This is a genomic window from Bacillus sp. AY2-1, assembly GCF_008368965.1.
Classification (GTDB): domain Bacteria; phylum Bacillota; class Bacilli; order Bacillales; family Bacillaceae_G; genus Bacillus_A; species Bacillus_A thuringiensis_S.
In genome coordinates this window covers 1-40,988 of the sequence record NZ_QPEL01000046.1, presented here as the reverse complement: position 1 = coordinate 40,988, position 40,988 = coordinate 1, and the positions used below count along the sequence as shown (strand labels likewise).

The window sequence follows — 40,988 nt, the reverse complement described above, 5'->3', positions numbered from 1 at the left end:
TTTATCATATATTCTTTTTTGAATGTTGCAAGATTCGTTTCCATACTTCTCTTATAGATTATAATTTTTAATATATTTATAATAATAGTAATATACAGGTAGTATTCATTTGTTACTTGTCATCCCTTTTTAAATATCATGTCATGAAAATAAAATCTTTTTTTATACTTTTTCCATCGCCAAGTCTGTTCCAAATAAATTAATATATGGAATGTAAACTCATTTTTATGGAATCCAATATATTCGAAAGGGAACTCGACATCTTTGCTCCCTTTATAATTGTATTAAAATGGCTTCTATATTAATTAGTTGCCACATGCCTCTTTTCCCCATGAAACATGTTATAGAATCCCTTCCTTTCCATATTTTTTAAATTCAATTTTATGAATAAATTATTTACTAATAGAGAAAATTATTTTTGTATTTAAGAATCAAGAAAAGAAACTTAATAATTATCGAAGGAGGGAATTATATATGTCTCAAAGGTTAGATGCTGAAGCAAGAGAAAATGGCATCAGATTTTTAATCTATCCACAAAGTAAAAAATTAGAAGCATTTCGAAATCCTGAGATAGTATATCTTAATGCATTACCAGGTTCGATTGAAGAAGGTCCAAAGGACGAAAGAATGTATGTAATCGATGCCCAAAATAAGAAACATTATTTAGAAGGTGAAGGACCTCCATATACAGCCGCACACTTTCCACCTGCAAAACCCGATGTACAAGGACATTTTGATTACATTAATCCTGAGAGTCGTGAATTTTCGTCAATGAGTGTTTTCGCTACAGTTAGAAGGGTCTTAGATATTTGGGAAGATTATTTTGGTGAAAAAATAAATTGGTTTTTCAAAGAAGATTTTTCTAAGCTAGAAATAATTCCACGTGTTGAATGGAAAAATAATGCTCAAGCTGGATATGGTTTTATAGAATTTGGATATGGAAGTACTACAAATAGAATAGATTATAGTAATCCACTTTGTGAAAACTTTGATGTTGTTGCTCATGAAACTGGGCATATTATTAAGTTTTCTGTAATTGGATTTCCATCTGAGGAGAACAGAGAAACAAAAGAGTATGGAGGACATCATGAAGCATTTGGCGATATAGTAGCAATTATATCTTCAATGCACTTTAATTCAGTAATAGATCATTTATTGAATGAAACAAAAGGAAATTTGTTTTCGGTAAATGAACTATCACGTATGGGGGAATTAAGTCAATCACATGAATTTCGTAAAGCATTTAATGATATAAAAATGTCGGATATTCATGATTCTGAGGAACATGGTTTGTCTGAACCTTTTACTGGCGGAGCCTTTGATATATTGGTAGAGTTTTTCCAAAATAATTTGATTGAAAAAGGACTTATTACCAAAGAACTAGGCGAAAGAGCTTTTAAAACTCACGATAAACATACATCAATTGATGAAAGAGAAAACATACAAAATGAATTTAAACATCTTTATCAAGGAAATGAAGCTGCTTTTAAAGAAGCATTACTTGATGCTCGTGATTCCTTTGGGAAGTTAATAGCTAAAGCTTGGAGCAATACTTCACCAGATTATTTATACTATTGGAAGGTTGTAAAGAATATAATTAATGCTGATGCTGAACTAAATAACAGTAAATACAAACAAACTATTGTTAATTGTTTTAAGTGGCGTGAAATTTCATCTGTTAATCCCAGACTACTTAAAATTGGTATAGTGGATAAATTTGATTCTGAATAAACAAGTAGAGAATTTAATATTAAAATGTTGAAAATACTAATATTTATAAATTCTTGGCTATGAAAAAGTAGTTTATTAACACTAAAGTGATACCTTAGAGGTATCACTTTAGTGTTTACGATATTTTAATAATAATGAAATAGCAAGGATTTATAGTCCGCATAACAATCATGTTTCAAATTTAACAAAATAGCCTTGATTAACGAGAAAGAAACTTTCTTTTAAATTTGTTACATTACGTTTTTTAAAAACATATTTTTCTTTGAATAAAATGTAACCACCTTTATTCATGATTCTTGTCATCTGACCATTTTATAAATTGATCTAAGCTTATTAAACCAATAAATTCATATTCCTTCCCCTCACCTTTTGGTTGCAAGATGATTGTATCTAAAAAACAGAGACCAGAACTGTTATTATCAGGGCATTGTATATGTTTATTAAAAGTGTGATTATGAGCAATAAAAATTCTATTTAAAGCCTTATTAGGGATTGTTTCAAACAATCTAATTAATTTTTCTTTTACTATTTTCTGTTCTTCATTTGGATTATCTATATTTAAATAATTAATGTCAGCTAACTCAGTAATTACTTCTATATTTCTTTCTTCAAAAGCAAGTTTCCCAGTATCTTTTGTTCGACAAAAAGGACTTGTATATACAGGATATTGAATGGGTAAGTTTTTCTTCTTAAAAATCTCCCCTATTTGTATTGCTTGTTCTTTTCCCTTTTTAGTTAGATTGCTCTGTGTTGTGCAATCTTTAAAATCTACTCGTCCTTCTGATTTATTGTCCCTTTCTCCATGTCTTAAATATAGATTATATCCACCATTTTGAATTGCTTTGAATAATGATAAATCCAACACTTCACGATTTCCAAAATTTGTATCGGACATTTTCTTGAACCTTCTCTCTCATTTACTTTTTAATAACCTAAACAAATCTATTATTCCAAATGATTTTATTCATACGTGTACTACAAGTAAATAACTTATAGTTTGTTCAACTCTAGAAGAACACAGAAAATATATACTATACATCATTTCATATTAATTTATTCTGTATAGTATTCAAGATACGATAGTCCAACAATCAAACATAATCTAGATATTAAAGCAGATTTTAAATTAGCAACCACTTTTGTGATTGCATTCTTCAACTGGATTAGTAGCATGTCCTTCATCGTCTGTACACCAAGATTGTGATTGAAATGCTAAGAAAACTGCAACCCATTCGTTTGTATTTTTACAATGTAGAAACATCCCACCATCTTGCCATATGCCATCACTACCTCTATAATCCTCAACATTCCTTTGATTCATATGCACATTATGGATTCCAGGAGGGATTTTTTCTCCATAAGTATAAATATCTACTTCCGGATTATTCTTAGCTTGTGACATATAGTATAATAACTTGTCTAATAAATCATTATCTTCTCCTAAAGCCGTCACAGGGAGTGAAATCATATTACAAGGATCAAGTAAATGCCCTCTAATATAATCCAGTGCTATATTAGAATTCGCATCTCCAATTAATGTAAATCCATATTCTAAATCAGGAAGATGAGTTAGTTGATCTGAATGGAAATCTTGTCCTGCGTATTATAATAACTCTGATGGGCTAATACGCGATAAAGTATTAATAATAACTTGACGTGTTTTTCGATTATCTTTAATTCTAACATGAAGGTACGATGTTGAATCATTATGGTCAGGACTATAGCCTGTCACGTGTCCTTTTAGGACACTATAATTTATTGGCTACATTTTTTATCTCTCCAAATTTTATTTAATCAAATATTAGTTTTAACAAAGTGCTAAATTTAACACTTGGTAAAATCATACAATATAGGATGTAAGTTTCTTTTTCACAAGATTCTCTTCAATCCATACTATAACTTCCCTTTTAAAAAATAATTAACAACTAAAAGGTAAAGCAAATTTCTAAACCCTAAAAAAACTCTCATCTTAATTAAAATCATAACGAGTTAAAGAAACTAGATGTAATTATTAATAACCTTATATATAAGGTTATTAATTCTTTTTTCATACATGAAATATATTACCGATTACTTATAATATAGATGTTCTTAAACTTATTCAAAGGAATAACGTAAAATGAATCAATTAAAAGATACATCTTATATTCATACCAATTAATTTTCTCTTTAGGTTCTAATTGTTGTAGTTCTTAAAAAAACATAGACTTTCTTGTAGAATATACAAGATGAATTTCTCCTTCAGAGTTTTTCGTTGTTTAGTCACTTTAAAAAATCTATATTTAGGGGTGAATTTTTTATGCCTTTAGAGTTCTAATCGCTTTTGGAGTGGAAAGCATGCAAAAAACTCAAATAGATATAGAAAAAACGGTATCAATTATTAAAGCCGTTTTTTCTACGCCCCCTATTCTACATTTTTATTTTTCATTTTATTCGTTCTTTTTCTAACACTTTAAAACTACCTAAGTATAGAAATAGTCGATCAAAAGTGATTAGATAAAGTCCAATAAATACAAACCCTGTTAAAGATATAAGAAGAAATGGTAACAGATTTATTAAGAACCATACAGAAAGAATTCTGTGCGAAAAAAAATTTAATCCTTTGTATATAATAAACAAGATTATTAAAAGGAGAATTATTAATAATATTTGACCTTTTGATATTGATTCATTTGCCCAGTAAATAAACCTTGAGCTGAAAGTACTTATAATAGTTCCACATATAAGTACAACCAATAAAATAGTTATAAATTTTACCAGAAAATTCATTCTAATAGCCTTAAAAGATCGTTTGCTTGCAGTTTCAAGGAGACTTTTATAATAAGAATTAATAACAGGTGATGAAATCCATGAATCAATCTTAAAGAATTGATATCTTTCCTCTTTTAATTCGGTATTTGTAACAAAACTTTTTATATTTACTTTATCCAATTCATATTGACTTATTTTATAGCCGTTAAGCATAAGAGAAAAAGCTTCTACTTCTGAAAAAGAGTCCAAATCTGTTCTGATACCAGATAGGAGGTTTTGAACATCTGTATTGACCCCGAAAATCTCGCAAGGCTGTTCCGGATTACAAAGTTTAGATTCTTCTTTAAGATTATGTCTTTTATCAAAGTAGGAAACCTCCTTTACAGGCAATCCTTTCTTTAAATGTAATAGGGCAACATTATCTGTATGTTCTTTAATTATATTGGACAACTGTTGCTCTCGTAGGTTATCCGATAGTATACTATTTGAACGTTTGATTACATTTGATATCTGTACACTAGGCTCCCTTTCATCTTTTAATTGTCCTGATGCATCACTTATTACAAAATGTGTGCAATTTAATCGTTTATCTAATAATCCTCTAATCCCTTGATTATCATGGACACCACCATCAACTAATTGTAATCGTACCCCCTCATCATAAAGATTACTAATAGCAAGAGGGGCAAAAATTCCAGGCACACAGGCCGAAGCGGCAACGGCTAAACCAAGCTCGAAATCTTCGTGTTTGTATATGTCTTCATATGATGTTATTTTTTTTAATCGGAAATTTTTATCAAATTTTTTTCTAAATTGGTCAATCTTTGTTTCACCCATATCTGAAGCACTAAAACACCAGTTATGGCCATTATTTAAGATTGTTGCATTAATAAGAAGTATTGGTACTTTTGCACTTCTCTTTTCATTATCCTTAAGTGGGTGAAAAGAATTACTCTCGCAGCAGGGTTTGATAATTAGATCCTTCATTTTTATAGGATGTGTGTTATTTGTATCAAGAACTTTTCTGTATAAAAATTTATCATAAAGCTCTCCAATATGATCACTTCTTGAGTAATTAGGAAGAATCATTTTTATATTTTTTACTGGATTAAGAAAGGTTCTTAAACGTAAATTTTTTTGGACTACTTTTAGAAAATCCACTTCAATTTTTGCAATAATTTCCTGATAGTCTTCATCTTTAATTTCAACATCTCTTTTTTCTTCCAGTAGTTTTTTTAAATGAAGATAATAAAGCGAGCCAATAATAGAGCCACCTGAAACCGTAGAAATGAATTCAACAGAACGAAGCAAACCCAAATCAGCCAACCTTGCAAGTACACCAATATGATAGAAAGATGCCCTAAACCCCCCACCAGAAAGTGCAAGTCCTAATTTTTCAATATTTTCCTCTTTCATAACCAAAGTCTCCTTTTTAATTCTTTAAAAATTTGTTATGAATAACTAAAATTTATGTTTTCTTTTTTTTATAGTTTTTATGCTATGAACAATAAATGACTCCATTCTTGTCCGTATCAATCCTTCAAATCACTGCTTGTTATTTTTGATACGTAATTAATAAAGCTCTGTAAGTTTTTCTTACATATTCAACATAACTCTATTTTGAAGTAAATATTTTCAAATCATATAGATTTATTTGAGTCATTTTAAGAGCTTTGAAAATATCGTGTTTGATTCGTTGTTGATAAATACAAAACACTAGGTGGGATTTTATAAAATCTTAAGGAGAATAACATGAAAGAAAATCAATATTTTTGAGTTGTAGAAAATGGTAAGTTTCAATTTAGACAGAACCAATGGAGTAAAATCAAAACTTTACCTGAATTCCCATGCAAGCTGCACAATCTCCAGGGTTCTGTTGCGCGGTTTCTTAGCAACAAACTAGACGAAGAATTTATGACTTACATTCTTAAATTATATAAACCTGAATTAAATAGATTGTCATTGGGAATAATTTCTATTTGTAATGAATTGACCCTATAGGTCCTAGTCTGACCAATTTCTTTTGTCAATACATTAAGGGAATTATTACTGCTGTAAAAGCCGTCTCCAATAGACGGTAATTTAATTAGGGAGGTTAAATCAAATGGCTCTAAATGAACCCACTATTGAGATCTACGACATTCAAGGTAACAGTTTGGCTGGTTTTAACAAAGACTTTCAGGACTTGCTTTTTTTAAAAATTACCCAGTCTGATACTGCTAAAAAATGGATAAGGGACCTGGTACCTCAAATCTCTTCTCTAAATGAAGTGTTACGGTTCAACAATCTGTTCAAGTCACTACGTGTTCGATTGAATGGCGAGGATCCACCTGGGCTAGCCGCAACATGGGTTAATGTGGCCTTTACCTTCGAAGGATTGAAAAAATTGATTCCAGAGGAAGCAGAGCACTTTAAAAAAGATGAAGCATTCTCGCAAGGTATGGCTGCAAGGTCGAAAGTGTTGGGCGATCGATTAGATCACCAAAACTGGGTGATTGGTGGTCCGACAAATCTACCAGATCTCTTGTTAATCGTGGCTAGTGATACAGAAGATCTCCTTAATCAACGTATAAGTAGTATAAAAGAGAGCTTGAAAGTAAATGGTGGTCTGGAATTGATACACGAAGAGAATGGAAGAACACGTATGGACACGAACAAGCCAGGTCATGAGCACTTTGGCTATAAGGACGGCATATCTCAACCAGGGATACGCGGGCTTAAATCGGACAAACAGGAGGACTTCCTCACTGCACGTTTGATTGATCCAAATGATGAGCGTGCGCAGAAATTTTCCAAGCCGGGAGCACCGCTTATATGGCCTGGCCAGTTCGTATTGGGCTATCAGAAACAAAATAAAGAAGATCTTGTTCAACCAGATCCAGATTCGGATACGTTAGCCGGCTTACCGGATTGGGCACGCAACGGCTCTTTTTTGGTATTTCGACGTTTGCAGCAAGATGTAGCAGCCTTTAATAAATTCGTAGAGAATATGGCGGCAGAAGTAGGAATGAACTCTGACCTGCTAGGTGCTAAACTGATTGGCCGTTGGAAAAGCGGTGCGCCTTTGATTAGAGCAAAGGAAGAAGATAATCCGTCTATCGGCAATGATGAGTTTACAAACAACCACTTTTCCTATGTAAATCCCGAACCTGCAATTAAATTGAAACAGGCCGTAGGTAATCAAGAAATTCCGGGTGTAGAAGGAGATTCCGAAGGGAAAACATGCCCATTTGCAGCGCATGTTCGTAAGCTTAATCCACGTGATGTTAGGTCTGCCGAGTTTAACCGAACGAAGATGCTTCTTCGTAGAGGCATTCCTTATGGGAAATCCTTTGAGCTGGCACCAGACGAGGAAAGAGGATTATTATTTATGACCTACCAAGCAAGTATTAAAGAGCAGTTTGAATTCATGCAGCAGGCTTGGGCTAATAATATCGACTTTCCATCAAAAGGGGATGGCGAAGATCCCATTGTGGGGCAAAAAGACAATGATGGTGAAAAACATTCATTCAAATTACCAGAAAAGGATAAGAGCATAAACTTCATGCAGGAGTGGGTAACGATGACAGGAGGCGCGTACTTTTTTCAGCCATCCATCAAAGCCCTTACGGATATATTGACAGTATAATCCATATTATAAAAACAAATAAAAACTCGGAAAGGGTGGAAAATGATGTCTTTGATTGAACAAGTGAGACAAATATGTAATCGACTTGCAGAACATGGCTGGAGAGATTTGTTTCTTCAACATGGTTTAGATATTTCTGCCGCAGACTTAAAACAGGAACTCCTTAAAGATATTCATGCAAAAATCAATCGAAAATTGAAGGGCTTCGAAGATTTTTCTCTTGAAGGAACAAGAGGAATTGAACCGGGGCATCCTGCTCGAAGCCTATTTTATCACTCCTTAGCTTCCCCCAACGTTGTTACCGGTGTGGATGGTTTAGAATTAACTTCTTTTCCCACATTAGGGGAACTTGAAATAGTAGAAAACTATGTTTACGGTATCACTCCCTCTTCTTTATCTGAGATTCGTAGCCGTGTAGGAAGAAATGAGGACTTAGCAATTGTCGTCTTTGCTTCTGAATATCGTCCTGCACCAGAAACGGTTCACCGTAAACACGCGGATTTATGTTTCTCACGTACAGGAGTCGCACGGGTCGGAACAACTGAACCGCTCTATTCTCCTAAAAATCGAGGATTTCTTCCTAATGTCAAGGGTGATGATTTTGCCTTTCGAGTCTTGCCAGCTCGTTATTCGGTGTATATAGCAGTTCAACGCAAAGGAAACGAAGAAGAATTTGGACCAATCTCTAGAAGTGAAGAACAAAGGCAAAGCGACATGGAAAGATTATTTTGGATTCCTCTCCATAAACTTTTCAGCGGAACAGAGTGTATCAGTGAATTAAATTTAAATGTAAGTCTTGAAGCGCAACATGTTAATGAAAAGTTGAGACGTATTCACCTTGAACTTGGTAAAGAAGGAGGTTGGTCTGAGTCAGATATCAGTCAATATCCTTTCATTTTTAAAGAGGGAATTGCACAGTTGTCCGATAGTCCTGAATTTGGAAAAAATGTAATTGTACCAGTTCCGCACCCCTTAATTGAGGAGGCAAAATACAAAGACAAAAGACTCACATTCAAGGTCCCTAAAAACCCTAACCTTTTTTCTTCCAGCCTAGAAATAAGCGCTGTTAATAATGCTCGTCGGGCACCTGAATATGTTCACATTCGTCATAAAGTGGAAAATGGGGAAATTGTTGATCTCAATGAAAATAGTTCTTTAATGAAAGAAATTAAAGAAGGAGGGTATGATGCGGTTCATTATATTGATTACACCGCAGATGGATGGATAGCGGCGATATGCCCGGAATTATCTTCTGTATTTCTTGGTAATCATCCGGCTTACTCGCTGGTAACTGCACCGGACTTTTTCCCTCACTGTGACCAAAGAGAAGTGATGGATTGGTGGAATCAGCTTGTTCCAAAAGCATTAAGAAAAGAAATTTGGCAACAAGGAGGTCCTAACGCATTATCCGATACTCGCAGAGCTGCAAACCTAGAATTGAAAACAGAGATGGTGAGTGGAAGGAATACAATCAAAAAAACCATCTTTAATAGCCAAGATGATACAATGACAGCAATCGTGTCCTTACCTTATAAGATCCCTCCACGAAATACAAAATATGGTAAAGTAGCAGAAACCACTCGGCACTCCCATTTGCCAGATGCTGCGGCTGGATACTTTGCGCCTGGTTGGGATGTAAGCTTTGATCGCACCCAAGAAGGTACAGAATTCCTTGCTGCTTACGGACTTGGTAGTCCCTTTCCCGAAGATAGTAAACTGTGTGCAGCCCTAAGTACTTTTTGGCCAGCTGTTGCTCCTGATGCAGCAAGAACTTTTGGACCGAACGTAGATGGGAGCTTTAGCTTTGCTACAGTGAGCCCTCTGACTGATGAAGAAATTGGGCAAGCGGGAAATCTTCCCTGGGATGGAGTTTCCGGACCTCTACACAAAGAAGGTCAAAAAGTAATTGAATATAATTCGTTTGATTATGTAGATTACGTGAATAGTTCATTACATAAAAAATTTAGTTTGAGCTTAACTAGTCAAATAGATATTAGAGAATATCAAGATAGGCTTTTAATGATGGCACGTGTCTATGCAGCATTGGGGATCACTCATCGTGATAAATCAAATTGGGGCGTCCTGTCGTTTCGAGAAGTTGATCTATCTGATGAAGAATTGCAAACGGCACGGGAAAAAACCCATTCATTGAATTTTGCAGCTGCAACATCTAGGGGTACTGTGTATCGATTTGAAATGTATCTCAAAGGACAAACATTGCCTGTTGAAAATGATTTTCAAAAAGTTCATGTTGAAATTAATGAAAAAGTAATCCTCTTCGTTAACAGTGTACAGATTTTAATTAAACATGAAGACAGTGATTGGATATTACAAGATGTCAATTTCTAATCCGGACGTAACCATTATTGGCAGTGGGCCTGCGGGCGCCGCTGCCGCCATTTTGTGCGCACTTAATGGTTTACGAGTAGTCATTATTGAGGCGGAGCAATTTCCTCGTGATCGCCCTGGGGAAACACTTCACCCTGGAATTGGACCCCTTTTACAGCAATTGGGTGTCACAGAAGAGTTTGATAAAGCAGGATTCCTACGACATGAGGGAAATTGGGTGCAATGGGAGGGAAAGCGCCACTTTGTCCCATTCGGTTCGGACGAGTCTGGGAAATGGCTGGGTTTTCAAGCTTGGGGCGCCGATTTTGACGCAATTCTACTGCATCAAGCTATCTCGTTAGGTGTTGACGTACGTCAACCTTGTCGTGCTTTACGCCCGATTGTAACTCATAACCGTGTTTCAGGAGTAGTAACTTCTGATGGGGAGCTTCAATCTTCATTTCTAATAGATGCGACAGGTAGGCGACAATGGCTAGCGCAGAAATTGAATTTGAAAATCAATACCTACTCTCCTCGCCTTATTGCCCGATTCGGTTATGCTACAGGGGCATGTCCCGCGCGAGATGCATCGCCAGCTATTGTAGCACACGACAATGGATGGTCTTGGACTGCCAGAGTGCGTCCAAATGTGTACCAATGGACGGAATTATCTTTTGACAATGTAGCATTGAAAAGGGATTGGATTCCTGAAGAATTTCAAGGGCTGAAACCTATGGGTAAACCGAATGGCGCTGATGTTACATGGCGAGCAATTAGTCACCCTGGAGGAGCTGGATACTTTTTAGTTGGAGACGCTGCAGCTGTACTAGACCCCGCTTCTTCCCACGGTGTCCTCAAAGCAATCATGTCAGGGATGATGGCGGCACATTCAATTGCGCAAGTCATGAATGCGGGGCAAAAAGAGGACACTATAATTCTTGGATACTGCAAATGGATCCGCAATTGGTTTGAGCATGATGTGGAAAAATTAAAGCAGCTTTACGCCCTTCTTCCAAGTTTTAGGGGATTCTGAATGAGTTTGCTTATCGAACAGATTACTTGCGTAAAAAAGACCATGTAAAATAAAACCCCGATCAAGTCCGGTAACGGAGGATCGGGGTTTTGATTTAATTCTTATCGCCATCGGACTGCATTTATGCTGTTAGACCGAACGGTTGATGAATGAAATCCACTTGATTTTGGATAGACTTGTTTGTCTTCCCGCGTCAAATAGACAACTGTGAAAAAGACTACATAATTTGAAAAAGTTAAAGTTGATAATGGAATCATTAGAGATACATTCCGATTATTGGTAAGTGACTATGGTAGTTCCATGGTGAAGCGATTATAAAGATAAAGAAACTCCTCCAATCTAAGAAGAGTTTCTTCATCTTTATGACATCTTAATAGCTTCATCAACTGCTCTAGAAGCATCAACTAGACCAAACCCTGTTGCAAGATCGGGACCTTGATGAGCAGGATTCTTTTGTTGCGACTGACCTTTTGTTACATCTCTTGCAGTCTTTTTTAATATATCCCGTATTTGGAAATGACTAAGTCGGCTATTCGCCTGTTTTAATAATGCACATACACCAGCTATTTGTGGTGCAGCAGCTGATGTACCACTAAAAGCTGCCCATCCATCATTTGGTGAAGTCTCATCACCATTAGGATGTTTTTGTCCGGAGGCATAAGCGAATTTATCATACCAATCTCCTGGTTCTACTGGAAGCATTATATAATCTGCCATAGGAGGAATGCCAGACAGACCACATATATCAGGAACTAGACGGTCCTTATATGGTGTAAATGTACTTTTATAACCACTCACAAATTCAGTTGCCTCCATAGATCCATTTCTATCAACAAAAACTCCTCCTACAGAAATAACATCTGGGTGCATGCCAGGAAAAGGTTCACCTCCATTACCGCTTGCAAATACAACAATAATACCTTTATGGACTGCATTGGCTATTGCTGCTGCTAATGTTAATTGGGAAGCTGTCAATTGATTTGGTGGAGTAGGTAGCCCCCAGCTACAGGTAATAATATCAGGATTTTGTGCTACTGCTAATTTAAAAGCACCTGTTGTATTAAATTTGTTCATTTTTATCATCGTAAAATCTATACCCGGTGCTAATGAAAATACATTAGCAGCTTCGCCCGTTCCATGACCTCTTTCATCATGAATTGGATCTGTCGTCTCAGGTCCAAGAATAACTGGATTTATATGATATTGTCTTTTAGTGAAAAAGGGATGTCTAAAGAAACCAGTATCAACCATTACAATCTTTATGCCTTTTCCTGTTATTCCTTTTTGGTGTGCTCGCTCTGCTAAAAGAAGCTTAGCTAAATCTTCAGGTGGCTTTAAATGATAGTAATCTTTTTGGGGTGGATTAGGAGCTAATCCACCCGGTGTATTTACTGAAGTATCTTCTAAGGGTGCACTAGCAGGAGAATGTAAAAAAGCTTTTTCGCTAATTGCGATTCCTTCTAAAACATCTGCGAATTCACTATTACTTGTATCAATTAACCCCTGTATGTTTGAGTTTGTTGAATCAAGAATTGTTATTGATGTTTTCCCTGGTATACCCTGTACTTCAAGTTCCTTCATAACAATTTTAGTATGAAAAACATTTTCAAAAATTTTAGGAGAAGCTGCGATTGAAATAGATGTTTGTCCCACATGCAGTACTTGGAATCCATTCGCTTTTAATTTTTCTACAGATTTATGAATCATATTGTCTTTAGAGTAAAACTGCTCAACTGTTTTACTTGTAATACTTGTAGTTGTAGTAAATATCGATTCACCACCAATGGAATGAACAGAAGCTTCTGCATACAAAATAGGTGGTAAATCTGAGTTATCATTAATTTTCATAATAAACTACCTCTTTCTGTTTGTAGAAATAAAATATTATAATGTTTTTTAAATTAACAGGTACAGTATTATAAGTAAATCCGCCTTAAGGTATGTTTCAGAATCTATGTTATCATTATAGTGGCACATCATATTTACTTCCTGAGAAAACTTGATTTTGTACTACAACATCTAATTTTCAGTTCATTCACATTTATTCATTACCCAATCTGTTTTTGAAAAATCTCTCGTTATTATCCATCCTTTGTTATTTAATAATTCTTTTAGCTCGTCATGATATTGATCAGCTTTGTCTTTTTCTTCATCTTTAAATTTCTCCAAAGAAATCTCTAAAATCGGTTCCTTACATTCAGGCATTGACCAAATTTCTATAAATATTTCTCTTTCTTTAAAATTGCCAGTATATTTTTGCGAATAAACAGGACCATAATTAATTGTTTGTTCAATTAACCCCTTTCCCCATTTAAGAAATATTTCTGGACCATTCTTTAAAAATAATTCTTGTAATATTTCTACAGAAGAAGCTTCTGAGTTAGGTAATTGAAATTCTTCTGGCTTATATACAATATTTAATACTTGTTCAGTGTATCCCCAATCGATTTCAACTTGAAACTCTTGCTCATCTGTACCAAATCCAGCTTTTTTTGCAATTTCTACTTCAGCTTCTATATTATTATTGAGAATTTTATACCTCTTTTTATATGTCAATTCATATGTACTATTTGCTCTTTTTATCCGATTTCGTAATATCCATCCATTTTTATACAGCTCTCTTTTGTTTGTATCAATAAATTGAATAGTTTTTTCATCAATATCTTTTATGTCTATACTAAACTCGTCTATTATTTCCGGTTTCAATTTATATTTTTCATTTAATACTCGATGAATATCGAGAAAAAATTTGATTTCGTACTTTTTTTTCTTTAACATATTATCATTCACCTTATCTAATCATAATAAAATAGCATTATTTTCATTTTAAAGAATTCTAATACAGTAGATGCTATTAAACATTACCTTTTAAATCTAATAATCCATGACCTTCCCCATATTTACTATAACCAATTGATTTAGTGTGTTTTATTAACTCCGTAAATAACTCAGGCTCAGTAAGCTTTTTATTAAATTTCTTCTCATGATGTTTTAAGAGTAGTGCTGCTGCTCCTGCAACATGCGGTGTTGCCATAGAAGTTCCTCTTAATACAGCGTATCCTTTATCATTTGTATAAGTAGATAAAATTTCTTCTCCTGGTGCTACTAAATCAACTTCATCATTAGTGTTAGTAAATTGAGATAGTTTTTTGTACATATTCACTGCCCCTACGCATACTACCTCAGGATAATAAGCTGGATACCCCACTTCTTTTGTATGTTCATTACCATCCCCTTTATTACCGGCTGCACATATAACTAAAATATCATTTAGAACGGCTTTTTTTATACATTTGTGTAGTTCTAAATCCTCTTCTTTACCACTTAAAGACATCGAGATAATTCGGACACGCTCTTGATTTGGGCCTCTCCATTTAATACACTCATTAATCGCCTTAATAATATTTGGATAATCCGCTCTAAATTTTGAATCTCCTGGCCCCACCTCTTCTACACGCTTCAATACTTTACATATTAATAGCTTTGCCTCTGGTGCTACTCCAACCACACCACTCCCGTTAATAGTAGCTGCAATTGTCCCAGCTACATGAGTACCATGTCCTAAAATATCAGCTACGTTTTTCAAATTTTTTATATCTGTTAAATCTTGGTGAGTATCACTTGTAAAATCTGCTCCTCCTATAATTCTTTCTTTTAAGTCAGGATGGTTTATATCACAACCACTATCAAGAACTGCTATAACAATACCTCTTCCCCTATCACTCTCTTCCCAAAATTCTGGTGCTCCTATCATCTTCACACCAAATGGTATTTCGTAAGTATTTTTAACCATTGACTGAACTTCAAATGGAATTAAGCTCATTTGCTTCATAATTAACCTCCTTTTAAAATTAATAACCTCTACGCTATTTAGAAAAACTCATAAAAAATTTCTATTTTATTATAAAAAGACCTTATATAACAATGATTAGATAATAAGCAAACAGGTTTCATTCTTTTATAGATTCCCTAACTTCAAGAAATTTTATACGAGAAAGATCTAGTTGAATCAATTAAACATATACAAATCCCTTAAAATTTATTGTATAAAATAAGGGTTCCCTTTAACTTAAATTTTAAAGATACAAGTTATACTATATGTTAAAATTCTATGATTGGAGTTAGTATTCAAGGATTACACTTACTGGCCTGTGATCGCTTGGTCGATTCTCTCGGAAAATACCATGATTTACGGTATGATTATCATACTCGACATGGTGAATAGCGCCAGAATTAGGCACCCTTCTAAGTCCACTAGTAACTGAAAGACCAGGGGAAAGTAAGATATGATCTAGAAGTATATGCTTATTATCTTCACCTGTAACGAAATCATCAAAAACAGCACTATAGCGGTTTGAATTTTTCACATCGTGTTGAGCATGGTGAAACATCATCTCAGGTTCAAATGCAGATCCTACTAATACATCAACAGTATTATGTGATAAATAGTTCTTTTCAAAATAATCCATACCTGGTCCATCATTTAGGTCTCCAAGAATAATTATTTTTTCTGCTAAATTAGATAGCAAAACTTTATTTATATAATCTCTAACTCTCATTGACTCTGCGGAATTTCGCCTCCGATTTTTAAGAGCTGCTTTAACATATTCTTGTCGAGTTGCCAGATTACCCCACAAATCTTTTCCTTTATTTACAAAATTAGACTTTGTGTGAAGTACTATAATTTGTAAAAAATCCTCTCCAATTTGAGCATCTATAACGAGCGGTAAACGAGTAAACTGGTATGGTTCCAAATGTTCATCACCATCAACATCTGCCATCCATTCTTCAATTAAGTTTGAAATATTAGTACTAGGTGTAAGTTTTAAAGAATCAACAGCATTTGGTTTATAAAGTATTGCCGTTTTTTGTTGCTGTCCTGAATCGTTAAGGATAAACTTGTAAATTGGCGTTCCATGCTCAGAGAGGTATTCTTGTATAAAGAGGGCCAATTCTTCAGGACGACTAGGCCCTTCCTGTATAGCTAGAATATCTGGATCAATTTCCTTTATAGTATCTGCTGCACGCCTAGCGGTTTCTTTGGTATTACTTGTATGTCCTTCTCTAGTAAAGTTTTCTCTAAAGGCAACAATATCTCCATCATTTGTGAACCAATCATTCATCCATTCAATATTAAAACTAACAACTTTAATTATGGGCATTTTTAAGTCTCCTTTTTAATTTGAATATCAATTATTGTTTAACTTTTTTATTCATACTTTATACCTTTCCCTTTCATATACGTATAATTTCAAGGTATAAAAGAGCTTTGGGTATGAAATTAAGAATTGATGATATACAAGACTCAGCAAAAGGTGAATATTATTAAAGCCTTGTTCCAAAACCTACTACAAAAACTCTAACAATTATTTTTTTAAGCCTGCTTAACTTAGAGTGATTAACATCCATAATATTTATATATATATTCATTAAATAGAACTGATATTAAATAAAAAATTTATTCACAATCAGTTAGATAATTACAACCTTAAACATGTTTAGTAAAATGACCTGTTTCAATATCTGTATACCATAATCGAGATTGAAATAATAAAAATACAGCTTTCCTTTTAAACTCCATACTTTTCTAATGACATATATTAAGCAAGTCTTTTTAGAATTATTCAATCGCTATTATTAGTCATTGTTATTTTAAATACACTAGAAATAACTTGCTAAACAAACGAAGAAATAGTCCCAATGTTTTAAATTCACCCTTAAAAAGATAATGTATAAAGAAATTGTACAAACACAAATAATAAGTTTGTTTTTAAGAAAAAATAAAAAGGAGAATAGTTAGATGCAAAAATTTAATACAATATTAAGCAAGTCCAATTTAATATTTATGATTTTACTTATAGCCCTATCTGGGTGCGGTGCGAATGAAACAAAGCAATCTGAACTTAAAAAAGAAAATATGAGTAATAATAATCATAAAGTAAGAAATGTCCCATTATCTTATGAAAATGAGGGGAACACAAATAATAATTCCCGTCTCAATGCAACAGCACATGACTACTATGAAAGTATAACGACTCAATCAGGGAAAGAACTAAAAGCTTCTTTACATGAAATAATAAAAAAACAGAATGTTTTAACATATGATGATACTCGAAGCGCTTTAAAAGAAATCGATCAAGACCCGAACAATCCAGAGAATGTTTTACTGTTTTATAAAGGTGGTTCCATGAACAAAAATAGTTTTTGTGGTAATGAACCTTGTTGGAATCGCGAACATGTTTGGGCCCAATCCCATTTTGACGATAATAGAACAATTAGAACAGACTTACACAATATAAGACCAGAAGATAAATGGGTAAATGCTAGAAGAGGTAATTTAGATTTTGATTGGGATGATGGTCATGTGAATAATCCAAACGCATCTTGTAAGGGGACAGATTTAGGAGCAGCGCAAAAAGCACCTGATACTTGCGTTGACGGGGATTCGTGGGAACCACGAGATGAGATTAAGGGAGATATTGCAAGAACGCTGTTTTATATGGATGTTCGTTATGAAGGGGAAGGTGGACCCGATTTAAAATTAGTAAATGATGTAGACACAGATAATCCAAATCACGGGAAACTATCAACTCTACTACAATGGCACCAACAAGATCCAGTTGATGATATGGAAAGAAAAAGAAATAATATGGTTTTTGAAAAATTCCAACACAATCGTAATCCTTTTATCGATCATCCAGAATATGTAGAAAGAATTTGGGACTAATTAAATGTGATTCCAATCAAATAACGTAAAAGCAAGGGAAAAGTTTTATTCCCTTGCTTTTGTATTTGACTTAAACTCGATGTAATTGTGGAATTAATAAAAATTAGCTTATACCCTAATTAAGCATACAAAAAATGGATTACTAATGGATGTTCCTTGTCATTATACATTTGAAATATTCGTATCAAATTTATCTAATGTTTTAGGATTTACTTTTTCCCCATCTATTGTCATCTTTATTTTTTGTTTTGGATTTGCTGTTACTACCCAAGCATTCGGTAAATAACGATCTTCATGTGATAATGTAGAAGGTGAATTTATAACCTTTCCTCCTAAATATAGAGTAGCAGAAGAACCACCATCCATAGCCATTGCATTTACTGCTCCTTTTTCATATAGAATATCTTGACACTCTTTTAGCGTGGCCCCTATGCTATGTGTTTGCCTACCGTCTATTACCAGAAACATTATTGTGCCATCTTCTTTTTGAGCCATAATACTTCGTGGAGCAGAACCCCAACCACCGTCTCCTTCTGTAATCATTTTTTCTCCATTCACAATTAGCTGTGGCATAAATCCAGCTGCGGAAACGATTTTTTTATCCAGGAGTTGTTGTGTAGAATAATTTCCTGTTATCATTTGTCCAAACTGTGTTAAACCTGTAATAATTGTAGGGGTATGTCTATCCATATTTGTATCAATAGCTTTCCCGTTTTCTATCACAATTCCAGTAGCAACATTTCCTCCACCCCTTCCTGTTTCATCAGCAAATCCACTTGCATTCACAGCAACAAATGCATCACTACGTTTTGCCATTACACTAATTTTTTCTCCCCTGTTAGCGCCCTGTGTTCCTTGGTGGCTAACAAGTTTAACATTGAAAGGATTACTAATAGTGACTAACTTTCCTTCGAATAGAAAGCGACTATCTTTATTACTTTTAATTGTTTCTACATCAATTTCTAATGGCTGACTTTTTAATTCTTCTAATCTTTTTCCTACTATTTTTTTATAAATATGCTCATCACTGTTTGACCATTTCGGATGATTAATTCTATCTTGCAGTTTATCTAGTTCCTTTTGGGATAGGAGTGTATATTTTGCATATTGTGGATGCTGAGAAGTTAGTATACTCCCAGCGATTGTTATACGAAGCTCTCGTCCATAGCTAGTACCAAATAATATTCCTATGCCAATAAGCATGAAAATAGACAATAGGAGCAAAATTCGTTTGAAGATTCTTCTTAGATGTTTCATAGTTTTATCCTCCAGCATTAATTACATTTAATAAATCTATTAAAATATTATTTATCTAAAGACATACTTGTTTGATTTCCTCCATCCTGAATTCTCCACTATAATTTAGCAATCAAGGCAAAATACTCATTCCACACTTCGCTTTTATTTCAGTGTATATTTACAAATTTAATAACGTTTTTGCAACCATGAAATAAATTACTAATCCTGTTCCGTCAACAAATGTTGTAATAAATGGACCTGAAACAACTGCAGGATCTAGTTTGAATTTTCTCAGAACCAAAGGTATAATAGCTGCGACTAAAGAGGACCAAATAACAATAAATAACAAAGTAATTGCTACAACTTGTGCAACTTCTGTTCCAACACCTAACATATAAGCACGAGTGAGTCCAGCTACCGCAAGTGCAAGTCCAAGAAGCATACCAATTGCAAATTCCTTTTTCATTACACGGAAAATGTCTTTAAATTTCACCTCTCCAATACCAATTGCACGAGTAATTGTTGCTACAACCTGTGTTCCTGTATTCCCTCCAGTACCTACTAATAATGGAACAAAGAAAGCAAGGGCAACTACAGTTTCAATTTCGTTTTCAAAATACTTTAATACTGTACCTGTATATGCCTCAGCAACAAAAAGAAGTAATAACCATGGTAGACGTTTTAAGAAAATGCTCCAAATGCTAGCTTCAAAGTAAGATTGATTTAATGGTTCACTTCCGCCTAACTTTTGAATATCTTCTGTAGCTTCTGCTTCCATAACATTCATTACGTCATCAAATGTTATAATACCAATCATTTTATTATTTGCTGTTGTGACAGGTATTGCTGCTAAATTATAATTCAGTAGCTTTTTTACAACTTCTTGCTGATCAATTTCAGCTTGTACTGAAATTACCTCTTGAATCATGATAGTAGATAATATCTCTTCATCTGGTGCTAGTAATAACTCATGTATGGAAACGATTCCCTTAAGATAACCGTGATTATCAAGAACATAACTATAAGATATTGATTCTACATTTTTAGAATGTTCCCTAATGTACTTCAATGTCATTTTTACTGACCAATTTCCTCTAACTGCAACAAAATCACTTGTTACAAGACTTCCCGCCGTTTCAGGTTTGAAAGTCATCAATTTTTTCACGTTATGTTTTGTAATTTTATCTAGATACGCCATTAATTTAGCCTGTTTTTCTGGATGAACCCCTAGAAGTAAATCTACTAATTCATCAATCGGTTGTAAATTTAGCAACTTTTTGGCTTTATTTTCAGATAAGTGAATTAAGATATTATATTTTTCTTCTGCACTCATATATTGAAGAATTTTAGAGCTTTTTAATACAGGTATTGTATTTAGCAATATGACTTGATCTTCAATTGAAAACTGTTTTACTTCTTGTGCAATATCATACGATGGATGACGTAAAACTTTCTCTGCATCCAAGTTATTTTTGGTTATAAGTAATTCCTTTAATAATTTCTTCATGTTAACTCCTCCTCATATTGCTAAGGGAGACTCTAGAGTTTCATGAGTGGTTTTGTTTTATTTTATCTGTCTTAAATTTTTTATTAAAGCAATAATAGTTACATTGCAATCAATTCATTAGTTAGAATTACCTCCTTTTTGAATATAGACAAGATAAAAATAAATAACATTAAACAGAAAAACCTTTACTCAAAAAGGAGTAAAGGTTTTTCACAATACAAATAAATGATTATTAAGACAGCTCTGCCAAAATCACAGAGGTGCCTTTCTATCAAATCGTATACCACTCCCTCGTTGAGTTTTAGCACTGTATAGCATAGGTTTTTATAACCAGCTACATTAAGAAGGGCCTTAATCCGACCGTTCCTGTTGACCCATTGGCGTCTCTCGACATTTTTGGGCAGCAGCGTTTCTCTATACAGGAGCCTCACCTAACAAAGTTTATTGAATTACTTCAAAATTTAAACCAGAATTTAATATTTGTCAACTGACTTTCAATTCCATTCATAAAAAAATCTTTTATAGAAAATGAAATTATATTTTATTATAAATTTAAAATTCCCCTTAAAAAACATAGAATTCAAATAGATTTAATTCGAAGAAACGTAATAAAGCATATGAAACTTATTGTTTTTAATCAAATTCCAACTTTATAACAAAAGATGAATAATTAGTCATTCTGTATATCGAAAGAACATTCATAAAAAAATCTTCTTTTATGATTAAAATCTTCTTTACTGTTTATCAAATTTATATCGTTAAACTACTTAATCAAACGATACACTACAAGTCAAAAATATGTACTTATACGGAATGATTACATACATTTTTTCATATCATTTCTCAAAGGACTATAAAGCAATAAAACAAATAAAATTAGCAATATGGTTGCTTGACAAGCAAAAAAAATATATTTATGCTTGGCTTGCTACACGAAACAAACACATAAAATTTATATTGCTTAACCTGTTAGGTGAGGCTCCTATGCAAACACAGGCTATTGCCCAAAAATGTCGAAAGACGCCAATGGGTAGAACAGGAATTGTCGGATTAAGGCTCTTCTTAAGATAGCTAAGTAATGAATTTTCATTACTTTACGTTGTATAGTGCCAAAGCTCTACTAGGGGGAAAAAAGCCTTATTTAGTCATGCCATTTTGAATCCCTCTAGTTACATACTAGGGGGATTTTTGCGTGAAAAAACAGGGAGTAAGCGATAGAATCTTCCGAAACAAAAGTCATATTTAGTAATTGACGAGAACAAGGTTCTATTCATTAGCAAATGTAATATTATGTTTTGTTTTAAATCAGGAGGATATTAAAATGAAAAAAATATTAAAAATCGATTATCTATTGCTCCTTCCTCTATTCATAACATGTACTTTAGGTATTATCATGATGTATAGTGCAAGCTCCATTGTCGCTGTCCAACATTACGATTATAACAGTAGACATTTTGTTGATTCTCAATTAACAAAGCTACTTTTAGGAACAATAGGGTTAATAGTTTGTGCTTTACTCCCATATGAAATATGGAAAAAACGAATAGTCTCAATCTGTATTATGGTTGGGGGGATTTTTTTATTAATTATGGTTTTATGGAAAGGAAAAGTGGTAAATAATGCTCAATCATGGATCTTTGGAATACAGCCAGCTGAATTTCTTAAATTAGGAACAATACTTGTAACAGCCCGTTTTTTTGCATTACGACAAGAACAAGCTAAAAATAACTGGAGTGGTATCGGAAAACTTTTATTTTTTTTAACTACAATTTTTTTTCTTATCTTTAAACAACCAAATTTAGGATCAGCACTTTTAATATTAGGTATAGGTTTTAGCATATTTCTTTGCTCAGGAATAAATATAAATCTACTAATCAAAAGAACTGCCATCGGTTCTATTTTGTGGTTACCTATTTTATATTTTTTAATTCAATATAGTTTGTCAGAAGTTCAAAAGACACGTATTACTACAATTTTCAATCCCTTTGTTGATGCACAAGGAAATGGATACCAGCTTATAAATTCTTTTATTGCCATTGGCTCTGGAGGAATCACTGGTCATGGATTTGGAAATAGCATACAAAAAACAGGTTATCTTCCGGAACCACATACTGATTTTATAATGGCAATAGTTTCTGAAGAACTAGGATTTATTGGTGTATTTATTATATTGGCTGGAGTCTTGACTATAGTACTTCGCTCCTTAAAAATTGCACAATTATGTGTAGATCCATTCGGCAGTTTTATAGCAATTGGTATAGGATGTATGATCGGTATGCAATCTGTAGTAAATTTAGGTGGTATTACAGGACTATTTCCTCTCACAGGTACCCCATTTCCATTTGTAAGTTTTGGTGGAAGTTCTTTAATGGTCAATTTAATAGCAATGGGAATATTAATTAATATTTCAATTTTAAATAAAATCAATTTCTATAATAATAATATATAATTTTTATATATTAATTTAAAAATTTTTAAAATTTGACCTCATTAATTAATCTATATTTAAAGAATTTCTAATTATTTTTTAACTGTATAAATATTAATATTTATATTCATTTTAATACCTAAAAAGGCAGGCATAAATTTATGCTTGCCTTCCGTTCTCAAAATTAATTACACCTAAAACAACGTGGGATAAAGCAAATCTAAATACTGTCTTCTACGCCCTATTTTTTACTTTTCTAAAAAAATTCCTGCTATTTCATTAGCATATTTTTTAGATTCAAATCCATCATAGTTACTTAGTACTACAACAGACAAATATTCTTTTAGAAACCGCATGAAGTGTGAACGATAACCTGCCCAGCTACCTGAATGTTCGAAGTATCGATAGTTAAAACCTTCTGCAAGCCTTAGCCCAAAAGCATAATCTACATTATCAATAATCGTCTCCCCAGTTGGAGAAATTTCCGGACCTATTTCGCTCATTTTTTTAACAAATTCTTTTCCACCAACGGTACCTATATTTAAATTCTCTCCCCACTTTACTAAGTCTTCAACTGTTGAATGAACTGCCCCATCTCCTGTATGTTCCCAAGGGCTTTCATAGATTTTATATGCTTCTTTTTCATTCTTCGAATATGCACTAGTAATTGGTATAGTAGTTGGGTGGTAATCTAAAATTGTTGTGTCTCTCATATTTAAAGGGGCAAACATACGATCCTTTGTAAACTGACGTAGAGACTTGCCGCTTACCTTCTCTACCACTTGTGACAATAAAAAATATCCTGTATTAATGCCGTACCGATTAATAAATTAAATTATAAAAATAATTTATTATACCTCCATGTACCCTAGCTGATATAATGTATAAGGAAATTATTGGTTAATTAAAGATACATATATTAGGAGGTACATAAGCCATGTTAGAGGTAATTACGGCATTTTTCTTACTAATTCTCCATTCCATTATTTATCTCTTTTCAAGTGGAGAAACGAAGCAAATAGCAAAAAAACATATAAAAGAAATTCTTAATAGTCCGGATGGAGTAATAATATTAATCGTTGCTGCGGCACTTTTAATCGGGGGATATATTTATATTTTTATGGTTTCAGTTTATGACTATAAACTAAAATTATATCCAAGTATATGAAACAATGATTCACCTAGGTAGTATGCATATTATGGTGGAGAATGGGACACAGGTGGTCTTTTTGGAGAAGCCAAATATGTTTATAATAAAACTGATGAATTAGATAATAAATAGTATATAAAGGCCTTATCTTTTCTATAGGAAGATAAGGCTTTTTTATGCATAAAGAAAAGACAACCAAAGTTGCCTTCCTCCGACTTGAACCACTTTAATTTTAATAATATGTATTGGACGCCAATCCAAATAGTATTTTAATACGTTAAGTTGTTTTGTTACTTGCTACACATATTTACTTTTTCTTGATACTTAATAACATGCTCTTTTGTTGCTGGATTCTGTTCGCCATTCTTTAATTGTTCAAGAACATTTTTCGCTTCATCACAACTCATTTTTTCTCGTTCTTTATCCTCAAATGATTGAGCTCTCCTTTTTGCATAATCTAAACTTTCTTCTTCCTCACGTGCTTCTTTCTCTGTTTTCTTTTGATTTACTTCTCTTTGTTTTTTCACTTGTACTTCTTGCTGTTTCTCGGCTTGTTTTTGCTTTTGACGTTGTTGTTCTTTGTTCGCTTTTTCCTTCAGCTTGACGTTGTGCTTCGGCCTCTTGACGTTGCTGCTCTTCTTGCTTTGCTTTTTCTTCTTCAGCCTGTCGTTGCGCCTCAGCTTCTTGACGTGGCTGCTCTTCTTGTTTAGCCTTTTCTTCAGCTTTCTGATCCTTAACAGCTTCTTTTTTTGCTTTTTCTTCAGCTTTAGAGTCATTAGAAGTACTTGCTGCTTTGTTAGTTGAGCATGCTGCTAATCCCATAATTAAAACGCAACTTGTGAGTGCAATTAATAGTTTATTGTTCATAATATGTGTCCCCCAGTATCTAAAATATAAGATTGCCTGAATTATAATAACAAACTATTAATCTTTATATTGTTATATTATGTCGAAAGGAAATAAAAAAGAGAGTACCAGTCTCTCCTTTTTATCTATTAGTAAAAAATAGTCACTGAGTAAGTCTGTTAGCTTTCATGAGATTGTTTAAATGATACGGAGTCTTTCGGTACTATCCAATTTTTGTGATAACCTAATTTAACCCCGTATATCCAGAAATTTTTTAAAATTTTAGTTTCTAAGTTATGTAATAAAAACCGTAAAGATTAGAAATCCTTACGGTTTTTGCTTGAATTATTTACATGCTTATTCAAATCTATATAGTTATTTTAAACCACTTTATTTTTTAAAATTTAACTTCATTAGATTTATTTAATTGTTGCTTCCACTTTTATTTGCTCTTTTTGAGTTTTGTTATCTATAGCAATATATATCTTTTCAATTTTATAAACTGTATTTCTTGGCAATAATAATTCGTATTGACCTGGATACGCAGTCAAGTCATCTGAATTCATATAAGCACCATGAGCCCCAGAGCCTACCTTAAATTCTGTCATAACTGGTCTTGTTTTCGCATATCCAGCATCAATAAGTATAGAAGTGCTTATATATCCAAATTCTGTTGTTGTTTTTCCTTGGAATTTTTTTTGTATTTCCTTGAACTTCTCTCTGTCAACCTTACCGTTTTTTATTATGGAATTATCATACTCCTTTCCAAAAATCCATGCATCATCCCCTCGATACACTTTTATATTGTCAATCACTTTTGCCTCTTTTCTATTCAATGCTTTATCTAAGGATTCAATTTTTTTCTTCATTGTAGGGTCAGAATCCAATTTACCTGCATGTGTTCTCAAAAATTCATTATATGGTCTTGCATTTTTTGTATAATCTCTTATGGCAGATTTCTCTTCTTTACTCCACTTACTAAATTGTTTTTTCCCCCAAGCATCAGCTTCTTCTTTGTTTGTACATAGCTTATATTTGTCTACAGTATTACAGTCCTTGGTCTTTGACGGTATATTTCCTATATATTTTGATGTAGATCGAAACATCACATTATCGTTTGGCTCAGTCATCGCAAATGTAGATGTAGTACCACTAAATACAGTTAAACCTAATGATAGAATAGTAGCTATAGCTAGACTTTTTTTTTTCATGTTAAAACTCCTTTTTTGAATATTGGAAGTTAACATACTAATGAAACAAACTTATTTATTGAACATTAATTTTTAATTTGTTTGTACTGAATCTAAGAGTCCTTAATTATTTCCTATTTAATTTTTCATTTTAAATTCTGCTAAAATATAAAAAACTCCATAATAGGAAATTTTCCTTTCCTAAAACTATGTTTATATAGATTCGTAGTGTTATTATAATTATGAATTTTTACAGATGAGTAACATAGTTATAAAAGACAAAATATCAATATAAATTGGATTCAAAGAATTAACAATCTCATAAGAACTCGTGTCTTAATTGTTATTCCTGCGATTTTGCCGGACTATTTATTGTATATAAAGTGAAGTACGCATTGTATTAAACGGGAAATTAATAGAGGTTTTTTGATATTCAAATGTACCCTGTTGATGTCCAGATGCATCCCACTTGTAATACCAACCAACAATTGGGTTGCCGCCAATCACACTTGATCCAATACTCTTTACTGCTGAACCGTTCATTTTTGCAATTGGATTTTGTCCATATCCAATTTCTTTTGTGTAAATATATAGGTAACTTCCCCCATGATTTCTTGTCGTACTAAAGCTATTAGGATTGATTGCCTCTACCCCGCCCTGCTCAGACTCTACTTGTACAACGTTTAATGAAGATAATGGTGCTGCAGGACCAGCAAATGCCTCTGTTGCCATTCCTAAACTTACAAATGTAGTGATTGCTAACGATGAAATCCCTAATGCTACTCTTTTAAACATAATAACATCCCTTCCATCCATTTTTTTGTATATCATTACAAACATACCCCGACTTCCTATATATGTAAATCATTTAGAACTTTAGAAATATAAGATAGAATATTCTAGCGTATATTTCTAAAGCCTTATCAACACAAGAAATAGATTTCTCGCCTCTTTACGTAGGCTTTATAACAAGCCTGTCAATTTGTTCATTTTTTGCTACTCTATGTATTAGATTATCAAATTAATAATTTTTTATTTAAAAAGTACCCTTAAGCCTATTTATATACATATAAATAGGTTTAAGGAATGGAATTTGGTTTAAATGTACATAGGATAAATCAATCTACAATGTATTCAACTGGGGGTACAGTAAAAAATACTCAAAGCTCCCCTTCTACTCAAGGGAAAGAAGCTACTAACGAAAGAAGTGAAACAACTTAGTGTCAAATTTACTGAAATGGATCTACGAAAAATGCTAAAAGATAAAGGTTTCCCCTTATGGATTATTATGGAGACGCTAAACAAGTTCCGTGCTAATAAGGAGAAGAAATCAAGCCAAACTAACAGCAACTCTCCTTTTAAAATTTTAAATACAGTATGTCAAATACTATAAGGAAAATAAAAATTATCAAACAGATTAATAATCTACTTTACGATTCCCCCCAAACAAGTTAAAAAGCTATTATAAACAAACTTCAATAAAAAATACCGCTCCACTCTTTTTTATAACTCGTTTTTTTGAGTTAATCATGATGATTGAAGATGATTCCTTTTGTACATACCAGCTGCTGCCAAATAAATGAATATCGCTTGTCTAAAACCACCTCTGACTAATCATTCATATAATAAGTCTAGAAACTTTTGAAACGCTTCTTTGTAACAGCTCATCTTATTAAATTCTGACCTAATATTCATGTTACTTTCATTAATAAAAACAATTAACATCAAAATCCTATTAAAGTTATACTAATGATAGAGGTGAGTTTATGAAAAATGATCCAAATAATAAAAAAACTGTCCCATTATGCCCGAAAAATAAATTACCAAAAATTACTAACGAGCAGTGGCATGCTATTATATATAATGATTCTTCTTATGACAATAAGTTTTATTATGGTGTAAAAACGACAGGTATTTTTTGTCGTCCCTCATGCAAATCTAAAATTCCTAAAAGAGATAATGTGAATATTTTTAAAAATGCACAAGAAGCATTATCTCAAAATTTTCGTCCTTGTAAACGTTGTAAACCAACTGCATTAAATTTACCTAATGAAGAATGGATAAAACATATTACAGATTACATTGATAAAAACTTTGATGAACCTTTGACATTAGAAAGGTTGGCCTCTATATGTCATGGAAGTCCATTCCATTTACAACGTACCTTTAAAAAAATTAAAGGATTAACTCCTATGGAATATATTCAACAAATCAGAACTTCAAAGGCAAAATATTATCTTGAGCAAACCAATTATTCAATAATAGAAATTGGACTTACAGTAGGTATACAAAATACAGCATATTTTTCTACATTATTCAAAAAGAAAACTGGATACACACCTAATGAATATAGAAAATTACACCAAAAATGAAAATCATTAATTTTGACTTTAAATAGAGTTCACTAAAAAATTCGATAAGAACATTCATTTTATGTCAAAAAAATTTCTTGAATTTTTATTTGCAACTACAGAATCTTTACTCACTTTTCGAAAATCGACTTTCACTCGTAATTCCATAATTACAAAGCTTTGTCGATAAATATTTTGTAGAATTTTCTAAAAAATGAACAAATTTTGGATATAAATGATAGAATTTTTAAAAAAAGGTATTTTTCACTCGTATTATCTCTGGTATCTTAGCAAGTTTCATTAACAGATATATTAGTATGCAGACGGTGATAACTAAATATATTGAAGATGGAGGTCGTTGATTATGATTAATAACAATGCACTTTTAACTCTTGATGTTAACTTACAATTAGATATTCAGAAAGAGACTATTATTAAGAACGGTTTACAATTATCCCTCTCAAGGATTCAATTTAAGTTGTTATTTTATTTGGTATGTAATAAGAAAGTTCCTATATCCAGTGAAGAATTAATACAATATGCTTGGGGCACAAATGAATATATTACTAAAGACGAATTGTATGTATATATATGTAGGCTCAGGAAAAGGATCGAAGATGATTTTAAAAATCCTAAATTACTTTTATCTATTCGCAGAGTTGGCTACATGTACTACCCGCCCCAGTTTGTAGAATTGAATAGCAAAATTTAAAAAGAATTTTTTATATTAATCATGTTACCCTTTTATAAAAGGAGTGATTTTATGGGAAATAAATCAATTACGCTGTATCAAGCAATTGCTCTGTACATCGCTGCAATTTTGGGTTCAGGGGTATTATTTTTATCAGCAAGTACTGCTAATATAGCTGGACCTGCATCAATCATTTCGTGGATATTTATAATTATTTTAAGCTTCCCTCTTGCATATACCTTTGCTTGCTTATCACGATCTTATCCTGATGCAGGTGGTGCAGCTACTTTTGTAAGAATGGCTTATGGAAATCATATGGGTAATTTAATAGGTTGGTTTTATTTCTTCTGTGCTGCAGTAGGACAAATCATAGTCTCTCTAACTGGTGCTTTTTATGTAGGAATCGCTTTTAACTTATCCAATGAGATAATTACTTGTTTAGCATTATTTATCTTATTAATGGGTTCAATTTCTAACTATTTCGGTGTACAAACAAGTGGTAAATTATCTTTGATTTTGAGCTCATTATTAATTGTTTTATTGTTAGTAACAATATACTCTTCTTTCGATAAGTTTGAGTATTCTAACTTTAAACCATTTGCACCTAATGGGATAATTTCTATTGGTACAGCTATGACAATGTGTTTATGGTCTTTCTTTGGCTGGGAAGCAATATGTAACCTTGCAGATAAGTTTGTAAAGCCAGAAAAAGATATTATTAAAGGGACGATTATTAGTGCAGGGATTATAGGCATATTATTTATTTTATTAAGCCTAATCACTATTGGCACTAAGACATATGGTAACCTTGAAAGCAACCTCTCTCCCTTAGCACTATTAATGCAAGATTCAATAGGAATCGGTGCGAAATATTTAACTGCTATATTAGCTTTTATTATTTGCTTAGGTACCGTCAACGCATTTATTGCTAGCATAACACAACTAGGTTTTGCTTTAAGCCGTGATAAAGCATTTCCAAATTATTTTTCTGAAATAAATCAACGTACTCAAACGCCCACTCGTGTAGTAGTATTTATTTTCGTCTTTGCATCTATAGGTGTGATAACAATAAGTACATTAAAAATATCTTATGTGGATCTGTTATTTATCCCAAATTCATTAGGCTTAATGGTATATATTTTTTCATCAGCAGCTGGCATTAAACTTTTTAAAAAAGGTACACTACAAAAAAAAGCTGCTTTAATATCTTTAATTTTATGTCTGTCATTAATCCCTTTCTTTGGTATATACTTCTTTGTACCATTAATAGTGGTAATTCTTTATTTTATGTATATAAATTACATGCGAAAATTGACTAGTATAAATCAAAATTATTAGTTCTATTACACCATTTACTTTTTATACACTTTACACAATAAAGAACTCTTTTACTTCTGATAAAAGTAAAAGAGTTCTTTATTTGGATAAAATAAGTTTATCTATAAAAGTATAGTTTGTTTTTATTTCTATTTACTACGGAAGCGGTTTGAAGCTTATCTATAGTTTGTTGTTGTTTCACATTTTTTTCTGCAAGCATGCATTTCTGCTCATATAAAGGTAATAAATAAGTTTGAATAATTTTCTCTGCTGCAACTAATGAAGAATTGGATACATCTATAACACTTTTTATTTCTTTAACTATCTGCTTATTAATCATTTAACACCTCACTACATCCATATTGAACTTTTTACAAAAGTATTCATACATATATATTCTTCGTACCTTCAGCCGTATAATTGTGCTCAATAAGTTCGCGATGCAGTAATTGTAGAGTCTTAAATAGAAAGCTTGTTGAAATTTTTATTGATATTACATTTTCTTTTGGAATCACTTGTAATATGGGTATTAGATGTGATGACAATGTCTTCTTAATTGCCTCCACTATATGATAATGATTACCATCAAAAATACCTAATATATTTACATTTACTGTTTTTCTACTTTTATTATTGTATTGAATAGCAAAGACATTGTTTTTCCTCATATTATCTTGTGTACAAGTTGAAATTTTTGTACCGATATGCTTATTTAAAGTCATCCGGACATTGATAGGTATCCCTTTCCTCTCTGCCCATTTTATTGATTCTGCATTTATAATTTTAGCCCCAAACCTAGCCATTAGATAAGCATTTTTATATGAAATCTGTGGTATAACCATAGCTTCATTTATAATAGCTGGATCTGTAGTCATAATTCCTTCTACATCAGTAAAAATGTCTATTTCATGTGCATCTAATGTATATCCTAAAGCTGTTGCGGTTGTATCACTTCCACCACGAGACAGTATTGTTACTTCCTTTTCTGGTGTGTGTCCCTGAAACCCTGCAATTACTGGAATATAACCTTTTTTTACATTTTCTAAAAGACAAGATGTATGGATTTTTGTTATAGAGCTATTAATGTATTTTTTAGAGGATGTTTGAATTCCTGCTCGTGTGCCTGTTAAAGCTATAGATTTTATACCTGCACTATTCAACATACTACTAATTACGACACTTGAAATTATTTCTCCACAAGATAACAATAAAGCTTGATCATGTTCATTTATATTCACGCTATTGCTTCTTAAAAATTCTAACAATGTATCAGTTGAATAAGGATCTCCTATTCTTCCTATTGCGGAGACAATGATGACTGGGTTAAAACCTTGTTCAATGGTTTCTTTAATTAGAGAAACTATATATTCCCTTTTTCTAAAGGTATTTATAGAGGTTCCTCCAAATTTCATGATTCGTATGTTCATTATCCCACCCACTTAAAAGTAATATTAATTTGTTTATTGCATTACTTTTTTTGTTTCACAGAACCAATTTTTTACGACGTTTATATTAGTGTTATCAAATGTTATTTTTTCGATATTTTCCCAATTAAGATTTTGATTGGAAGTTACATCTACTCCCAGCGCTTCCTTAAGGGTCATCGAAAAACTTGGAAGTATAGGTTGGGCAAAATAAATTAATGCTTGAATCATATACCCTAAAGAGGTTAATCTTTGTAAATAAATTTTCATATTTATATCTTTTACAGGAATTACTTGCGTATCTAAATAATCCTTACATATTTGTAAATATTCGTGTAATAATTGGCTAGCCTGCCGTAGGCTAAAGTGATTAATATCATAAAAAGATTCTAGAGATTTTTTTGCCCAACTCACAGTTGCTTTTGCTTTGAGGTCAATGTAATCATTAAATAGGCTTAAATCCATGGAAGTTTCCTTTATAATTTCAATAAAGGTACTAATTGTATTAAACCAAGTATCTTCCAATTCATCTTTTCTAATTTGATTGAAATCTTTTAATGAGAAGTTTGTTTGGGTGTGTTCTGGATTTGTACGACAAACATAATAGCGTAAAGAGTCTGCTGGTACTTCCTTTAATAAATCACTGCCCCATATTGCATGATCTCTACTTGTCGAGAATTTTGCGTGCTCTAATAAATAAAACTCATTGGTAATGATGTGCTCAGGTAATAAATATCCTTCGTCTATTGCAAAACATGTTGCTACATGCAAAACTGCATTAAAGAAACTATTGTCATAACCAAGAAATTGTACAAGTGTTACATTATTTTCACACAAGTTCTCCACTGAAAAATTACTACCATTTATTTGTAACCATTTATTTGTAGTTACTATATGTCCTGGATACATTTCAAACCAGACATTAATACACTGGTTTGTATATCCCTTAATTGGTACTGGTATACCCCATTTAGTGGGATAAGTTACAGGATAATCACGAATAGGTCTTGAAACAATCCAATTGCATAATTCCTTGAGATGAGGCCTCCAACTAACTCTTGAATTATAATATTCTACCAGCTGATCTCGGTAATTTTCTAATGGAAAAAACAGCCCTTTGTAACTGCTAATTGTTGGTGTTTCCCCACACAGACCACAAACCGGATTAATAAGCTCAATTGGATCATTAATTCTACCACAGGCTTCACAGAGGTTTCCTGACGCATTTTCATTACAATATGGACATTCACCCTTTATAAAAGATTCAAATAAATACTGATCGCAATTATTACAAAAGTGTATTTCTTTTTGCTTTTCGACAAAAACCCCTTTATTGTATAATTTCTTAAAAAAGCTTTGAACGAAATTAATATGCTCTTGATTGTTTAAAGAATTGGAAAAAATGTTAAGATTTATAGATGCGGCACCTAAAGTATCTTGTACTTTTTTCGTATAATATTCTACTAATTTTTCAGGAGTCCACCCTTTTCTTTTAGCTGTTGTTGCTATATAAGTTTGATGATCATCTCCACTCGTTGAGTAAATTACATTATTTCCTTTCATTTTTTGAAATCTACTAAACACATCTGCTGCTAAATATGGTCCAGATAAATGTCCAATGTGTAAATCCCCATTAGTCGTAGGGGGAGTTGCTGTTACAATAAAAGTTTTCATTTATAATCCCTCACTTTTTATTTGTTAAAAACTAAAAAGCCATATAAATTATTTACAAAAATGAAAATAAGCATCTTATTCTATTAATTATCGCGCCTCTAGTAGTGCCCCCCACCAAATACATAAAAACTCTAAAGATGTGTCACCTATATTTTTTATTGTATGAGTTGAAAATGGCTCAAAATATATAATATCTCCTTTTTCGACTACCTTTTCTTGTCCATCAACATTAATTATTCCTTTACCGCTAAGAACTATAAAGGTTTCCTCTTCATCATGATGATGTGGATTAGTTTGCTCCCCTGGTTCTACTATTGCCCAAGCTGAACCAAAGGGTTGTTGTTTTGTAACATTCCATGGAAATAATCTGCGAAATTGTGAATTATATTCGTTTGTAAAACTATCCTTAGACACAGGTTGGTAGTCAATCAATCTCTCGTTCTGCACACGCTTTAATGCTCTGCCCAAATATAAATCAACAAAGTCTTCCTTATAATTTTTCAATAGTCCATTTTTAACTATTTCTAGATATTCTTTAGATGGAAGTGCAGGGGAGGCATGATTTTCAAGCTGTAGTGTATAGACTGAAATAGAACCATTATCTATTTTTGCTATATTTTCTTTTAAGATATACCCATGTCCATTTTTTATAAGGTCATCTATTTGTTCCATTTCTATTTGATACGCTACACCATAGACTCCTCCACCTTGTTGTGGGATAATTGTGGATGTTCCCCCTTTAAAATCCTCATGGTAACCTGTAAAAGTATAGATGTAATTTTCTAAAACAGCTTTTTTGTAATTTTTATATCCACCAATATCTTTAACCATTTGTTCAGGATTTGTACTAATACCATATGCAAAAAACCAAGGCATTTTAAAAACTCCCTTCTTTTAAGGTAACAGGAATAAATTCAGATGATTCTATTTGATAAACATCCCACGGAAAATTTTCCAAATCTCCTCTATCATCTAATTGTATATTACCTAACAAAGTACAATTCGTTCTCAATAAAGAACTAATTGTGCTAATACATTCTTTTATTCCCTTTCTTTGTAAAATTGGTAATGTACTCAATAATAGACTTGTTGCTACATAACTAGTTATGGAATAAGCTCCTACTTGAGTGCCACTTATATTCTTATAATTTTTAGAAAAAGTGTCGTAATAACTATCATTCATATTTCTTCCTGTTGAAACTACATATAAATTTTGATTATTATTTTTTAGTTCTTTAGCAAATTCATCTATAAAACAGTCATCTCCCAAAATTATTATCCCTCTATAGTCTACCTCTTTTAGTTTCCGTAGAAATTCTAGAGAACTCTGATAGATACCAGCAAAAAATATGATGTTAGATCTTTTTATATTTAACTCATTAAAATTTATTTGTACATCCCATTTTTGCTTTAGTATTGTGCAACCCTTTTTCTTGGCTAAATACTTCTCAACTTGATTCGATAAAGAGCGCCCATGAATAATATCTTCCCAAATTATTGAAACATACTTATTTGTACCATTAAAATCTAAAATAAAATCCGCAATTTTTTCTGCTAAATAATTATCTTTTCCACAAATCCGTAGAACATTATTGTATTCTTTCTCAGTTAGGGAAGGTTCTGTAGAAGCTGGCGCTAAATATAAAATATCATTTGCATCATATATAGGTGCTGCTCTTAGAGCTTCTGTACTACTTAAATGGCCAATTACAGCTTGTACCCCCTTATTGACTAAGCGCTCAGCTGCTGGTATATCATTAATCCCTAAAATACTATCATCTTCCCAGAACAATTCTATCTTGTGTGATGGATTATCTTTTATCCAGTCCTGTATAGACAAGAGACTACCAAAACATAATTCATAAGTATGGAAACCTTTATTTCCACTTAATCCGAGTCGGAAAGACGGTAGGTTTTTATCCTGTTCAGGTAAAATTAACAATTCATAGAAATTAGATTCATTATTATGAATTACCATTTATTCATAGACTCTCCTTGCTTCCATATATTTAGGTTGATCTCGACGTATTAAATCAGGATTATACCCATTTGTAACTGATACATAGTAAGCCATTAATTGAAGGGGAATTATTCCAACCAAAGCACTAGTCAACTCATCACAATATGGCAATTTTATTACTCTAGTTTTATCTGTTTCTATAAAATCTTGTGAAGTAAAGATTACTATTTTACTATTAACCTTTTCTGCTGCTCTTATTAAATCATTAATTCTATTAATAACACGTAAAGGTGGTGATATAATAGTGAGTACGGTATTTGAATTACACATAGGTAGATACCCATGTAGTACTTGTTCTATATCTATGCCAATTGCAGGTGAATAGCTAGTTTCTACAAATTTTAATGCGGCCTCTCTTGCTAAAGATTCGCCTACTCCAGTTCCTGCAAAAATCCAATTGTTAGCAGGCTGTAGTTCCCTCGATAAGATTGAAACTTTTTTATCAATTGACAAAATTGTTTCCTCAACCAACTGAGAAATTTTTTCGAATTCCTGTTTGATGTTAGATGATATATTTTTTACTCCATAGTATTTAGATAACTCATAAAACAAACTTAATATCGCCCCTATACTTACTGTATAACTAATTGTATGAGCTAACGACTTTTCAAAAGGATATCCATTACTTATTACATGATCCGCCTTTTGTGCAGCACTGCTTTCTGGGAATCCTGTAATTAAAATAGTTTTTGCTTTTGCGGCCCGAACATTTTCTAATGCTTTTAAAACCATTGTTGTTTCACCAGAATGTGATACCGCTATGACCACATCTTCTGAACTTATATTCCATGGATGATGAATTAATTCAAACGCAGGAACAGAACGAATCAGATTTACATCTTTAAATATCATTCTGGAAATATATTCACTTGTCAAGGCTACGTGATACGAGGTTCCACAACCTGTAATAAATACTCTCCTACAATATTTTATTTGATTGACTATTTCTATGATTTGCTCATTATCAATAAAACAGTTATTAAGATTGTTCAAATAACGTACCTGTTCACAAATTTCTTCGTACATATAATAAGGATGCGCTTGTCGAATATTTTGCATTACATACCTCCTCATACTAAAGAACATAATTACATATAATCATACCTATATTTTCCTTTTATTAGTTTACTCTCAAAAAAACGTTCCAATTGATAAGGTTGTATTTCTGGTTGTTTTTCTTTTGTTAGTATTTCCTTTGCAACAGCCTCACCAACTGCAGGTGCAATTTTAAAACCACCTCCACTAAAACCTACAGCTAAGTATACATTCTCAATCTGGGGACACTTCCCAATAATAGGGTGCTTATCAGGTGTATAACCATCAAAACTTACTCGCCCTCCTATAGGAAAGAAATTTTCTAAAAAAGGTAGACGTTTCTTTATTTTATTTTGTGTATAAGCTATATTTTTTAAAGTTGGAACACTATTTTTATTATTTGGATCTACATCCCATTGATTATGAAACATTCCAATTAATATTTCTTTCTCTGAAATCGGACGAAAATAAGTACCAATAGTATCGTCAATATGAGTTAATAATTTTGTTGGAACTTTGGAATCTACTCTTGATAAAAAACAGATGCCAATTTGTTTTGAACGTAAAGGTAGGTTTATGTTGTGTTTCTCTAATATTTCAGCTGCCCACACATTGTTGGCGATTATTATATTATCTGCATACAAGCTTCCAATGTTAGTTTCTACACCAATCGCTTTTTCTTTTTGGATAATCAATTTGTTTATACGGACTCCTTCTCTCAATAACACTCCATTTTCCAATGCTTTGCTTATAAAACACTGAGTAGTTTTTACTGGATCTGCGTAACCACTATGTGGTTCAAATGCTACTAATCCTATTCCTTCAATAGAGGATTCAGGTTGTATTTCTTTATATTCTTCTGGAGACAACAGTTTAATAGGTACGCCTATTTCACTTATCATACTTACATTGTGTGTAATTTCGTTTTTAAATTCCGGGCTAACAATCATTGCAAAACCAGTTTTATTAAAACCGCAATCTCCACCTATATTTTCATTCCATTTAGAATAAATTTGTAAACTTTTCCAAGCTAGTTTACTTTGAAACGAGTTTGTATGATGCATTCTCAGAAGGCCGCCAGATTTACTGGTAGCCCCTATTCCTGGTGGTCGTGATTGTTCACATAGAGTTATTTTCCCTACATGATTTTGAGATAAATAATATGCAATACTTGCTCCAATTATGCCCCCACCTACTATCAAGATATCACTATTACTATTCATTTTTCTCTTCCTTATATTGTAATAATGCAGAAGAAAATATTGATACGGCATCTTGTACGTGTAACTTATTTATGATTAATGGAGGAATCCAACGAATAACATGATCCTGTGTTCCGCACGTCAAGAGTATTAATCCTCTCTCAACACATAACTCACGAATCCTTTTAGCTGTTTTTGAATCTGGAAGACCTTCATGATCTAGAAACTCACATGCTATCATAAGACCAAGTCCTCGTACATCCGAAATAAACGGATAAATGTCCTGGAGACCTTTTAAATAATTAAGTAAAATCTCACCTGTTTTTTCTGAATTTTCAACTAACTCTTCTTCTTTTAAGACATTGATAGTTTCTATTGCAGCTGCAGCTGCTAATATATTTCCACCATAAGTCCCACCATGAGAACCAGTTATCCATCTACTCATTAATTCTTTTGATGCAGCAATTCCACTAAGAGGTAAACCTGATGCCAAACCTTTTGCAATTACTAAAATATCTGGTGTAACTTCAAAGTGCTCCATTGCAAATAATTTACCTGTTCGTCCAAATCCAGTTTGAATTTCATCAAAAATTAATAGAATTCCATATTTGTCACAAATTTCTCGTAAACCTTGAATAAAAGGCTTTGGCGGAATAACATATCCACCTTCTCCTAATATTGGTTCTATAATCATTGCAGCAGTTTCCTCTGGAGAAGTTTGAGTTAATAAAATATGTTCTAATTCCTTTAAACATCGTTTTGTTAATTCATCTGAGTCATAATTATTTCCAATTTCATAAGGAAATGGACTAACAATAACCCCAGACATTAATGGTTGATAAAATTTCCTATAAATGCTTTTTGCTGTAGTAACAGCCATTGCTCCTACAGTCCGCCCATGATATCCGCCTTGGAAACAAATAATATTAGTTTTTTTTGTCGCATGACGAGCTAACTTTATTGCACTTTCTACCGCTTCACTACCACTATTACTAAAGAAAAAGCAGTTTAACTCACTAGGAAGTAAATCGCAAAGTTTATGAGATAATTTTGTGATAGGTGTATTATATAAAATAGTAGCTTGTGCATGTAGCATTTTTTCAGCTTGATGTTTTATAGCATTTACAATTCTTGGATGACAATGTCCAGTATTGGTAACACCTATACCTGAAGTAAAGTCTAAAAATTCTTTTCCATTTATATCATATATATATGGACCTTTTGCATAATCAACATGTATTTGAGTAAAATGTGGCCATACTGGTGATAGATGTTCAAAATTATTTAGTAAAGAGGCTTCCATCACTTATTCTACCTCCTGTAATATTCGAGTATTTTTTAATTGTGATTGTATACTTTCTTGGATTTTCCCAGCTTTTACAGCCATCATACTAAAGGAGGCTGCATCACTTATTCCATGCGTTCTTTCGGTTAAACCATTTACATAAATCTTAGGTATAAATCTCTCGGAAGTCTTAACTTCATAATTTTGACTAATAATTAAATCCTCATCTTCATCCAATTCAATATAGTTACTTAATGGTTGTAATCCACTTGGGAATTTTTCTTCATAAAATCCAGTACATAAGATTATATAATCCACATCAAGTTTTAACTTTTCTTGTGTGTACATATCAGTTACATCCAGTTTAAATGATTTATCTTTTTCAGCTATAGTAGTTAACTCCGAATTATTAATAACTTGAATTCTATTTATTCCCTGAATACCTTCTTCGTAAATTTTCCAATATAAAGATCGACTTACATCAGCATCCACCGCAGAATAGTTTGTGTGTTTTATTTTTTCAAACAAATGTTTTTTCTTATGTTTCGGTACAGAATAGAAATAATCAGCAAAATAAGGGAAATATACTTCATTACTAAAGTGACCTAAATCATAAAGTCGAAATCCCATACCACGATGAATAGAGGTTATTTTTGATTGTGGGAATCGATGCGCAAGATCTAATACAATTTCAATAGCATTTTGTCCTGACCCAATTACAGCGAATGTAGGTTGTTTTTCTCGAACTGTTTTAATATGACTTTTATAGCCACTTGAGTGAAATACTCTCGGGCCAATAAATTCTTTACAAATTTCAGGAATGTTTTTTCTTCTACCTGTACTTAAGACTATATTTCGAGCTTTAAATTTTTTTATAGCCCCAGTATTTAAATCTTGTGTGGAAACTTGGACCATTTCTACCGCTTTAGTTTCTGATGATACAATTGGCTCAACATTTAAAAATTTATGTCTATAAAGGGTATTTTCTGACACTTGATCTGCAACCCACTTTACGTAATCCGACCATTCAATTCTTCCAGGATTACTTGAAAATTGGCCAAACGTAAATAATCTATCTTTTTCCTTTAAATACATTGGAAAAGTATACCTACTCCTTGGATTACGAGGTGTAGCCAAGTCTCTGAGGTAGTGATGTTGAATATCTGTTCCCGGTAGTAACATTTCCGGCATCCAAGTAGAATCCTTGGCTTGCTCTACAAATAAACAATTTAAATTTAAATAATCAGAAGGATTTCCCTCTTCAAAATCCTTCATGGCAACAGATAGCGCAATACCTGCCGGCCCAAATCCTATTCCAATAACATCGTAAATTTCTTCATTTAGAAAATTCATTTAAATATACCTCCTATTAATTTAATAAAGAATTTTACATTTTGATATTTTGTTTATTCCCTCCTCTCATCCTTATAC

Annotated in this window: 30 protein-coding genes, 3 pseudogenes and 2 riboswitches; of the genes and pseudogenes, 11 read left to right on the top strand and 22 right to left on the bottom strand. The window is 32.6% G+C overall.

All coding sequences use genetic code 11. The features are described from left to right. The first annotated feature begins 474 nt into the window (after positions 1-474). Positions 475-1,731, top strand: a complete 1,257-nt coding sequence (locus DN403_RS12325) for a gluzincin family metallopeptidase (RefSeq protein WP_149185511.1) — start codon at positions 475-477, stop codon at positions 1,729-1,731. A 283-nt stretch (positions 1,732-2,014) separates the two neighbouring features. Here DN403_RS12325 and DN403_RS12320 read toward each other — a convergent pair whose 3' ends face one another. The 3 genes and pseudogenes from DN403_RS12320 to DN403_RS12310 form a co-directional block, all read right to left on the bottom strand. Beyond that, the gene (locus DN403_RS12320; protein WP_149185510.1) at positions 2,015-2,626 is read right to left on the bottom strand and encodes a histidine phosphatase family protein; all 612 of its coding nucleotides are present in this window, start codon (positions 2,624-2,626) and stop codon (positions 2,015-2,017) included. 231 nt (positions 2,627-2,857) lie between these two features. Beyond that, a pseudogene (locus DN403_RS31735) lies at positions 2,858-3,268 on the bottom strand (DUF2278 family protein); the annotation flags it as partial. Between the two features lie 887 nt (positions 3,269-4,155). Beyond that, the gene (locus tag DN403_RS12310) at positions 4,156-5,898 is read right to left on the bottom strand and encodes a patatin-like phospholipase family protein (protein WP_098472277.1); all 1,743 of its coding nucleotides are present in this window, start codon (positions 5,896-5,898) and stop codon (positions 4,156-4,158) included. Between the two features lie 688 nt (positions 5,899-6,586). Between DN403_RS12310 and DN403_RS12305 the strand changes: the two genes are divergently transcribed. Genes DN403_RS12305 through DN403_RS12295 form a run of 3 tightly spaced genes read left to right on the top strand, consistent with a single transcriptional unit; the run spans position 6,587 to position 11,471 of the window. After that, positions 6,587-8,110 carry a Dyp-type peroxidase gene (locus DN403_RS12305; protein WP_149185509.1) on the top strand — a complete coding sequence of 508 codons (1,524 nt, stop codon included), beginning with the start codon at positions 6,587-6,589 and terminating at the stop codon, positions 8,108-8,110. 45 nt (positions 8,111-8,155) lie between these two features. Continuing rightward, positions 8,156-10,459, top strand: a complete 2,304-nt coding sequence (locus tag DN403_RS12300) for a hypothetical protein (RefSeq protein ID WP_098472279.1) — start codon at positions 8,156-8,158, stop codon at positions 10,457-10,459. Next, positions 10,419-11,471: an NAD(P)/FAD-dependent oxidoreductase gene (locus DN403_RS12295; protein WP_242469799.1), complete on the top strand. Its 1,053-nt coding sequence runs from the start codon at positions 10,419-10,421 to the stop codon at positions 11,469-11,471. The genes DN403_RS12300 and DN403_RS12295 overlap by 41 nt, the downstream gene beginning before the upstream one ends. Before the next feature lie 360 nt (positions 11,472-11,831). Here the strand turns inward: DN403_RS12295 and DN403_RS12290 are convergent, their stop codons facing one another. The 4 genes from DN403_RS12290 to DN403_RS12275 all read right to left on the bottom strand — a co-directional run bounded on the left by DN403_RS12290 (position 11,832) and on the right by DN403_RS12275 (position 16,633). Further along, positions 11,832-13,319 (bottom strand): S8 family serine peptidase, encoded by a 1,488-nt coding sequence (locus DN403_RS12290; protein ID WP_149185508.1) that lies wholly within the window; start codon positions 13,317-13,319, stop codon positions 11,832-11,834. Between the two features lie 183 nt (positions 13,320-13,502). Then, positions 13,503-14,249: a hypothetical protein gene (locus DN403_RS12285; protein ID WP_149185507.1), complete on the bottom strand. Its 747-nt coding sequence runs from the start codon at positions 14,247-14,249 to the stop codon at positions 13,503-13,505. Positions 14,250-14,325: 76 nt separating this feature from the next. After that, entirely contained in the window at positions 14,326-15,303 is a 978-nt protein-coding gene (locus tag DN403_RS12280; RefSeq protein WP_063538632.1) for a S8 family peptidase, read from the bottom strand. A gap of 289 nt (positions 15,304-15,592) precedes the next feature. Continuing rightward, entirely contained in the window at positions 15,593-16,633 is a 1,041-nt protein-coding gene (locus DN403_RS12275) for an endonuclease/exonuclease/phosphatase family protein (RefSeq protein WP_149185506.1), read from the bottom strand. A 638-nt stretch (positions 16,634-17,271) separates the two neighbouring features. Here DN403_RS12275 and DN403_RS12270 point away from each other — a divergent pair. After that, positions 17,272-18,198, top strand: coding sequence for an endonuclease (locus tag DN403_RS12270; RefSeq protein WP_098437674.1), 927 nt, complete (start codon positions 17,272-17,274; stop codon positions 18,196-18,198). Between the two features lie 162 nt (positions 18,199-18,360). Here DN403_RS12270 and DN403_RS12265 read toward each other — a convergent pair whose 3' ends face one another. Next, on the bottom strand, positions 18,361-19,455 hold the full coding sequence (locus DN403_RS12265; protein ID WP_149185505.1) for a phosphodiester glycosidase family protein: 1,095 nt from the start codon (positions 19,453-19,455) through the stop codon (positions 18,361-18,363). A 160-nt stretch (positions 19,456-19,615) separates the two neighbouring features. Continuing rightward, positions 19,616-20,944: a magnesium transporter gene (gene mgtE, locus DN403_RS12260; RefSeq protein WP_149185504.1), complete on the bottom strand. Its 1,329-nt coding sequence runs from the start codon at positions 20,942-20,944 to the stop codon at positions 19,616-19,618. A gap of 280 nt (positions 20,945-21,224) precedes the next feature. Next, positions 21,225-21,390: riboswitch (M-box (ykoK) riboswitch) on the bottom strand. 512 nt (positions 21,391-21,902) lie between these two features. Continuing rightward, positions 21,903-22,079, top strand: a riboswitch (M-box (ykoK) riboswitch). Positions 22,080-22,265: 186 nt separating this feature from the next. Here mgtE and DN403_RS12250 point away from each other — a divergent pair. After that, the gene (locus tag DN403_RS12250) at positions 22,266-23,393 is read left to right on the top strand and encodes an FtsW/RodA/SpoVE family cell cycle protein (protein WP_149185503.1); all 1,128 of its coding nucleotides are present in this window, start codon (positions 22,266-22,268) and stop codon (positions 23,391-23,393) included. A 227-nt stretch (positions 23,394-23,620) separates the two neighbouring features. On the opposite strand, the pseudogene DN403_RS12245 reads toward DN403_RS12250, so the two are convergent. After that, positions 23,621-24,181, bottom strand: a pseudogene (locus DN403_RS12245) (serine hydrolase domain-containing protein); the annotation flags it as partial. Between the two features lie 128 nt (positions 24,182-24,309). On the opposite strand from DN403_RS12245, the gene DN403_RS12240 reads away from it, so the two are divergent. Next, positions 24,310-24,540: a hypothetical protein gene (locus tag DN403_RS12240; RefSeq protein WP_149185502.1), complete on the top strand. Its 231-nt coding sequence runs from the start codon at positions 24,310-24,312 to the stop codon at positions 24,538-24,540. Between the two features lie 272 nt (positions 24,541-24,812). Here the strand turns inward: DN403_RS12240 and DN403_RS12235 are convergent. From DN403_RS12235 to DN403_RS12225, 3 genes and pseudogenes are all read right to left on the bottom strand, one after another. Continuing rightward, positions 24,813-25,389 (bottom strand): annotated as a pseudogene (locus DN403_RS12235) (hypothetical protein). Between the two features lie 398 nt (positions 25,390-25,787). Beyond that, entirely contained in the window at positions 25,788-26,579 is a 792-nt protein-coding gene (locus DN403_RS12230) for an ADP-ribosyltransferase (RefSeq protein ID WP_149185501.1), read from the bottom strand. Positions 26,580-26,927: 348 nt separating this feature from the next. Further along, complete coding sequence (locus DN403_RS12225) at positions 26,928-27,353, bottom strand: DUF4879 domain-containing protein (protein ID WP_061667241.1); 426 nt, start codon at positions 27,351-27,353, stop codon at positions 26,928-26,930. Between the two features lie 442 nt (positions 27,354-27,795). Here DN403_RS12225 and DN403_RS31120 point away from each other — a divergent pair, with 442 nt between their 5' ends. The 4 genes from DN403_RS31120 to DN403_RS12205 all read left to right on the top strand — a co-directional run bounded on the left by DN403_RS31120 (position 27,796) and on the right by DN403_RS12205 (position 30,938). Then, positions 27,796-27,951 (top strand): DUF3914 domain-containing protein, encoded by a 156-nt coding sequence (locus tag DN403_RS31120; RefSeq protein WP_176546543.1) that lies wholly within the window; start codon positions 27,796-27,798, stop codon positions 27,949-27,951. Between the two features lie 373 nt (positions 27,952-28,324). Further along, a complete protein-coding gene (locus DN403_RS12215; RefSeq protein WP_098292037.1) occupies positions 28,325-28,930 on the top strand; it encodes a bifunctional transcriptional activator/DNA repair enzyme AdaA in 606 nt (201 codons plus the stop codon). A 343-nt stretch (positions 28,931-29,273) separates the two neighbouring features. After that, positions 29,274-29,621, top strand: a complete 348-nt coding sequence (locus tag DN403_RS12210) for a winged helix-turn-helix domain-containing protein (protein WP_149185500.1) — start codon at positions 29,274-29,276, stop codon at positions 29,619-29,621. A 51-nt stretch (positions 29,622-29,672) separates the two neighbouring features. Then, complete coding sequence (locus tag DN403_RS12205; RefSeq protein ID WP_179958931.1) at positions 29,673-30,938, top strand: APC family permease; 1,266 nt, start codon at positions 29,673-29,675, stop codon at positions 30,936-30,938. Between the two features lie 97 nt (positions 30,939-31,035). On the opposite strand, the gene DN403_RS12200 is transcribed toward DN403_RS12205, so the two are convergent. From DN403_RS12200 to DN403_RS12160, 9 genes are all read right to left on the bottom strand, one after another. Then, entirely contained in the window at positions 31,036-31,257 is a 222-nt protein-coding gene (locus DN403_RS12200; protein ID WP_061667238.1) for a hypothetical protein, read from the bottom strand. Between the two features lie 43 nt (positions 31,258-31,300). Further along, a complete protein-coding gene (locus tag DN403_RS12195; protein ID WP_149185498.1) occupies positions 31,301-32,344 on the bottom strand; it encodes an amino acid kinase family protein in 1,044 nt (347 codons plus the stop codon). A gap of 33 nt (positions 32,345-32,377) precedes the next feature. After that, the gene (locus DN403_RS12190; protein ID WP_149185497.1) at positions 32,378-34,015 is read right to left on the bottom strand and encodes a methionine--tRNA ligase; all 1,638 of its coding nucleotides are present in this window, start codon (positions 34,013-34,015) and stop codon (positions 32,378-32,380) included. A gap of 87 nt (positions 34,016-34,102) precedes the next feature. Next, positions 34,103-34,891, bottom strand: coding sequence for a cupin domain-containing protein (locus DN403_RS12185; RefSeq protein ID WP_098292042.1), 789 nt, complete (start codon positions 34,889-34,891; stop codon positions 34,103-34,105). A 1-nt stretch (position 34,892) separates the two neighbouring features. After that, positions 34,893-35,993 (bottom strand): branched-chain amino acid ABC transporter substrate-binding protein, encoded by a 1,101-nt coding sequence (locus DN403_RS12180; protein WP_149185496.1) that lies wholly within the window; start codon positions 35,991-35,993, stop codon positions 34,893-34,895. Then, positions 35,994-37,094, bottom strand: a complete 1,101-nt coding sequence (locus DN403_RS12175) for an SIS domain-containing protein (RefSeq protein ID WP_179958930.1) — start codon at positions 37,092-37,094, stop codon at positions 35,994-35,996. A 29-nt stretch (positions 37,095-37,123) separates the two neighbouring features. Beyond that, complete coding sequence (locus DN403_RS12170; protein WP_176546541.1) at positions 37,124-38,293, bottom strand: NAD(P)/FAD-dependent oxidoreductase; 1,170 nt, start codon at positions 38,291-38,293, stop codon at positions 37,124-37,126. Continuing rightward, complete coding sequence (locus DN403_RS12165; protein WP_149185512.1) at positions 38,286-39,575, bottom strand: aspartate aminotransferase family protein; 1,290 nt, start codon at positions 39,573-39,575, stop codon at positions 38,286-38,288. The genes DN403_RS12170 and DN403_RS12165 overlap by 8 nt, the downstream gene beginning before the upstream one ends. A 3-nt stretch (positions 39,576-39,578) precedes the next feature. Further along, complete coding sequence (locus DN403_RS12160) at positions 39,579-40,910, bottom strand: SidA/IucD/PvdA family monooxygenase (RefSeq protein WP_149185494.1); 1,332 nt, start codon at positions 40,908-40,910, stop codon at positions 39,579-39,581. Positions 40,911-40,988: the final 78 nt, after the last annotated feature.

Coding starts and splice junctions, on each gene's coding strand:
- DN403_RS12325 (WP_149185511.1), top strand. CDS start 475: ATGTCTCAAAGGTTAGATGCTGAAGCAAGAGAAAATGGCATCAGATTT.
- DN403_RS12320 (WP_149185510.1), bottom strand. CDS start 2,626: ATGTCCGATACAAATTTTGGAAATCGTGAAGTGTTGGATTTATCATTA.
- DN403_RS12310 (WP_098472277.1), bottom strand. CDS start 5,898: ATGAAAGAGGAAAATATTGAAAAATTAGGACTTGCACTTTCTGGTGGG.
- DN403_RS12305 (WP_149185509.1), top strand. CDS start 6,587: ATGGCTCTAAATGAACCCACTATTGAGATCTACGACATTCAAGGTAAC.
- DN403_RS12300 (WP_098472279.1), top strand. CDS start 8,156: ATGTCTTTGATTGAACAAGTGAGACAAATATGTAATCGACTTGCAGAA.
- DN403_RS12295 (WP_242469799.1), top strand. CDS start 10,419: ATGAAGACAGTGATTGGATATTACAAGATGTCAATTTCTAATCCGGAC.
- DN403_RS12290 (WP_149185508.1), bottom strand. CDS start 13,319: ATGAAAATTAATGATAACTCAGATTTACCACCTATTTTGTATGCAGAA.
- DN403_RS12285 (WP_149185507.1), bottom strand. CDS start 14,249: ATGTTAAAGAAAAAAAAGTACGAAATCAAATTTTTTCTCGATATTCAT.
- DN403_RS12280 (WP_063538632.1), bottom strand. CDS start 15,303: ATGAAGCAAATGAGCTTAATTCCATTTGAAGTTCAGTCAATGGTTAAA.
- DN403_RS12275 (WP_149185506.1), bottom strand. CDS start 16,633: ATGCCCATAATTAAAGTTGTTAGTTTTAATATTGAATGGATGAATGAT.
- DN403_RS12270 (WP_098437674.1), top strand. CDS start 17,272: ATGCAAAAATTTAATACAATATTAAGCAAGTCCAATTTAATATTTATG.
- DN403_RS12265 (WP_149185505.1), bottom strand. CDS start 19,455: ATGAAACATCTAAGAAGAATCTTCAAACGAATTTTGCTCCTATTGTCT.
- mgtE (WP_149185504.1), bottom strand. CDS start 20,944: ATGAAGAAATTATTAAAGGAATTACTTATAACCAAAAATAACTTGGAT.
- DN403_RS12250 (WP_149185503.1), top strand. CDS start 22,266: ATGAAAAAAATATTAAAAATCGATTATCTATTGCTCCTTCCTCTATTC.
- DN403_RS12240 (WP_149185502.1), top strand. CDS start 24,310: ATGTTAGAGGTAATTACGGCATTTTTCTTACTAATTCTCCATTCCATT.
- DN403_RS12230 (WP_149185501.1), bottom strand. CDS start 26,579: ATGAAAAAAAAAAGTCTAGCTATAGCTACTATTCTATCATTAGGTTTA.
- DN403_RS12225 (WP_061667241.1), bottom strand. CDS start 27,353: ATGTTTAAAAGAGTAGCATTAGGGATTTCATCGTTAGCAATCACTACA.
- DN403_RS31120 (WP_176546543.1), top strand. CDS start 27,796: ATGGATCTACGAAAAATGCTAAAAGATAAAGGTTTCCCCTTATGGATT.
- DN403_RS12215 (WP_098292037.1), top strand. CDS start 28,325: ATGAAAAATGATCCAAATAATAAAAAAACTGTCCCATTATGCCCGAAA.
- DN403_RS12210 (WP_149185500.1), top strand. CDS start 29,274: ATGATTAATAACAATGCACTTTTAACTCTTGATGTTAACTTACAATTA.
- DN403_RS12205 (WP_179958931.1), top strand. CDS start 29,673: ATGGGAAATAAATCAATTACGCTGTATCAAGCAATTGCTCTGTACATC.
- DN403_RS12200 (WP_061667238.1), bottom strand. CDS start 31,257: ATGATTAATAAGCAGATAGTTAAAGAAATAAAAAGTGTTATAGATGTA.
- DN403_RS12195 (WP_149185498.1), bottom strand. CDS start 32,344: ATGAACATACGAATCATGAAATTTGGAGGAACCTCTATAAATACCTTT.
- DN403_RS12190 (WP_149185497.1), bottom strand. CDS start 34,015: ATGAAAACTTTTATTGTAACAGCAACTCCCCCTACGACTAATGGGGAT.
- DN403_RS12185 (WP_098292042.1), bottom strand. CDS start 34,891: ATGCCTTGGTTTTTTGCATATGGTATTAGTACAAATCCTGAACAAATG.
- DN403_RS12180 (WP_149185496.1), bottom strand. CDS start 35,993: ATGGTAATTCATAATAATGAATCTAATTTCTATGAATTGTTAATTTTA.
- DN403_RS12175 (WP_179958930.1), bottom strand. CDS start 37,094: ATGCAAAATATTCGACAAGCGCATCCTTATTATATGTACGAAGAAATT.
- DN403_RS12170 (WP_176546541.1), bottom strand. CDS start 38,293: ATGAATAGTAATAGTGATATCTTGATAGTAGGTGGGGGCATAATTGGA.
- DN403_RS12165 (WP_149185512.1), bottom strand. CDS start 39,575: ATGGAAGCCTCTTTACTAAATAATTTTGAACATCTATCACCAGTATGG.
- DN403_RS12160 (WP_149185494.1), bottom strand. CDS start 40,910: ATGAATTTTCTAAATGAAGAAATTTACGATGTTATTGGAATAGGATTT.